This window comes from Lysinibacillus sp. TE18511, assembly GCF_054062295.1.
This window is the reverse complement of sequence record NZ_JBSSFD010000011.1, coordinates 1-56,129: the sequence shown is the minus strand read 5'-3', so window position 1 is coordinate 56,129 and position 56,129 is coordinate 1. Positions and strand designations below refer to the sequence as shown.

Sequence of the window (56,129 nt, the reverse complement as noted above, 5' to 3'; positions counted from 1 at the left end):
GACAATGTACTAGTTGCAACAGGAGCAAAAGTTTTAGGTTCTATTACAATTGGTGAGAATAGTAAAATTGGTGCAGGTTCAGTTGTCTTAAAAGAAGTGCCACCAAATGCTACAGTTGTCGGAATTCCTGGTAAAATAGTGATTAAGGATGGAGTTCGTCTAGAGAAAAAACTAGACCACCAAAATATACCTGACCCTGTAGAAGAACGTTGTCAAGCTTTTGAGAAACAGATTGCAACATTGCAGCAGGAAATCGAAAGCTTACAAAAGGAGAGAGAAACACAATGAGTATTCAAATTTATAACTCATTAACACGACAAAAGGAAACTTTCATACCGTTGGAAGAAGGCAAAGTAAAAATGTACGTTTGCGGTCCAACAGTTTATAACTACATTCATATTGGGAATTCACGTCCTGTAATTGTCTACGACACAGTGCGTCGTTATTTCCAACACAAGGGATATGATGTAAAATTTGTTTCAAATTTCACGGATGTGGACGACAAAATTATTAAGGCTGCAAATGAACTTGGAGAAGAAGTTCATGAATTAACGGAGCGCTTTATTGCCGCATACTTTGAAGATGTTACAGCGCTAGGTTGCAAGAAAGCAGATGTACATCCACGTGTAACAGAGCATATGGACGATATCATTCAATTCATTCAAGTTTTAGTCGATAAAGGCTATGCTTATGAGTCAGCTGGTGATGTCTATTACCGAACTCGTAAATTTAATGGCTACGGTAAATTATCGCATCAATCGGTGGATGATTTAAAAATTGGTGCTCGTATAGAAGCAGGCGAGAAAAAAGATGATGCGTTAGATTTCGCTCTATGGAAAGCTGTGAAGCCAGGTGAAATTTACTGGGAAAGTCCTTGGGGCAAAGGACGTCCAGGTTGGCATATTGAATGCTCTGTAATGGCACGTGAGCATTTAGGAGATACTATTGATATTCATGCAGGTGGGCAAGATTTAACATTCCCGCATCATGAAAATGAAATTGCACAATCCGAAGCCCATAATGATAAAACATTTGCACGTTATTGGATGCACAACGGGTATATTAATATTGATAATGAAAAAATGTCCAAATCCCTTGGTAATTTTATACTCGTTAATGATATTCGTAAACAAATTGACCCACAAGTTTTACGCTTCTTTATGCTTTCTGTGCATTATCGTCATCCGATTAACTTTGCGAAGGATTTAGTGGACGCAGCCGCAAATGGGTTAGAACGAATTCGTACTGCCTACAACAATGTGAAACACCGTTTAACAGCAACTGCGAGTTTGGGTGATCACTCAGAAGAATGGCTTGGAAAAATTGCTGAACAAAAAGCTCATTTTGAAGAAGCGATGGATGATGACTTTAATACAGCCAATGCCATTTCTGTATTATTTGAATTAGCACGTATCGCAAATATTTATCTAAATGAAACGAATACTGATGAAAAAGTATTAGTAAGTTTTACTGAAACTTTTGAGGTGTTAGGTGACGTCTTAGGTATTGAATTTGTAAAAGAAGAAGAGCTATTAGACGAAGAAATTGAAGCACTGTTACAGGAACGTGTAGATGCACGTAAAAATCGTGATTTTGCTCGTTCGGATGAAATTCGTGACCATTTGCAAGCGCAAGGTATCATTTTAGAAGATACGCGACAAGGAACTAGATGGAAACGAGGGTAAGTAACTTGGATAAACTCCGCAACGAAGATGTTAAGCAATTGAATGCATTAGCGTTAGCCTATATGGGAGACGCAGTTTTAGAGCAAAAGGTACGAGAGCATTTGCTACGTGCCGGCCGTGTTAAACCTAATACACTTCATAGAGAAGCGACACGTTATGTATCAGCGAAAGCGCAATCTATGATTGTACATCAAATGATGGATGAAGGCTTTTTAACAGAGGAGGAATTGGCTGTGTTCCGCCGTGGACGCAATGCCAAATCCGGCTCTGTGCCAAAAAATACAGATGTTCAAACATACCGTAATAGCTCAGGCTTTGAGGCGGTGCTTGGTAGTTTGTATTTATTAAATGAATTAGAACGCGTGTATGCAATCATTGCATACGCTATTCAAATAATCGAGGAATCAAAAGGAGTGTCGAAATAATGGCAGAGCAAAATGGTGAAATTATTGCCGGTAAAAACCCAGTGTTAGAAGCACTTCGTTCAGGCCGCGATATGAATAAAGTATGGATTGCAGAAGGTGTGAAAAAATCAGGGGTTAATGAACTTCTAGATTTAGCACGAGAACGTGGAGTTATCGTTCAATTTGTCCCGAAAAAAAAGGTGGATCAATTATCAGATACCAATCACCAAGGAATAGTTGCCTCTGTTGCAGCATATAGATATGCAGAGCTAGAGGATTTATTCGCTGCAGCGGCAAAAAAACAAGAAGATCCATTCTTCTTAATTTTAGATGAGCTGGAGGACCCGCATAATCTGGGCTCTATAATGCGAACTGCTGATGCGATAGGTGCGCATGGCATAATTATTCCGAAACGCCGTTCTGTGAGTTTAACAGCTGTAGTGGCAAAGGCTTCAACTGGAGCAATAGAGCACGTACCTGTTGTTCGTGTTAATAATCTAGCGCAGACAGTAGACGAGCTAAAAGAACGAGGAGTATGGATTGCAGGTACAGATGCAAAAGGTTCTGCAGACTATCGTAAAATGGATGCAACGTTGCCACTTGCGATTATTATTGGTAGTGAAGGCAAAGGAATGGGTCGCTTATTAAAAGAGAAATGTGACTTTTTATATCATTTACCAATGATCGGGCATGTCACATCACTAAATGCATCGGTAGCTGCTGCACTCTTAATGTATGAAGTGTATCGTAAACGTCAAGAAGCGAATGATTGACAATGAACAACATTTTGCTTGTTGACGGCTATAATATGATTGGAGCTTGGAAAGAGCTACGGCCATTACGAGATACGAATTTTGAAGATGCTCGTAAGAGATTAATTGAGCTTATGGCTGAGTATAAGGCTGCTATGGGATGGCGCGTCGTTATCGTTTTTGACGCTCATCTTGTACCAGGTGTGGAGCAATCTTATATAGAAAATGATATCGAAGTCATTTATACAAGAAAAAACGAAACAGCAGATGAACGTATTGAAAAGATGACACGAGAACTAAAAGCTAGAAATGTTCAGATTCATGTAGCAACTTCGGATATGGCAGAGCAAAGTGTGATTTTTGGTAATGGTGCTTTGCGGAAATCGGCCCGAGAGCTAGAAATTGATATGGGCATTATTCAGCATAAAATTTCTCATGATGTGAAACAAAAACAGGATAGCAAACCGCCATCTCGGATAGAGCTAAAGCCTGATGTTGCTTTGGCTTTTGAAAAATGGCGGCGTGGTTTGAAATGATTGATTGACTCATATTTTCCAATTCCGTTATACTGTTCCTAATTATCTGTTGTGGCTGAGGTGATACCATGTTTAAAAATAGTATTGTACAAGTGACACAAGATTTTGAACGATTCAATGATGAAGAACTTATTGAAATGGTGCATCAAGGTAATACAGATGCGTTGGATTATTTAATTACGAAATACCGTTTGTTAGTAAGAGCAAAGGCTAGATCTTATTTTTTAATTGGTGCGGATAAGGAAGACATTGTGCAAGAGGGCATGATTGGGTTATATAAAGCCATTCGTGATTTTAAGGGAGATAAGCTGGCTTCTTTTAGAGCTTTTGCTGAGCTATGTATTACAAGACAGATTATCACGGCTATTAAAACAGCTACAAGGCAAAAGCATATACCATTAAATTCTTACGTTTCTTTGGACAAGCCTATTTTTGATGAAGAATCAGATCGTACATTAATGGACGTTTTAACAGGTGCTATTATGGATGATCCAGAAGAATTAATGATTCATAGAGAAGAGTTTGGTTACTTAGAAGAAAAGATGAGTGAGATTTTAAGTGAATTAGAGCTACAAGTATTAGCTCTGTACTTAGATGGCCAGTCTTATCATGAAATTTCCGAGAAATTAAATCGTCATGTGAAATCCATTGACAATGCTTTACAACGAGTAAAGCGTAAATTAGAGCGACATTTAGTACTTGAAGAAATGTCCTAGCGGTTGTATGCCCTTGTTGACATTGACAAATATAGGTGTTAGTCTTGAAAAGACAAAGTGCCGAAAAGGTGATTATATGGCAAAAAAAGTCGTTTTAAATTGCGAAAAATGTGGATCGAGAAATTACACGTTTCCTGCTAAGGAAGGGTCAACTGTACGCCTCGAATTAAAGAAATTTTGCTCGCATTGCAATGAACATACAATGCATAAACAAACGCTATAAAACAATTTGTAAATAGACAGATATGATTGATTCGGAGGTCAGGCTAGAATGGGCAAGATTAAAGGCTTTTTCAGCAATGTAATGTCGGAAATGCGCAAAACAAGCTGGCCAAAAAGTAAAGAACTGACGAAATATACAGTCGTTGTAATTTCAACTGTTGTAATTATGGCTTTATTTTTTGTGTTAGTTGATTTAGGTGTTTCATCATTACTCCGCTGGTACTTAGAGTTATAATTTAGTGAATAGCATGTTAATACTTCTGAAATAGCCCGTCATTACAATAAACGGGTTTTTTCGTTTGTTTTATCTTCATTCAGCAGATCTTTTCTGTGCGAAAGAATTACGCCAAGACGAAATTGAAGAAGTGAACAGCAGTAAAATATTCTCAATATGATAAGTATGCTACTAGGGATAGTATGAGGGTAGCAATAGATGACTATGCTAGTTTTGGTATAGATCATCGGGCTTTCACTAGACTATTAGCGGAAGCAAAGTTTTTCTAATGGGTAGTTTGTGAAAAGAGTAAAGGATACGCTTAGTATATATCGCGATCCATTTTTTCACTTTTATCTTCATTCAGTAGAAGATTCCTGCTTCTAAAAGTGGTAGGATGAATGCAAATGTAGTTCCTTTTTAGTAAGTGTTAAAACACCGATTGAATGAAGATAAAGCCGCTGGCAGATGTCACGGATTTTGAAAGGAACCAATTGTGCAAGCACAATACAAAATCCAGACACAATTACGCCAAGGCGTAATTGATTTGGTAAGGGAGGGACGGACGAGGAGTCCTAGTAGTTATGGAGAAAAATTGGTATGTTGTTCATACGTATTCAGGGTATGAAAACCGAGTAAAAGCAAACCTAGAGAAACGTGTAGAAACAATGGGTATGCAGGATAAGATTTTCCGTGTTATTGTGCCTGAACACGAAGAAACAGAAATGAAGGATGGGAAAAAGCGTACAATGATGCGCAAAGTTTTCCCTGGTTATGTTTTAGTAGAGTTAATTATGACAGATGATTCGTGGTACGTTGTACGTAATACGCCAGGTGTAACTGGGTTTATCGGTTCATCTGGTGGTGGTGCAAAGCCTACACCTTTGTTACCTGAAGAAGCGGATCGCTTACTACAACAAATGGGAATGACTGACAAAATTGTCGAAGTTGATATTTCTGTTGGGGAAGCAGTAGAAGTATTAGAAGGACCTTTTGCTCACTTCCATGGACGTGTTGAAGAAATTGACACTGAAAAAGGAAAAGTGAAAGTTTCTGTCGATATGTTTGGTCGCGAAACAATTATGGAACTAGATTTTGAGCAAATACAAAAAATGTAGTTCTAGTAACTAAAGTGACATATGTCCAAGACGTATGTCGCAGATTTTGTTAATTACTACTTGCTTAAAAAATTTAAAAGTGGTATTATTTCTAGGTCAGATTGTCATACTTTGGTTTGACGTCTGCAATGATAATTTTAATGTTATCGGCAATTAGCTGACAGACAGATATTGAGTGGGAGGGGTAACCCTATTACCACATCACGGACTTAAGGAGGTGTGTCTCGTGGCTAAAAAAGTTATTAAAGTTGTTAAACTTCAAATCCCTGCTGGTAAAGCAAACCCAGCTCCACCGGTTGGTCCTGCATTAGGTCAAGCAGGTGTGAACATCATGGGATTCTGTAAAGAATTCAACGCGCGTACTGCAGATCAAGCTGGTCTTATCATTCCAGTTGAAATTTCAGTATTCGAGGACCGTTCATTCACTTTCATTACAAAAACTCCACCTGCAGCAGTACTGCTTAAAGTAGCAGCTGGTATCCAATCTGGATCGGGTGAACCAAACCGTAAAAAAGTGGCAACGGTTAAACGTGATAAAGTTCGCGAAATCGCTGAAACTAAAATGCCAGACCTTAACGCTGCTTCAGTAGAAGCTGCAATGTTAATGGTTGAAGGTACTGCACGAAGCATGGGTATTGTTATCGAAGACTAATCCCATTACTTGATGATGTATTTGTTTTTTGGAAGGTTGCGGAGTTTCTTTGTGAACGCGCAACCTTTATTCGTGGGAGGTAAAATCCGCTATAACCACAATCAAGGAGGAATTATATAATGGCTAAAAAAGGTAAAAAACTGCAAGATGCAGCAAAATTAATCGACCGTAACGCATTATACGGCGCTCAAGAAGCAATTGAACTTGCTCAAAAAACTAGCACAGTGAACTTCGACGCTACTGTAGAAGTTGCTTTCCGTTTAGGAATCGATACTCGTAAAAACGACCAACAAATCCGTGGTGCAGTAGTGTTACCAAACGGTACTGGTAAAACTCAACGCGTATTAGTATTCGCTAAAGGTGAAAAACTTAAAGAAGCTGAAGCTGCTGGTGCTGATTATGTAGGCGATGCAGAATACATCCAAAAAATCCAACAAGGTTGGTTTGATTTCGATGTAATCGTTGCAACTCCTGACATGATGGGTGAAGTTGGTAAACTTGGTCGTGTATTAGGACCTAAAGGTTTAATGCCAAACCCTAAAACTGGTACAGTTACTTTCGATGTAACAAAAGCTATCAACGAAATTAAAGCTGGTAAAGTAGAATACCGTGCTGATAAAGCTGGGATCATCCACGCTCCTATCGGTAAAGCTTCTTTCTCTGCAGAAAAATTAGTAGAAAACTTCTTAACTGTATTCGATGTAGTGCAAAAAGCAAAACCTGCTGCAGCTAAAGGTACTTACATGAAATCTGTAAACGTTACAACTACAATGGGTCCAGCTATTAAAGTTGATACTTCAAGCGTAGTAGTAAAATAATTAAAGTTTTTATGTAAATCTATTGACGGCGCTGTCTATCTATGATAAGATGGTTGCTGTTGTGAATCATCCATTTGTACCGTAGACAGTAGGAGTGACTTGTCACTTAATGATCCTACCGAGGACAGCGGAATTCGGATTCTTATTTTAAAGATGATGACTTTCAGCCTCTGTGTCTATTTGACCCAGAGGCTTTTCTTTTGTCGGTATAAATGACCCATTCTAATAGGAGGTGTCATCATGAGCAAAGTTATCGAAAACAAACAAGCACAAGTTCAAGAGATTACTGAGAAATTCCAAAATGCTGCTTCTGTAGTAGTTGTGGATTACCGTGGTCTTAACGTTGCGCAAGTAACTGAACTTCGTAAGCAACTTCGTGAAGCTGGCGTTGAGTTCAAAGTTTACAAAAACACTTTAACACGTCGTGCTACTGAAGCTGTTGGTCTTGAAGGAATCAATGACGTATTAGTTGGTCCTAACGCAATTGCGTTCTCAAATGAAGATGTTGTAGCTCCTGCTAAAATCATCAACGAGTTCGCTAAGAAAAATGAAGCTTTAGAAATTAAAGTGGGTATTATTGAAGGTACAATCTCTTCTGTTGAAGACGTTAAAGCACTTGCAGAACTTCCATCACGCGAAGGTCTTCTTTCTATGCTTTTATCTGTACTTCAAGCTCCAGTGCGCAACTTCGCACTTGCAACAAAAGCTGTTGCAGAACAAAAAGAAGAACAAGGCGCGTAATTTCGTACGCACTATAACTTCTGCGGCCTAACCCGCAAAAATAAAACATTATCCAATTAGGAGGAAATTATAATGAATAAAGAGCAAATCTTAGAAGCAATCAAAGCTATGACAGTTCTTGAATTAAACGATTTAGTAAAAGCTATCGAAGAAGAATTCGGTGTAACAGCTGCTGCTCCTGTAGCAGTAGTAGGTGCTGCTGCTGGCGCTGCTGAAGAAAAAACTGAGTTCGACGTAGTATTAGCATCTGCTGGTGCAGAAAAAATTAAAGTAATCAAAGTGGTTCGTGAAATCACTGGTTTAGGTCTTAAAGAAGCTAAAGAAGTAGTAGATAACGCTCCTAAAGCTCTTAAAGAAGGCGTTTCTAAAGATGAAGCTGAACAAATCAAAGCTAAACTTGAAGAAGTTGGCGCATCTGTAGAAGTTAAGTAATCTCGCATTACTTTTAAAAAAGAGGAAAGCTCGTCATTGCGGCGAGCTTTTTTCTTCATTCTGAGGAGGCGTGAAAATGTCAGATCATTATTATACAAGTAAGCCTCAAACTGAGAGTAAACCTCGTCATTGGACCTTCAAATTATTAGGTCATACGTTTTCCTTTGAAACGGATGCGGGTGTATTTAGTAAAAGCGAAGTAGATTTTGGATCCCGTGTTTTGATAGATGCTTTTCAAATGCCTGATATTGATGGTGCAATTTTGGATGTGGGTTGTGGCTACGGACCGATAGGATTATCGATCGCCAAAGCAAACCCAGACCGTACCGTTTTTATGATGGATATTAATGAACGTGCAGTCGCGCTTTCGCAAAAAAATGCGCAAGTAAACGGTGTTCAAAATGTACGAATATTTGTGAGTGACGGACTATCGATGGTCGAAGAAAATGTAAAAGCTGCAGCTATATTAACTAATCCTCCAATTCGTGCTGGAAAGGAAACAGTTTTCCGTTTTTACGAGGGTGCTTACGACAAGTTAGCGACATCTGGTGAACTGTGGATAGTTATACAGAAGAAGCAAGGTGCACCATCAACGGTAAGTTACTTAGAAGAAAAATTTTCAGAAGTCGATGTTGTGGAGAAGAAAAAAGGGTACTGGATAGTACGTGCAAAAAAATAAGTGAAATATGTATAAAATATTGACTTGACAAATCGGCTATGATAACATGATACAATGCAAAAATATTATTTTGAGGTCGTGTGCCCTTTTGTATATGATTGTTTAAATGTGGGTATACTTGCCAAGATAAGTTTAGTTAACCGAAAATGAGATCTTTTTGAAGACTCGTTTTCTTTTTGTCTTTCGAAATCATACACTATTTGTATGAATTTGCAAAGACCTAATATCGCTTTATTGAGGGGTGAATGAGTTGACAGGTCAACTAGTTCAGTATGGACAACACCGCCAGCGTAGAAGCTTTGCGCGTATTAAAGAGGTGCTTGAGCTTCCAAATCTGATTGAGATTCAAACGGCGTCTTACGAGTGGTTCCTTGAAGAAGGTTTACGTGAAATGTTCCGTGACATTTCGCCGATCGAGGACTTTACAGGCAATCTTTCATTAGAATTTATCGATTATTCATTAGGTGATCCTAAGTATGATGTCGATGAGTGTAAAGAGCGAGATGTTACTTACGCAGCTCCATTACGTGTGAAAGTACGTCTTTACAACAAAGAAACAGACGAAGTGAAAGAACAGGATGTCTTCATGGGTGACTTCCCATTAATGACAGAGACAGGTACGTTCATTATCAATGGTGCTGAACGTGTTATCGTTTCACAATTAGTTCGTTCACCGAGTGTGTATTTCCATGATAAAACTGATAAAAACGGTAAAAAAGGTTTTGGAGCTACAGTTATTCCGAACCGCGGTGCATGGTTAGAATATGAAACTGATGCGAAAGACGTAGTATATGTACGTATTGACCGTACGCGTAAGCTACCAGCAACAGTGTTACTTCGTGCATTAGGTTTCGGTTCAGACCAAGAAATTATCGATATTATCGGTGACAACGAGTATTTACGTAACACGCTAGAAAAGGATAACTCTGAAAGTACAGAAAAAGCACTTTTAGAAATCTATGAGCGCTTACGTCCAGGTGAGCCACCAACAGTTGAAAGTGCGAAGAGCTTATTATACTCTCGTTTCTTTGATGCAAAACGCTATGATTTAGCGAATGTGGGTCGCTACAAAATGAATAAAAAGCTTCATATCAAAAATCGTTTATTTAACCAAACGATTGCTGAAACGCTTGTAGACCCAGAAACAGGCGAAATTTTAGTAGAGAAAGGTACAGTTCTTGACCGTCGTACTTTAGATAAAATCTTACCGTATCTAGAAGATTCATCAAAAGGAATCGGTTACCGCACTTTATCACAAGTAGGTGGAGTGCTTGAGGATGACGTAACAATTCAGTCTATTAAAATTTATGCACCAAAAGATGAAGCACAAAAAGAAATCAATATTATTGGTAATGCGTACATCGATGAAGAAGTGAAGAATATTACACCTGCTGACGTATTATCTTCAGTAAGTTATTTCTTCAACTTACTTTACCAAGTAGGGGCAACAGATGATATCGATCACTTAGGTAACCGTCGTCTACGCTCTGTTGGTGAGCTGTTACAAAACCAATTCCGTATCGGTTTATCTCGTATGGAACGTGTAGTACGTGAGCGTATGTCTATTAATGATACAGCTGCTATCGTACCACAACAATTAATTAATATTCGTCCAGTAATTGCGTCAATTAAAGAGTTCTTCGGTAGCTCTCAGTTATCACAATTCATGGACCAAACAAACCCATTGGCAGAATTAACACATAAACGTCGTCTTTCTGCATTAGGGCCTGGTGGTTTAACACGTGAGCGTGCAGGTTTCGAAGTACGTGACGTTCACTATTCTCACTATGGTCGTATGTGTCCTATCGAGACACCAGAGGGTCCAAACATTGGTTTAATCAACTCATTATCTTCATTTGCCAAAGTAAATAAATTTGGATTCATTGAAACACCTTATCGTCGTATTGACCATGAGACAGGTAGAGTAACGGAGCAAATTGATTATTTAACAGCTGACGAAGAAGATAACTACTATGTAGCACAAGCGAACTCACTATTAAATCCTGATGGTTCATTTGCTAAAGACGAAGTAGTAGGTCGTTTCCGTGGGGATAATACAGTATTCAATAAAGCACAAATGGACTACATGGACGTTTCACCTAAACAAGTAGTTTCGGCTGCGACTGCATGTATCCCGTTCTTAGAAAACGATGACTCGAACCGTGCACTTATGGGTGCCAACATGCAACGTCAAGCAGTTCCTCTTCTTAACCCAGAAGCACCATTCGTTGGTACTGGTATGGAACATGTTGATGCGCGTGACTCTGGTGCGGCTGTAGTAGCGAAATATGATGGTATTGTTGAGCATGTAGAAGCTCGCTCTATCCATGTTCGCCGAATTGAAGTCGTTGATGGTAAAGAAGTTAAAGGCGATTTAACAAAATATAAATTACAAAAATTCATTCGTTCTAACCAAGGTACTTCATACAACCAACGTCCACTTGTAAAAGTTGGCGAACGTGTGAAACCTCGTGATATTTTAGCAGATGGTCCATCTATGGAAAATGGTGAACTTGCTCTTGGTCGTAACGTACTTGTTGCGTTCATGACTTGGAACGGCTTCAACTATGAGGATGCTGTTATCATGAGCGAACGCCTTGTAAAAGACGATGTTTATACATCTGTTCATATTGAAGAATATGAATCAGAGTCTCGTGATACAAAATTAGGACCTGAAGAAATCACTCGCGATATTCCAAACGTCGGGGAAGATGCACTTCGTAACTTAGACGAACGTGGTATCATCCGCATCGGTGCAGAAGTACGTGACGGTGACATTCTTGTAGGTAAAGTAACACCTAAGGGAGTTACAGAATTAACTGCTGAAGAACGCCTATTACATGCTATCTTCGGTGAAAAAGCTCGTGAAGTTCGTGATACTTCATTACGTGTACCACACGGTGCTGGTGGTATTATTCTTGACGTAAAAGTATTTAACCGTGAAGATGGCGATGAATTACCACCAGGTGTTAACCAATTAGTTCGTGCTTATATTGTTCAAAAGCGTAAAATTCGCGTTGGGGACAAAATGGCCGGACGTCATGGTAACAAAGGGGTTATCTCTCGAATCTTACCGGAAGAGGATATGCCATTTATGCCAGATGGAACTCCTGTTGATATCATGTTAAACCCACTTGGCGTACCTTCTCGTATGAACATCGGACAAGTTTTAGAGCTACACTTAGGTATGGCTTCTCGTTCCTTAGGCGTTCATATGGCAACTCCAGTATTCGATGGTGCCAACGAGGAAGATGTTTGGGAAACAATGGAAGAAGCAGGTATGAACCGTGATGGTAAAACAACACTGTATGATGGACGTTCAGGTGAACCATTTGATAACCGCGTATCAGTAGGGATCATGTACATGATCAAACTTGCTCACATGGTTGATGATAAACTTCACGCACGTTCAACTGGTCCTTACTCACTTGTTACTCAACAGCCACTTGGTGGTAAAGCACAGTTCGGTGGACAACGTTTTGGTGAGATGGAAGTATGGGCACTTGAAGCATATGGTGCTGCTTACACACTTCAAGAAATCTTAACAGTTAAATCTGATGACGTTGTTGGTCGTGTGAAAACATACGAAGCAATCGTTAAAGGTGAAAGTGTACCAGAGCCAGGCGTTCCTGAATCATTCAAAGTATTGATTAAAGAACTTCAATCTCTTGGTATGGATGTGAAGATGTTAACGATCAATGATGAAGAGGTAGAGCTTCGCGACTTAGACGAGGAAGATGATCTTCAACCAGCTGATGCTCTTAACATTGCACCACAGCAAGATAAAGAAGAAGAGCCAGTAGAGTCTTTTGAATAATGGATAACCCAAATTCACAGCCTTTGTGAATAAGGTCAAACTTATTTTTCAAACTAGCCGGGCAGGATTTAACGCCCTGTCCGGCTTTTTCTTTCAATAAATCATTCTATTTTTAATCCTTTGTTAAGAGGCATTTCTTTGCAAACGATTATCGAGCTGCGTAAAAGAGTCTTTATAAAGACCTATACTAGAGGGAGGTAGGCTCCTTGATAGACGTTAATGAATTTGAATATATGAAAATTGGTTTAGCTTCTCCTGACAAGATCCGTTCTTGGTCATACGGTGAAGTTAAAAAACCTGAAACAATCAACTACCGTACTTTAAAACCAGAAAAAGATGGTTTATTCTGTGAGCGTATTTTCGGTCCAACTAAGGACTGGGAGTGTCATTGTGGTAAATACAAACGTGTACGTTATAAAGGCGTAGTTTGTGATCGTTGTGGAGTGGAAGTAACACGCGCTAAAGTTCGTCGTGAACGTATGGGCCACATCGAATTAGCAGCACCAGTATCTCATATCTGGTATTTCAAAGGTATTCCTAGCCGTATGGGTCTTATTTTAGATATGTCCCCACGTGCACTAGAAGAAGTAATTTACTTTGCTTCTTACGTTGTAATCGAGCCAGGTGCTACAAACTTAGAAAGTAAACAACTACTTTCTGAAAAAGAGTACCGTGCATATCGCGAAAAATTCGGCAACACATTCGAAGCATCTATGGGTGCTGAAGCAATTAAAAAATTATTAGGCAAAATTGATCTTGAAGATGAAACTCAATCTTTAAAAGAAGAGTTAAAAACAGCACAAGGTCAACGTCGTACACGTGCAATTAAACGTCTTGAAGTTGTTGAATCATTCCGTAACTCAGGTAACTCTCCTGAATGGATGATTTTAGATGTACTACCAGTTATTCCACCAGAGCTTCGTCCGATGGTGCAATTAGATGGTGGCCGTTTCGCAACTTCTGACTTAAACGATTTATATCGTCGTGTAATCAACCGTAATAACCGTTTAAAACGTTTACTAGACCTTGGTGCTCCAAGTATCATCGTTCAAAACGAAAAACGTATGTTACAAGAAGCTGTTGATGCATTAATTGATAACGGTCGTCGTGGTCGTCCAGTAACAGGTCCAGGTAACCGTCCATTAAAATCACTTTCACATATGCTGAAAGGTAAACAAGGTCGTTTCCGTCAAAACTTACTAGGTAAACGTGTTGACTACTCTGGTCGTTCGGTTATCGTAGTAGGTCCAAACTTAAAAATGTACCAATGTGGTCTGCCGAAAGAAATGGCAATTGAGCTGTTCAAGCCTTTCGTGATGAAAGAGTTAGTAGAACGTGGTCTTGCGCATAATATTAAATCTGCTAAACGTAAAATCGAGCGTTTAAACAACGACGTATGGGACGTTTTAGAAGATGTAATTCGTGAGCATCCGGTATTACTTAACCGTGCACCAACGCTTCACCGTCTTGGTATTCAGGCCTTTGAACCAACATTAGTTGAAGGTCGTGCTATTCGTCTTCACCCGTTAGTATGTACAGCTTATAACGCTGACTTCGATGGTGACCAAATGGCGGTTCACGTACCATTATCAGCAGAAGCACAAGCTGAAGCCCGTCTTCTAATGCTTGCTGCACAAAATATCCTGAACCCGAAAGATGGTAAACCAGTTGTAACACCATCTCAAGATATGGTATTAGGTAACTATTACTTAACACTTGAACGCGAGGATGCTCGTGGTGAAGGGACAATTTTCTATGGACCAAATGAAGTACTAATTGCATATGATACAGGTCATGTTCATTTGCATACTCGTATTGCAATTAAAGCAGCTTCATTAAATAACCCAACATTTACTGAAGAACAAAATAATATGTTCCTATTAACGACTGTTGGTAAAGTAATCTTTAACGAAATCTTGCCGAAATCATTCCCATATATTAACGAGCCAACTGATTTCAACTTAGAGCAAGAAACACCAGACAAATACTTTGTTAATTTAACAATTGATGAAGAAACGTTAAAAGAACTTGAAGCAGATGCGGCCTATAATGCACTTGATGAAAAAGGCAAAGTTGATGCTCAACGTACAGCTGTATTACGCAAACACTTTGCATCAGTACCAGTTGTTAACCCATTCCGTAAGAAATTCTTAGGAAATATCATTGCTGAAGTGTTTAAACGTTTCCACATTACTGAAACATCTAAAATGCTTGACCGTATGAAAAACCTAGGATTTAAATACTCAACACGCGCTGGTATTACAGTAGGTGTGTCTGACATCGTCGTATTACCAGATAAAGGTGAAATTTTAGCAGAAGCTCAAGAAAAAGTAGATAAAGTTCAAGCGCAATTCCGTCGTGGTTTCATCACGGAAGAAGAGCGTTATGATCGTGTTATCTCAAGCTGGAGTGCTGCAAAAGATGAAATTCAAGCGAAACTGATGAAGTCACTTGAAAAAACAAACCCAATTTTCATGATGTCTGACTCAGGTGCCCGTGGTAACGCATCTAACTTTACACAGTTAGCAGGTATGCGTGGTCTGATGGCCAACCCGGCTGGTCGTATCATCGAACTTCCAATTAAATCTTCATTCCGTGAAGGTTTAACGGTATTAGAGTACTTCATCTCAACTCACGGTGCTCGTAAAGGTCTTGCCGATACAGCCCTAAAAACTGCCGATTCAGGTTACTTAACACGTCGTCTTGTTGACGTAGCACAAGATGTTATCGTTCGTGAGGATGACTGTGGAACTGACCGTGGTTTAACAATTGGTGCGTTAATGGAAGGTACAGAGTTAATTGAAGCGTTAGATGAACGTATTATCGGTCGTCATACGAAGAAAACAATCGTACATCCGGAAACAGGTGAAGTTATTTTAGAAAGAGACGGTTTAATCGACCAAGATATCGCACGTACAATTATCGAGGTTGGTATCGAGGAAGTAACAATCCGTTCAGCATTCACATGTAATACAAAACATGGTGTATGTAAAAAATGTTACGGCATGAACTTGGCAACAGGTGAAAAGGTTGAAGTTGGGGAAGCAGTTGGTATTATTGCGGCTCAATCAATCGGTGAACCAGGTACACAGTTAACAATGCGTACATTCCATACTGGTGGGGTTGCCGGTGACGATATTACACAAGGTCTTCCACGTATCCAAGAGATCTTCGAAGCACGTAATCCAAAAGGTCAATCTGTTATTTCAGAAATCGCTGGTACTGTTTCGGATATCACTGAAATCCGTGAAGGTCTAAAAGAAATTACAGTTCAAGGTGACGTAGAAACTCGTAAATACCCAGCACCTTACAATGCTCGTCTGAAAGTACAAGAAGGCGACTTTGTAGAACGTGGTCAAGTATTAACAGAAGGTTCTATCGATCCAAAACAATTGTTAAAAGTTAAAGACGTTTCAACAGTTCAAGTATATTTACTAAAAGAAGTACAAAAAGTATACCGTATGCAAGGGGTAGAAATTGGAGACAAACATATCGAGGTAATGGTTCGCCAGATGCTTCGTAAAGTACGTGTAATTGAAGCAGGTGATACAGAATTATTACCAGGCTCATTACTAGATATCCACCAATTCTCAGAAGCAAATGCAGATGCTGTGTTAAATGGCAAAAACCCTGCAACTTGTCGCCCTGTAATTCTTGGTATTACAAAAGCTTCTCTTGAAACAGAATCATTCTTATCTGCTGCATCCTTCCAAGAAACAACACGCGTGTTGACAGATGCAGCCATTAAAGGTAAACGTGATGAGCTTCTGGGATTAAAAGAGAACGTAATTATCGGTAAACTTGTTCCTGCAGGTACTGGTATGCAACGTTATCGTCAAATCCGTATCGAAAAAGATGAGCTTGACACAGATGAGCTAATTTCTGCTGAATAATCATTAAATAAGTACCGGAGAGGTGTATTTTCATCATCTCTTCGGGCTTTTTAAAGATATTAGTTGACAGTCGAAATTGGTAATGATAATATATTGAAGGTTGATAGTTAACTGTTCTGTACTTTGGAGGATATGAAAATGTCTTATGATAGAGTAAGGGATAGTCGAACAATCATAGGTACAAAGCAAGCAGTAAAAGCAATGCGCGATGGTTCAGTGAAAGAACTTTTTGTGGCACTTGATGCAGACAATTGGGTAACCGATTTGGCCATTACTTTCGCGAGAGAAATCGGTGTGCCAGTTATTCTTGTTGAGTCCAAAAGGGAACTGGGCAAGGCCTGTGGAATCCACGTTGGAGCAGCGGTTGTTGCTATTGCTGTAGAGTAGTTTTTGTGTATAAAACACAAAGACTTTGTTTTTACCCAAAAAATGAACCACCTGGATGTGTGGTATTAACAAGGAATAAATGAAGGGAGGAAATACCGATGCCTACAATTAACCAATTAGTACGTAAGCCTCGTCAATCTAAAAGCACGAAATCAAAATCACCAGCGTTAAACAAAGGATATAACTCATTTAAAAAATCTTTAACTGATGTTAAATCTCCACAAAAACGTGGTGTTTGTACTCGTGTAGGTACAATGACACCTCGTAAACCAAACTCAGCGTTACGTAAATACGCTCGTGTTCGTTTAACTAACCAAATTGAGGTTACAGCTTATATCCCAGGTGAAGGCCACAACTTACAAGAGCACAGTGTTGTTCTTATCCGTGGCGGACGCGTAAAAGACTTAGCGGGTGTTCGTTACCATATCGTACGTGGAGCTCTTGATACAGCTGGTGTAAACGGTCGTTTACAATCACGTTCTAAATACGGAACAAAACGCCCTAAAGAAAAAAAATAATATAACACTATATAGTGTTTCTTAATAAGAGTCTCATGTAGGTGTGACAAATTTCAAATCTTGCTAGCAGATTTGAAATGTAATAACAACTACGATAAGGCAACTTTATAAAATAAATCGATAACTATTCGAAAGGAGGAAAACACATGCCTCGTAAAGGTCCTGTTTCCAAACGTGACGTGTTACCAGATCCAATTTATAATTCAAAACTAGTAACTCGTTTAATCAATAAAATGATGGTTGATGGTAAAAGAGGTACTTCTCAAAAGATTTTATACGGTGCGTTCGAACTAGTTAAAGAACGTTCTGGTGAAAATCCAATCGAAGTATTCGAAGCTGCTCTAAACAACGTAATGCCAGTTCTTGAAGTACGTGCTCGCCGTGTTGGTGGTTCTAACTACCAAGTACCAGTTGAAGTACGTCCAGAACGTCGTACAACTTTAGGTCTTCGTTACCTAGTTAACTATTCTCGTCTTCGTGGTGAAAAAACTATGGAAGAGCGTTTAGCTAACGAAATCCTAGATGCTTCAAACAACACTGGTGCATCAGTTAAGAAACGTGAAGATATGCACAAAATGGCAGAAGCGAACAAAGCATTCGCTCACTACCGTTGGTAATTTAACCTATGTGTTAGCTAATTGGCTAACACAAGGTCTTTTATACAGTCTTTACCCCAATATGGAAGGAGAAATTTCCTATGAAACGCGAATTCTCACTTGAGAATACTCGTAATATTGGGATCATGGCTCACATTGATGCTGGTAAAACAACAACAACTGAGCGTATCCTTTATTACACTGGTAAGATTCACAAAATCGGTGAAACTCATGAAGGCGCTTCTCAAATGGACTGGATGGAGCAAGAGCAAGAACGTGGTATTACAATCACTTCTGCTGCAACAACAGCACAATGGGCAGGCCACCGTGTAAACATCATCGATACTCCTGGACACGTAGACTTCACTGTAGAAGTAGAACGTTCATTACGCGTACTTGACGGTGCTGTAACTGTACTAGATGCTCAATCTGGTGTTGAGCCTCAAACTGAAACTGTATGGCGTCAAGCTACAACGTACGGTGTTCCACGTATTGTATTCATTAACAAAATGGATAAAACAGGGGCAGATTTCTTATATTCTGTAGGAACTCTACATGATCGTTTACAAGCAAACGCTCACCCTGTTCAATTACCTATCGGATCTGAAGATGAGTTCTCAGCAATCATCGACTTAGTTGAAATGAAAGCTACTTTCTACGGCGACGAAAAAGGTACAGCAGTAACTGAAGGTGAAATTCCTGAAGAATACCGCGCACAAGCTGAAGAATACCGTGAAAAATTAATCGACGCTGTTGCAAGTGTTGATGAAGAAATCATGGAAAAATATTTAGAAGGCGAAGAAATTACTGTTGCTGAACTTAAAGCGGCTATCCGTCGTGCTACGATCGCAGTAGAATTCTACCCAGTAATCTGTGGTACAGCATTCAAACATAAAGGCGTACGCCCAATGTTAAATGCAGTTATCGATTACTTACCATCTCCAGTTGATGTACCAGCAATCAAAGGTACTTCAGTTGATGGTGACGAGGAGTTAGTACGTAAATCTTCTGATGCAGAGCCATTCTCAGCTCTTGCATTCAAAGTTATGACTGACCCATTCGTAGGTAAATTAACTTTCTTCCGTGTGTACTCTGGAACATTAGATTCAGGTTCATACGTACAAAACTCTTCTAAAGGTAAACGTGAGCGTGTAGGTCGTATCCTACAAATGCACGCTAACTCTCGTGAAGAGATTTCTAAAGTATTCGCTGGGGACATCGCAGCAGCAGTAGGTCTTAAAGATACTACTACTGGTGATACTCTATGTGACGAGAAAAACCTAGTTATTCTTGAATCAATGGAGTTCCCTGAGCCAGTAATTTCTCTTTCTGTAGAACCAAAATCAAAAGCTGACCAAGATAAAATGGGTCAAGCTTTACAAAAACTTCAAGAAGAGGATCCAACTTTCCGTGCTTACACTGACACAGAAACTGGTCAAACAATCATCTCAGGTATGGGTGAGCTTCACCTTGATATCTTAGTTGACCGTATGCGCCGTGAATTCAAAGTAGAAGCTAACGTAGGTGCTCCAATGGTATCTTACCGTGAAACATTCCGTGGCTCTGCAAAAGTTCAAGGTAAATTCACTCGCCAATCTGGTGGTCGTGGACAATACGGTGACGTAACGATTGAGTTCTCTCCAAATGAAGAAGGTAAAGGCTTTGAATTCGAAAACGCTATCGTTGGTGGTGTAGTACCTCGTGAGTACATTCCTGCAGTAGAAGCGGGTCTTCGTGACTCTCTTGATCGCGGTGTAGTAGCTGGTTACCCACTAATCGACATTAAAGCGAAATTAGTATTCGGTTCTTACCATGACGTTGACTCGAATGAGATGGCGTTCAAAATTGCTGCATCTATGGCACTTAAAGAAGCTGCGAAACAATGTGATGCAGTTATTTTAGAACCAATGATGAAAGTTGAAGTTGTAATCCCAGAAGAATACCTTGGTGATATCATGGGTAACATTACTTCTCGTCGCGGACGCGTTGAGGGTATGGATGCTCGCGGTAACTCTCAAGTTGTTCGTTCAATGGTTCCTTTATCGGAAATGTTTGGTTACGCAACAACTCTTCGTTCTGCAACGCAAGGACGTGGTGTATTCTCAATGACATTCGATCATTATGAAGAAGTACCAAAATCAATCGCTGCAGAAATCATCAAAAAAAATAAAGGTGAATAATTGAAATTTCATCTTGCATAAAGTATAACTAATTTGTAAGCTATGATTGTGGGATGGTGGATGGGCCCGTTCACCATCAGCAAGCATTCTATAATTACAAAAAAAATATAAACATATAATTTTGAGGAGGCAATCTCTAATGGCTAAAGAAAAATTTGACCGTTCAAAAACGCATGCTAACATTGGTACAATCGGACACGTTGACCATGGTAAAACTACTTTAACTGCTGCAATCGCTACAGTTCTTTCTAAAAAAATGGGTGGTACAGCTAAATCATACGCTGACATCGATAACGCTCCAGAAGAAAAAGAGCGTGGTATCACAATCAATACTTCTCACGTAGAATACGAAACAGCTACTCGTCACTATGCACACGTTGACTGCCCAGGACACGCTGACTATGTTAAAAACATGATCACTGGTGCTGCACAAATGGACGGCGGTATCTTAGTAGTATCTGCTGCTGATGGTCCAATGCCACAAACTCGTGAACACATCCTTTTATCTCGTCAAGTAGGTGTTCCATACTTAGTAGTATTCATGAACAAATGTGATATGGTTGACGACGAAGAATTATTAGAATTAGTAGAAATGGAAATCCGTGACCTACTATCTGAATATGACTTCCCAGGTGACGATCTTCCTGTAATCAAAGGTTCTGCTCTTAAAGCTCTTGAAGGCGAAGCAGAATGGGAAGAAAAAATCGTTGAATTAATGGACGCTGTAGATTCTTACATCCCAACTCCAGAACGTCAAACTGACAAACCATTCATGATGCCAATCGAGGACGTATTCTCAATCACTGGTCGTGGTACAGTTGCAACTGGCCGTGTTGAACGTGGTCAAGTTAAAGTTGGTGACGTAGTTGAAATCATCGGTATCGCTGAAGAAGCTAAATCTACTACTGTAACTGGTGTAGAAATGTTCCGTAAATTATTAGACTATGCTGAAGCTGGTGACAACATCGGTGCTTTACTTCGTGGTGTAGCTCGTGAAGATATCCAACGTGGTCAAGTATTAGCTAAACCAGGCTCAATCACTCCACACACTAACTTCAAAGCTGAAGTTTACGTTTTATCAAAAGAAGAGGGTGGCCGTCATACTCCATTCTTCACTAACTACCGTCCTCAGTTCTACTTCCGTACAACTGACGTAACAGGTATCTGTAACTTACCAGAAGGCGTTGAAATGGTAATGCCTGGCGATAACATCGAAATGACAGTAGAACTTATCGCTCCAATCGCTCTTGAAGAAGGTACTAAATTCTCTATCCGTGAGGGTGGCCGTACTGTAGGCGCTGGCGTAGTTGCTTCTATCCAAAAATAATTTTAGCGCAAGCTAATTTTCAAAACCAATCTGTAGGGACGCTTACAGATTGGTTTTTTGTGTTAAAATAAGTAAAGAACATTTGATAATCTTATTTGAATTAGATTATTTTATGTATACATAATAGGTGAAATACCAAGTAAGCAGAAATAGTGATCTTTTTTTCGAACTGCTAGCGATAAAAGCTAGTGCCAGAGATTAAAATTAAACCAGCGCAGCATGTAGAGTGTAGAATCGCATCCCTTTTAATTTCTACCAACCATTTAAATAGTTCATCTTCAAAAAGATAGGATAACTATTTGTTAAAAACGTATGTCATATATAAGGTTGATTGGAGTGAAGGCTGGGCGACTCCTTGGGGCTCATTTGACGCCCCCAGGAAAAGCGCCCAGCCGGAGCGGAAATCAACCTCACGTCATGATGCTGAGCATATTTAGTACATAAAAACACTTCATGGAAGGAGAAATTGCAAGTGGAGATGAAAATATTGTTGATCGAAGATGATCCATCAATTTTTGAAATGATTCAGACGCGTTTTGCACAATGGACTCTTCAAGTTATTGGTCCTAAAGATTTCCGAAAAGTGATGGATGATTTTATTGAGGAAAAGCCGCAGCTTGTATTGATTGACATTCAGTTACCAGCCTATGATGGCTTTCATTGGTGTCGCGAAATTCGGCATATCTCAAAGGTGCCAATTCTCTTTCTATCGTCACGGGATCACCCAATGGATATGGTGATGGCAATGCAAATGGGCGCTGATGATTTCGTACAGAAACCCTTCAATATGGATGTATTACTTGCAAAGGTACAGGCCATTTTACGCCGTACATATGATTATGTAGAAGAGTCGTTGGATGTTACACGATTTAATGGGACAGTTATTGACTATGCACGAAGTGAAATTATGTATGAAGGACAGCTTGTTTCCTTAACTAAAAATGAGCTTTTTATTTTACGTATTTTAGTGGAGAAGTCTGATCAAATTGTTTCTAGGGATGATTTAATGAGAAAGTTATGGGACGATGAGCGTTTTGTTAATGATAATACCTTATCTGTAAACGTAAATAGATTACGTGCAAAGCTTGAGGATATCGGTTTACAGGATGTTATTTTAACAAAAAAGGGGCTGGGTTATATGGCAGTAACGCAGGGGACGTGAGTGAAAATGCTACTTTTATTTTTAAAAGAACGCCTTGCATGGATAGGTTTTTTTGTATTTATTATTGTTATGCTTAACGTTTTATTTACTTTAGATGCTGGATTAATTGGCGTTTCAATTTGGTATGTGAATGTTTGCTTGCTTGTTAGTTTTATAGTTTTTTTTATATGGCGATATGTAGTTGAAGTAGGGCAGTTGAAGGATTTCCTGGGAAATGTGGACAGCCATCTTGATGACGCACACAGTAGAAACTTAGCGTTATCACCTTTTCAAGCTGCGTATTTTACAAAGATTGAAGATGTCTTTTACGATAAGGATACGGAGTTAAATCAAGCAAAAGTACAGCTACAGGAATATACAGATGAGCTCTTGGCCTGGGTTCATGAAGTAAAAGCACCATTAACTTCGATTAATTTAATGTTAGACCGTGTTGAAGATTTGACATTACGTCGTAAATTAGAAGCTGAGTGGTTAAGGCTACATTTATTGGTTGATCAGCAGCTACATCAAACACGTTTTTCTTCAATTGAAAAAGATAATTATATGGCAGAGATCGAGCTCAGAACGGTTGTCTATAAGGAAATAAGAGCTATGCAAGCATGGTGTATTGAAAAAGGCATCGGTTTTGATGTGGATGAGTTAACGGAGACAGTGATGACGGATGGTAAATGGCTAGCTTTTATCGTGCGACAAATTTTATCCAATGCGATTAAATATAGTACTGCAAATTCAGAAGTATTAATATTTACGGAGGTAGATCCGAAGGGCGCCACTTTATTACATATAAAAGATGCAGGCATTGGTATTGGTAAGGAGGATTTGCCTCGAATTTTTCAAAAGTCGTATACTGGAACAGCTGGAAGAGAATCTGCACAGTCCACAGGCATGGGTTTGTATTTAGCGCATAATGTGGCTCAAAAGATAGGTGTTCGTATTAGTGTACAATCAACTGTAGATGAAGGCTCAATATTTACCTTACGTTTTCCGTTACAAAATGAATATGTCAAACTAACAGGTAGATGACGAAATTGTCACCTACCTTTTTATATTGTCATGTAAAACGCACGAATTGACGAAGGAGACAGGGTACACTTGAACTATAGAAAGGGGCGTTTACAAGTGGCAGTTTTAATTGGTCGTAAAGTAAAAAAAGTATATGGAAAAAAATCAACAGCTCAAGAGGTTTTAAAGGGCATTGATTTAGAAGTGAATAAAGGTGAATTTGTCGGCATTATGGGACCATCAGGCTCAGGAAAAACAACACTTTTAAACGTTTTGTGTTCGATTGACTTTGCAACAGAAGGTGTTATTGAAATAAACGGTCAAAATCTACGTGGTATGAAGGAGAAGGCGTTAGCTAATTTCCGTCGTGAGCAATTAGGGTTCATATTCCAAGATTATAATTTATTAGATACGTTGACAGTGAAAGAAAATATTCTTTTACCATTAGCTATTGGCAAGCTACCAAAGGCTGTTGCGGAGAGTCGTTTAAAGGAGCTTACACACTTATTAGGTATTACCGAGATATTAAATAAATACCCGAATGAAATATCAGGTGGTCAAAAGCAACGTACATCGGCAGCTCGAGCACTTATTACAAATCCATCGCTTGTATTTGCCGATGAACCTACCGGCGCACTTGACTCAAAATCAGCCACTGCTCTTTTAAAAAATCTACAAAGTATTAATGAGACAAAAAAAGCAACGATTATGATGGTTACGCATGATGCGGTAGCAGCAAGCTTTTGTACACGCGTTTTGTTTTTAAAAGATGGACTCATTTATAGCGAGCTATATAAAGGGGATAAAACGAGACAGGCATTTTTCCAAGAGATCATGCATACGCAAAGTGTGCTAGGTGGTGACGGTTATGAGTCTTAGTAAACTCGTGTTACGCAGCATGAAGAAAAATATGAAGCACTATTATTTATATTTCTTCGCACTTATTTTTAGTGTTACTTTATATTTTTCCTTTGTGACATTGCAAAATAACCCTGAAGTGCTAGCTACTGTACAGCAGAGCGGTACAGCCACAGCAGGCTTTGAAGCAGCAACATATATGTTGTACTTTATTATTTTGTTTTTCGTACTATATGCAAACCATTTATTTATGAAGCGTCGCAGTAAGGAAATAGGTTTGTATCAGCTGATAGGGATGACAAAGGGGCTTATCGTACGCTTATTGGCGGTAGAAAGTATCCTGTTATTTGTAGGCGCGGTCGTTTTAGGTATGCTTGCGGGGTTCTTTAGCTCACGCTTATTTGCAATGATCTTACTGCGCATACTTGAAAAAGAGACATTTGTGGCAATGACATTTAGTACAGAGGCATTACAGCAGTCTATCGTAGTATTTGCCATTCTACTAGTAATTGTACTTGTGCAAATGGCTTGGATGATTTATCGCGTATCATTACTATCGTTATTCAGTGCTGCAAAGCAAGCCGATGAGCGTGTAAAACGATTTAGTCCACTACAAATGGTCATCGGTTTTTTAGGTCTTGTGTTAATTGTATATGGCTACTATGCATCAACAAAGTTATTCGATATTGACAATTCAGGCAATTTATTTTTAAATATGATCATTATTTTAGCAACTACCATTGGCGGAACATTTCTCGTTTTCCGTTTCTCTGTAGCATTTATTATGAATTCAATTCGTCTAAAGAAAAATGGGCATTTATCTGTACATGATGTACTCGCATTAACACCAATTATGCATCGTATGAAAAGTAATGCAAAATCATTGACGCTCATTACTGTTTTAACGGGTGTATCACTAGGGATTGCCACATTAGCATATATTTCGTATTATTCATCAGAAGCACATGCACATAGTTCAGTACCAGGCGATTATATATTGCTTGAAGATAATGATCAGGATTTTTTAAAAAAGCTAGAGGAAAATAATATTGCTTATAATAAAATAGACTACCGATTACAGGGTGTAACAGCGGCAGTTGGACAATTAATACCAGAAGAAGATCAACAAGAAGGTAATCCTTTTTATAATATGGAAGGGACTATTTATACAATTCCACTTTCTGATTATCAACAAAGAGTTCCTGAGGCATCAGTATCTGGTAATGAAGCCATCTTAACAAACTATGGTGGGTATATGGAGGCGATGTTCAAGTTAGAGAAAGACCGTGATATTGTAGTATCTGCGGGAGAGCTTGAGGAAACATTCCATGTTGTAGATATTCAAAAGGAAAGTATTATTAGTGGAATTGTGACTGGTGGGCCAGGAGGACCTATTTTTGTAGTAGCAGATGAAGTATTTGAAAAGCTTGCTACAAAATCTGATCTTTTCCAATGGCATAAACAAACTACCATTATGTTAAAGTCGAAAAGCGATTTAGACTTAGCTGAGAAATTGTATAAACAAACAATAGGTTCGGGTGTTATATCTGTTAGAGATAGCGAAGGCAGAACAATGAAATTTACGCAAACATCTTATGAAGGTGAGCGTCAAGAAAATATTGAAACATTAGGCATAACAATTTTTACAACGGCATTTTTAGCTTTAGCATTTTTAATGACAACAGGTAGTATTTTATACTTTAAACAAATGTCTGAGGCTGAAGAGGAGCGATCTTCATACACAATTCTAAGGAAAATTGGTTTTGCAGAAAAAGATATTATGAGAGGAATCTATATGAAACAAGCCTTTAATTTTGGCGTTCCATTAATAATAGGGCTACTCCATAGTTACTTTGCTGTTAAATCGGGATGGTTCTTCTTTGGAACTGAGTTAACAACCCCATTATGGATTGCTATGGGCTGCTATATAGCGTTATATGCTATCTTCGCTGTACTTTCTATTGGTTATTATAAAAAAGTCATTCGCGAATCATTGTAATAGGAAGAAATCTAAAAGCAGTATGATTATTTAAGATCATACTGTTTTTTTGCGTCGTTTAAATTTGGAAAATTATTATAGGGGTATAAAAACATCTTGACTTTCAATTAGTAGACGATTAAAGTTTAATCTGTTAGTAATCTAGTGTGTGAAAGTGGAGTGTTAAAATGAACGCAGTAATAGTGGCAGTAGCTGTCATGTTAATATTAAGTTTGCTCCGTATCAATGTTGTTCTTTCTCTTGTATTGGGGGCCTTTGTAGGAGGCTTAGCGAGTGGCATGGGAATAGAAGCAACTGTTCAATCATTTACAGAGGGATTAGGAGCAGGTGCAACAATTGCTTTAAGTTATGGATTGCTTGGTGGTTTTGCTATTGCCATTTCAAAAACGGGGATTCCTGAATTAATGATTGCAGGGATTTTAAAGATATTAAATAAAAACGGTTCAAGTAATCGAAAAGGTTTAGTAAAGGTCTTAATCTTTTTACTCATCTTTATGATGTCAATTTTCTCACAAAATTTAATTCCAATTCATATAGCCTTTATTCCATTACTGATTCCTCCAATCTTAAAGGTTTTAAATATACTAGAGGTTGACCGACGAATTATTGCAACATTAATCGCTGTTGGTTTAATAGGAACATATAGTTTCGTCCCAGCTGGCTTCGGAGCTATTTTCCAAGATATCGTTTCTACACAAGTATCTGAAGCTGGTATGGAGGTATCTTCACGTGATGTACCGGTAGCGATGGCTATACCTGTTCTAGGGATGCTAATTGGATTAGGTATAGCATTTTTTGTTTATCGAAAACCTCGACAATATCAAAATAATGATGTTGAAACAGAGTCTTTAAATGTTAATGTTAGTAAGTATGTTATTTTTTCAACGGCTGCGGCTTTAATAGTGTCATTATGTGCGCAAATTTATACCGATTCGATGATTGTTGGTGCTTTTGCAGGGATTATGATTATGTATTTTACAGGTGCACTTAAATGGAAAGAAGCAGATGAGATCCTTTCTGAGGGAATGAAAATGATGGCCTTTATTGGTTTTGTTATGATCGCTGCAAATGGGTTTGCATCTGTTATTAACGCCACAGGTCAAGTAGATAGCTTAATTACTAACGCATTAGCAGTTCTTCAAGGGAATAAGAGTCTTGCTGTATTCATTATGTTGGTTATTGGTTTAATCGTAACGATGGGGATCGGTTCATCGTTCGCAACAGTACCTATTATTGCGACCTTATTCGTACCCCTTGCACAAGGATTAGGATTGAGTCCTTTAGCGATTATTTGTCTAATAGGTACAGCGGGTGCTTTAGGCGATGCCGGCTCTCCTGCTTCAGACTCTACGCTTGGACCAACTGCAGGTTTAAATGTAGATGGACAGCATAATCACATTTGGGATACGTGTGTGCCAACGTTCTTATTTATTAACATCCCACTTATTATATTTGGTTGGATTGCATGTGTGTTCTTCTTATAAAATGAAACTTTAATCAGTGGGGGGCTGCATCCTCCACTGATTAATAGTCTTCACAAATCGGGATTTTACGGGCAGTTGATCTATCTTCTTTGCTTTCGTTGAATATTGAGGTGAGAGTCTTGTATCTGACGCTTCGCTTTCAGTACAGATAAATCACTGCCTGTTAATGCGGGATAAAGATATAGAAAGAGCGGTTTCTAAATAGTAGAGACTGCTTTTTTTATTGTTAAAGAAACGATAGATTATAAATTATGTCATAACTAAGGGCGTAATTTTCATTTAGGATAAAGCACTACATCCTCGAAGTGAGTTCACCAACGATTTAGTGAACGCGTTCTTGGATCGATTAATTGTTTGAAATGTTCGAAAACGTTGATATAACAGCCTTAAGTGTTGCAATGTGCTTAGAAATTTTATATACTAATAAACGGCTTAGAAAAGCGAGAAATATTAAGTAGTATGAATACCTGCAACATTTAAAAGAATTTAGCGAAAAGACTTGCTTATTCTTTTTTTATTGTATATAATGTTGAATGTTGGTCTTTGACTGCGATGAAACGAGAGGTTGCCGACACACCCGGCCGCTTTGCCATGGCGGTGCGTTGGAGAATTTTCGTGGAGAATGTCTAGAAAATAGGCGAGAAGGAGGGAAAATAATGGCAAAACAAAAGATTCGTATTCGTTTAAAAGCGTATGATCACCGTATTTTAGATCAGTCTGCTGAGAAAATTGTGGAAACTGCAAAACGTTCAGGTGCAAGTGTATCAGGTCCGATTCCACTTCCAACTGAGAAGTCTGTGTACACAATTCTTCGTGCCGTTCACAAGTACAAAGATTCTCGTGAACAGTTCGAAATGCGTACGCATAAACGTCTGATCGATATCGTTAACCCAACACCACAAACTGTTGATGCGTTAATGAAACTTGATTTACCATCTGGCGTTGATATTGAAATCAAACTTTAATGGTAAAAATATAACTTTTTAAAACTTACAGGAGGTGTGACAAATGGCTAAAGGAATCTTAGGTAGAAAAATCGGTATGACACAAGTTTTCGCTGAAAACGGCGATTTAATCCCGGTAACAGTTATTGAAGCTACTCCAAACGTAGTTCTTCAAAAGAAAACTGTTGATACAGACGGCTACGAAGCGATCCAAGTTGGTTTCGAAGACAAGCGCGTTAAGCTTTCTAACAAACCAGAACAAGGTCACGTAGCAAAAGCGAACACTGCTCCTAAGCGCTTCATTCGTGAATTCCGCAACGTGAACGTGGGAGAATACGAAGTTGGTCAAGAAGTCAAAGTAGAAATTTTCGCAGAAGGCGATGTAATTGATGTAACAGGTGTTACTAAGGGTAAAGGTTTCCAAGGTGTAATTAAACGCCATGGTCAATCTCGTGGTCCTATGGCCCACGGTTCTCGTTACCACCGTCGTCCTGGTTCAATGGGTCCAGTTGCTCCGAACCGCGTATTCAAACAAAAGAAATTACCTGGTCAAATGGGTGGCACTGTAGTTACAATCCAAAACTTAGAAATCGTGAAAGTTGATGCGGAACGTAACTTACTACTTGTTAAAGGTAATGTTCCTGGTTCTAAAAAAGCTCTAGTTACAGTTAAAACTGCAATTAAAGCTAACTAATCACTTCAAGAAAGGAGGAAACAGGAATGACAAAAGTATCTGTACTTAGTCAAACAGGTGCTTCAGTTGGTGAAATCGAGTTAAACGAAGCGATCTTCGGAATCGAGCCAAATGAAGCAGTATTATTCGACGCTGTAGTTGCACAACGCGCTTCTCTTCGTCAAGGTAATCATAAGGTTAAAAACCGTTCTGAAGTTGCTGGTGGTGGTCGTAAACCATGGCGTCAAAAAGGAACTGGTCGTGCTCGTCAAGGTTCTATCCGTTCTCCACAATGGCGCGGCGGTGGTATCGTATTCGGTCCAACTCCACGTAGCTACTCTTACAAATTACCTAAAAAAGTTCGTCGTTTAGCTCTTAAATCTGCTTTATCAGCTAAAGTAGTAGAACAAAACTTCTTAGTTCTTGATGCTCTTACACTAGCAGCACCAAAAACAAAAGAATTCACAAAAATCCTTAAAGATCTTTCTTTAGAGAAAAAATCTTTATTCGTTACTGCTGACCTAGATGAAAACGTAGCATTATCTGCTCGTAACATCCCTGGTGTAACAGTTTTAACTGCAAATGGAATCAACGTTCTTGATCTATTAGGTCATGAAAAAGTTGTATTCACAAAATCTGCAGTAGAAAAAGTTGAGGAGGTGCTTGGATAATGGAAGCACGTGATATTTTAAAACGTCCGGTCATTACTGAGCGTTCTTCAGAACTTATGGCAGAGAAAAAGTATACTTTCGAAGTAGACACTCGCGCTAACAAAACTCAAGTAAAAGACGCTGTAGAAGAAATCTTTGGTGTAGAAGTTGAGAAAGTAAACGTTCTTAACTACAAAGGTAAATTCAAACGCGTTGGCCGTTACGGTGGTTACACTAACAAACGTCGTAAAGCGATTGTTAAATTAACTGCGGACAGCAAAGAAATTGAATTATTCGAAATGTAATCCTTAATGGATTTATGATTTGAACACTTAAGAAGGAGGGAAACACAATGGCGATTAAAAAGTATAAACCTACCTCTAATGGTCGTCGTAATATGACGTCTTTAGACTTTGCGGAAATCACAACTAACAAGCCTGAGAAATCATTGCTTGAACCAACTAAACGCAAAGCTGGTCGTAACAACCAAGGTAAAATCACTGTTCGTCATCATGGTGGTGGTCATAAGAAGCAATACCGTGTTATCGATTTCAAACGTGTTAAAGATGGCATTCCGGCAAAAGTTGCTACTATTGAATATGATCCAAACCGTTCTGCGAATATCGCATTAATTAATTACGCTGATGGAGCAAAAGCTTACATCTTAGCACCAAAAGGTCTAGAGGTTGGTCAAACAATCGTATCTGGCCCAGATGCTGATATTAAAGCAGGTAACGCATTACCATTAGCAAACATTCCAATGGGTACTACAATCCATAACATCGAGTTAAAACCTGGTAAAGGTGGACAATTAGTACGTTCTGCTGGTACTTCTGCGCAAGTACTTGGTCGTGAAGATAAGTACGTAATCGTTCGTCTTCAATCTGGTGAAGTACGTTTAATCTTAGCTACTTGCCGTGCTACAATCGGTCAAGTTGGTAACGAACAACACGAACTTGTAAACATCGGTAAAGCAGGTCGTAGCCGTTGGTTAGGTAAACGCCCAACAGTTCGTGGTTCTGTAATGAACCCTAACGATCACCCACACGGTGGTGGTGAAGGACGTTCTCCAATCGGACGTAAATCACCAATGACTCCTTGGGGTAAACCAGCACTTGGTTACAAAACTCGCAAGAAGAAAAACAAATCGGATAAATTCATCATCCGTAGTCGTAAAAAATAAAGTGGTTAAACTACGGTTCTATGTGAGAGCCGTGGTGGAATCACGGAGGGAGGTTCCTTCATGGGCCGCAGCTTGAAAAAAGGACCTTTTGTCGATGACCACTTAATGAAAAAAGTGGAAGCGCAAGAGGGTTCTGAGAAAAAACAAGTTATTAAAACTTGGTCACGCCGTTCTACAATCTTCCCGACTTTCATCGGTTTAACGATTGCTGTATATGATGGACGTAAACATGTTCCTGTATACGTAACAGAAGATATGGTAGGCCACAAACTTGGTGAGTTCGCACCGACACGTACTTACAAAGGTCACGGTGCAGACGACAAGAAAACAAGACGCTAATTTTGAGAGGAGGTAAATCCTAATGACACAAGCTAAAGCTATCGCTCGCACAGTACGCATTGCCCCTCGTAAAGTACGTCTAGTTGTCGACTTAATCCGAGGCAAGCAAGTTGGTGAGGCAGTTGCAATTTTACGTCATACTCCAAAAGCGGCGTCTCCAGTCGTTGAAAAAGTATTAAAATCTGCAGTTGCTAACGCTGAGCACAACTACGATCTTGACATCAACTCTTTAGTAGTTTCTGAAGTATTCGTTGATGAAGGTCCAACATTAAAACGTTTCCGTCCACGTGCACAAGGACGTGCAAGCGCAATTAACAAACGCACAAGCCACATTACTCTAGTGGTATCTGAGAAGAAGGAGGGTTAATCCGTGGGTCAAAAAGTACATCCAATAGGACTGCGCGTTGGTATTATTCGTGACTGGGAGTCAAAATGGTACGCTGAAAAAGACTATGCAACTCTACTTCACGAAGACATCAAAGTGCGTAAATATATTGAAACGGCTCTTAAAGACGCTTCTGTTTCTAAAGTAGAAATCGAACGTGCTGCAAACCGTGTAAACATTACAATTCACACTGCGAAACCAGGTATGGTAATCGGTAAAGGTGGTACTGAAGTTGAAAATCTTCGTAAATACCTTAGCGAGTTAACTGGTAAACGTGTACACATTAACATTATCGAAATCAAACGTGCTGATCTTGACGCTCGTCTAGTAGCTGAAAATATCGCTCGTCAATTAGAAAACCGTGTATCATTCCGTCGTGCGCAAAAGCAAGCGATCCAACGCACAATCCGTGCTGGTGCAAAAGGAATTAAAACACAAGTATCTGGTCGTTTAGGTGGCGCTGATATCGCGCGTGCTGAACACTATAGTGAAGGAACTGTTCCACTTCATACTCTACGTGCTGACATCGACTATGCACACGCAGAAGCTGACACTACTTACGGTAAATTAGGCGTTAAAGTATGGATCTACCGTGGTGAAGTTCTTCCTACGAAGAAATCTGTGGAAGGAGGCAAATAATATGTTATTGCCTAAACGCGTAAAATACCGTCGTGAACACCGCGGAAACATGCGTGGCGAAGCGAAAGGCGGCAAAGAAGTATCTTTCGGCGAATGGGGCTTACAAGCTCAAACAGCTAGCTGGATTACTAACCGTCAAATCGAATCTGCCCGTATCGCGATGACTCGTTACATGAAACGTGGCGGTAAAGTTTGGATTAAAATCTTCCCGCACAAGCCTTACACTAAAAAACCTCTAGAAGTCCGCATGGGTTCTGGTAAAGGTTCTCCTGAAGGCTGGGTAGCAGTAGTAAAACCAGGAAAAGTAATGTTCGAAATTGCTGGTGTATCTGAAGAGGTAGCACGTGAAGCACTTCGTTTAGCATCACATAAGCTTCCTGTTAAATGTAAGATCGTAAAACGTCAAGAAACTGGTGGTGAATCTAATGAAAGCTAATGAAATCCGTGACCTTGCCACTTCTGAAATCGAATTAAAAGTGAAATCACTGAAAGAAGAGCTTTTCAACCTTCGCTTCCAATTGGCGACTGGTCAATTAGAAAACACAGCTCGTATTCGTGAAGTGCGTAAAGCAATCGCGCGTATGAAAACTGTTATTCGTGAAAGAGAAATCAGTGCAAATAACTGATAAAGGAGGTTTTCAAGTATGACTGAGCGTAATCAACGCAAAGTTTACACGGGCCGCGTTGTTTCAGATAAAATGGACAAAACAATTTCTGTTTTAGTTGAAACTCACAAAAAGCACAAGCTTTATGGTAAACGTGTAAAATACTCTAAAAAGTTTAAAGCTCATGATGAGTTAAACACAGCGAAAATCGGTGATATCGTACGTATCATGGAAACTCGCCCGCTATCAGCTACTAAACGATTCCGTCTAGTTGAAGTTGTAGAAAAAGCGGTTATTATTTAATAACTATTTCGGAACAACCAATTTCCGAAGGGAGGTAACCTAAGTGATCCAACAAGAAAGTCGTATGAAAGTTGCTGACAACTCAGGTGCACGTGAAGTTCTTACAATTAAAGTGCTTGGTGGCTCTGGCCGTAAAACTGCTAACATCGGTGATATCGTTGTTTGTACAGTTAAGAAAGCAACACCAGGTGGCGTTGTCAAGAAGGGTGACGTTGTTAAAGCTGTTATCGTTCGTACTAAATCAGGCGTACGTCGTAAAGATGGTACGTACATCAAATTTGATGAAAATGCTTGTGTAATTATTCGTGATGATAAATCACCACGCGGAACTCGTATTTTCGGACCTGTTGCACGTGAATTACGTGACAGCAACTTCATGAAAATCGTTTCTCTAGCTCCAGAAGTTCTTTAATTTCATGATAGTGCCAATCAAGGAGGTGCGACAGCATGCATGTAAAAAAAGGTGACAAGGTTAAGGTAATCACTGGTAAGGATAAAGGCAAAGAAGGCGTAATCCTTGCTGCTTACCCTAAACAAGATCGCGTTCTTGTTGAAGGTGTGAACATCGTGAAAAAACACGTAAAACCTAACCAATTGAATCCACAAGGTGGAATTGTTAGCCAAGAAGCTGCAATTCACGTTTCGAACGTAATGCTAATCGATCCTAAATCTGGCGAGCCGACTCGTGTAGGTTATAAAATCGAAAACGGTAAAAAAGTTCGTGTTGCAAAAAAATCAGGTGCAGTAATCGACTAACTAGTATAAAAAGAAGGGAGGTACAAACATGAGCCGCCTAAAAGAAAAATATTTAAATGAAGTTTCAACTGCTCTTATGAGCAAGTTTGGATATGAATCAGTTATGCAATTACCGAAAGTTGACAAAATCGTTATCAACATGGGTGTTGGTGATGCAGTTCAAAACTCAAAAGCATTAGATTCAGCTGTAGAAGAATTAACAATTATCACTGGTCAAAAACCAGTTGTAACTAAAGCGAAAAAATCGATCGCAGGTTTCCGTCTACGTGAAGGTATGCCTATCGGTGCTAAAGTTACATTACGCGGTGAGCGTATGTATGAATTCTTGGACAAATTAATCTCAATTTCACTACCTCGTGTACGTGACTTCCGCGGTGTTTCTAAAAAAGCATTCGATGGTCGCGGTAACTACACTTTAGGTGTTAAAGAGCAATTAATTTTCCCAGAAATCGATTACGATAAAGTTTCAAAAGTACGCGGTATGGACATCGTGATCGTAACGACAGCGAACTCTGACGAAGAAGCTCGCGAGTTATTGACACAATTCGGTATGCCGTTCCAAAAGTAATTTAAACAAGGAGGGCGAAAACGTGGCTAAAAAATCTATGATCGTTAAACAACAACGTAAGCAAAAGTTTAAAGTGCAAGAATATACACGTTGTGAACGCTGTGGTCGTCCACACTCTGTATATCGCAAATTCAAACTTTGCCGTATTTGTTTCCGAGAACTTGCATATAAGGGACAAATTCCTGGCGTGAAAAAAGCCAGCTGGTAATCCCCTAATTTGGGAAGGAGGTAAATGTAATGACAATGACTGATCCGATTGCAGATATGCTTACTCGCATTCGTAATGCGAACATGGTTCGTCACGAGAAGTTAGAAGTACCAGCTTCCAACGTGAAAAAAGAAATCGCTGAAATTTTAAAGCGCGAAGGTTTCGTACGTGACGTAGAATACGTAGAAGATAACAAGCAAGGTATTATCCGTATCTTCTTAAAATACGGTAAAGATAACGAGCGTGTTATCACTGGTTTAAAACGTATTTCTAAACCTGGTCTACGAGTATATGCTAAAACAAATGAAGTGCCTAAAGTACTGAACGGTCTTGGTATCGCTTTAGTGTCAACTTCACAAGGTCTATTAACTGATAAAGAAGCTCGCGCTAAACAAGTTGGCGGCGAAGTTCTAGCATACGTTTGGTAATTAGCAATAAATGAATGGAGGTGCAACTAAATGTCTCGTGTAGGTAAAAAAATTATCGAGGTACCAGCTAACGTAACTGTTACTGTTGCAGCTGAAAACACTGTTACTGTTAAAGGTCCTAAAGGCGAACTTGTTCGTTCTTTCCACCAAGATATGAAAATTGAGCAAGAAGGTAACGTGATTACTGTATCTCGTCCTTCTGACTCAAAAGAACACCGCACAAACCACGGTACAACTCGTGCGCTTTTAGCGAACATGGTTACTGGTGTTTCTGTAGGTTTCGAAAAATCATTAGAACTAATCGGTGTCGGTTACCGTGCGCAATTACAAGGTAAAAAACTTGTTCTTAACGTAGGTTACTCTCACCCAGTTGAGTTCACACCTGAAGATGGTCTAGAAGTAGAAGTACCTTCTAACACTAAGATCATCGTTAAAGGTATTAGCAAAGAACGCGTTGGCGCTCTTGCATCTAACATCCGTGACGTTCGTCCACCAGAGCCGTACAAAGGTAAAGGTATCCGTTACGAAGGCGAATACGTTCGTCGTAAAGAAGGTAAAACAGGTAAATAATGCTGTCTAAGCATTAGAAAGGAGTGACCCTTGTGATTACGAAACAAGATAAAAATCAGGTTCGTAAAAAACGTCATGCACGTGTACGTTCTAAAATTTCGGGTACTGCTGAGCGTCCACGCTTAAACGTATTCCGTTCTAACAAGAACATTTACGCGCAACTTATCGATGACGTAGCAGGCGTAACACTTGTTAGCGCATCTTCTCAAGAAAATGGTTTTGAAGGTGCTGGTAGCAATGTTGATGCTGCAACTAAAGTCGGTGAAACAATCGCAAAACGCGCTACGGAAAAAAATATTACTGCTGTAGTATTTGACCGTGGTGGTTACTTATATCATGGACGTGTAAAAGCTTTAGCTGAAGCTGCACGTGAGAACGGTTTAGAATTTTAATAAGAAGGAGGGACACATTTCATGAGTCGAATTGACGCAAACAAACTTGGAGAACTTGAAGAACGCGTAGTTACTATTAACCGTGTTGCTAAAGTTGTTAAAGGTGGACGTCGCTTCCGCTTCACAGCATTAGTTGTTGTTGGCGATAAAAACGGACATGTAGGTTTCGGTACTGGTAAAGCTCAAGAAGTGCCAGACGCTATCCGCAAAGCTGTTGAAGATGCGAAGAAAAACTTAATCGAAGTGCCACGCGTAGGTGGAACAACTCCACACTTAGTGCAAGGTCGCTTTGGTGCAGGAGAAATCCTAATTAAACCTGCTGCTCCTGGTACAGGGGTTATCGCTGGTGGTCCAGTACGTGCCGTACTAGAACTTGCTGGTATTACTGATATTCTTTCAAAATCACTTGGATCTAACACACCAATTAACATGGTGCGTGCAACTATTCAAGGTTTAACTGAATTAAAACGCGTAGAGGACGTAGCGAAATTACGTGGTAAATCAGTGGAAGAAATATTAGGATAAGGGGGGAAAGATAATGGCTAACAAATTACAAATCACCCTTACAAAATCAGTGATTGGTTCTAAACCAGCACAACGTAAAACTATTGAAGCATTAGGTTTACGTAAATTAAACCAAACTGTTGAGAAAGCTGATAATGCAGCAACTCGCGGTATGATAGATGTAGTAGCTCACTTAGTTACTGTAAAAGAAAACTAATTTTTAATTAACGAACAAGGAGGTGCCATCCAATATGAAACTTCATGAGTTAAAACCAGCAGAAGGTTCCCGTAAAGTACGTAACCGCGTAGGTCGCGGTATCGGTTCTGGTAACGGTAAAACTGCAGGTAGAGGTCATAAAGGTCAAAACTCTCGTTCTGGCGGCGGTGTACGCCCAGGATTCGAAGGTGGTCAAAACCCTTTATTCCGTCGTTTACCGAAACGCGGCTTTACTAACATTAACCGTAAAGAGTACGCGATCGTTAATCTTGATACATTAAACCGTTTTGAAGATGGTGCAGAGGTAACAACTGCATTATTACTTGAAACAGGTTTAGTGAGCAATGAAAAAGCTGGAATTAAAGTTCTTGGAAACGGAACTCTTAATAAAAAGCTTACAGTAAAAGCTCATAAATTCTCAGCTTCGGCTAAAGAAGCAATTGAAAATGCCGGCGGAACTACTGAGGTGATTTAATGTTTCAGACAATCTCTAACTTTATGCGTGTTCGAGATATACGAAATAAAATCATTTTCACTCTTCTAATGTTAATCGTTTTCCGTATTGGTACGTTTGTACCAGTACCGAACGTTGACGCTAATGTATTAAAGGCAACTGATGAGTTCAATCTCGTTGGTTTCCTAAATACTTTTGGCGGTGGTGCTTTAAAGAACTTCTCTATCTTTGCGATGGGGATTATGCCTTACATCACTGCTTCAATCATTGTTCAGTTATTGCAAATGGACGTAGTACCGAAATTTGCTGAGTGGGCAAAGCAAGGTGAAGTCGGAAGACGTAAACTTGCTCAATTTACTCGTTACTTTACAATTGTTCTTGCTTTTATCCAATCATTCGCGATGTCATTTGGTTTTAATAAAATGTATGGTGGATCATTGATTAAAGAAGAAGGAGTTTTAACTTACGTTACGATTTCTATTGTATTGACAGCGGGTACAGCATTCCTAGTATGGCTTGCTGAACAAATTACTGCGCATGGTGTTGGGAATGGTATTTCTGTTATAATTTTCGCAGGTATCGTTGCGGCATTACCAACAAGTATCAACCAAATCTATGCACAGCAAATCGAGGGCGCTGGTGATAAATTATTTATCAATCTAGTGATTCTTGGATTACTTGTTTTAGTTATGCTTGCAGTTGTTGTTGGGGTTATCTACGTGCAACAAGCACTACGTAAAATTCCAATTCAATATGCAAAACGAGTTACTGGACGTAACCAACAAACTGGTGGTCAACAAACGCATTTACCGTTAAAAGTGAATGCTGCAGGGGTTATTCCGGTAATCTTTGCATCAGCGTTTCTAATGACACCACGTACGTTAGTTCCGTTCTTTGGTGAAAGTGCCGTAACAACATTCATTGAAAACACGTTTGATTATACAAAACCTGTTGGAATGATTCTTTACGTTGCATTGATCGTCGCGTTCACATATTTCTATGCATTCGTACAAGTGAATCCGGAAAATGTGGCAGATAACTTGAAAAAACAAGGTGCTTACATTCCAGGTATTCGTCCTGGTGAAAGCACACAAACGTATTTAACAAGCGTGTTATATCGTCTGACATTTGTCGGTGCGATTTTCTTAACTGTTATTTCTGTAATGCCGATTATATTCACAAATTTTATGAATCTACCTGCCACAGTGCAGATCGGTGGTACTAGTATAATTATCGTGGTCGGCGTAGCGCTAGAAACGATGAAACAGCTAGAATCTCAACTTGTTAAACGTCACTACAAAGGCTTTATGAAATAATGTTGGTTTTTAGGGAACGTTCTATCGTTTCCTGAAATCAGCAAACCTTTTGTGGGGGGAATATTTCCGTATGAATATCGTTTTAATGGGTCTGCCAGGTGCTGGTAAAGGTACACAGGCAGATAAAATCGTTGAGAAGTACGCGATTCCTCATATTTCTACAGGCGATATGTTCCGTGCTGCTATGAAAGATGGCACAGAACTAGGCTTACAGGCTAAATCGTTTATTGATCAAGGTGCTCTAGTACCTGATGAAGTAACGATTGGTATTGTTCGTGAGCGACTTGCTAAACCTGATTGTGAAAAAGGATTCTTACTTGATGGTTTCCCACGTACTGTTCCTCAAGCTGAAGCTTTAGACAGCATTCTTGCTGATCTTGGCAAAGTTATTGAGCATACGTTAAACATCCAGGTTGAAAAGGATGAGCTAATTGCTCGTTTATCAGGTCGTCGTATTTGTAAAACTTGTGGTACATCTTATCATTTAATTTTCAATCCTCCAGCAGAGGAAGGGAAATGTGATAAAGATGGTGGCGAGCTTTATACACGTGCGGATGATAATCCTGAAACGGTTGCGAACCGTCTGGAAGTAAATATGAAACAAGCACAACCTTTACTTGACTACTATGAAGTAAAAAATGTGTTAACAAATATAGATGGACAGCAAAATATTAATATAGTGTTTGCTGATCTTGATGCTCTATTACAGGGCAGCCGCAGCTGATACCCGGCTCCGGGCGCAGAATACTGTTTCCGCGGGAGGCATGCGGGAGCAACAACGAAACATAATTTTTTTGAGAGTTGCAAAAGCATATTGTGCCCGGTATATATTTCTTTTAAAAAGTGCAACATTACTTTTGAAAGAGTATAATGGGTTTCGTGGAAGCATCTGTGTAACGGGTATGAATATCTCATCAAAGACATTCCGGTATTCGTGTAAACATGGGAGATTCAGTTCCCTTACTGGTTCTGTATATTCCGTGGATTGTGTGAAGCGAAACCAGACGAGCGTCTTTCAAACATCTCTCATACAATCCAAACATATGTTGAAACGAGGTTGCTTCTATGGTTGCAGCAGATATCCGTTTGATGTAACGATGAGAACTTTAATTTGCATATAGAGAGGAGACAGAGTAGATGGCGAAAGATGATGTAATTGAAGTCGAAGGGACAGTTGTTGAGACTTTGCCAAACGCGATGTTTAAGGTAGAATTAGAAAATGGACATGTGATTCTAGCACACGTTTCTGGTAAGATTCGTATGCACTTTATCCGTATTCTACCTGGAGATAAGGTTACTATCGAGTTATCTCCTTATGATTTAACTCGCGGTCGTATCACATACCGTTTTAAATAATCTTTTGCGCTCCGGACTACTAAGGAGGTTAGGTTAGATGAAAGTGAGACCATCTGTGAAACCGATCTGCGAAAAATGTAAAGTAATTCGCCGACGCGGTAAAGTAATGGTAATCTGTGAAAATCCTAAACACAAACAAAAACAAGGTTAATTCTAAAGGAGGTGCACAACGTACATGGCACGTATTGCTGGTGTTGACATTCCTCGCGACAAACGCGTGGTAATTTCATTAACGTACATTTTCGGTATTGGTAAAACTACAGCTCAGAAAGTACTAGCTGATGCAGGTATCTCAGAAGATACACGCGTACGCGACTTAACTGAAGATGAGTTAAACAAAATCCGTGAACAATTAGATTCATACAAACTTGAAGGTGACTTACGTCGCGAAACTTCATTAAACATTAAACGTCTGATGGAAATCGGTTCATTCCGTGGTATCCGTCACCGTCGTGGTTTACCTGTTCGTGGTCAAAATACGAAGAACAATGCGCGTACGCGTAAAGGTCCTCGTAAAACAGTTGCGAACAAGAAAAAATAATAAGTAAAGGAGGTTCCTTCTTAACATGGCTCGTAAACAACAAACTCGTAAACGTCGTGTGAAAAAGAATATCGAATCAGGTATTGCACATATTCGTTCTACATTTAACAATACAATCGTAACGATTACAGATATGCAAGGTAACGCTGTATCTTGGTCAAGTGCTGGTGCTCTTGGTTTCCGTGGTTCACGTAAATCTACACCATTCGCTGCTCAAATGGCTGCAGAAACTGCTGCTAAATCATCCCTTGAACATGGTCTGAAAACGTTGGAAGTAACTGTTAAAGGTCCTGGTGCAGGTCGTGAAGCTGCAATTCGTGCACTTCAAGCTGCTGGTTTAGAAGTAACTGCTATTAAAGACGTTACTCCAGTTCCTCATAATGGTTGCCGTCCGCCAAAACGTCGTCGCGTGTAATGGGTGCGTCTCATATTGTATGAGAACATCATTTTTTGTACAGACTGTCTTGTGCAGATAATAAACGATACGTCATTGACGATCGAATCTATGATGGAAAGAACCTATACATTCGATGTTTTGAGGGAGGGTAAATGAAATGATCGAAATTGAAAAACCAAAGATTGAAACGGTGGAGATCAGCGAAGATTCCAAATATGGAAAGTTTGTTGTAGAACCGCTTGAACGCGGATATGGAAACACTTTGGGTAATTCTTTACGTCGTATCCTTCTGTCTTCATTACCAGGAGCTGCTGTCACTTCAATTCAAATTGACGGTGTTCTTCACGAATTCTCAACTGTAGAAGGCGTAGTAGAAGATGTAGCTTCAATTATTTTGAACGTGAAAAAACTTGCTCTTAAAATCTACTCTGACGAAGAAAAAGTTATTGAGATTGATGTAAAAGGCGATGGTACAGTTACAGCTGCTGATATTACACATGACAGTGATGTAGAAATTTTAAACCCGGATCTATATATTGCAACAATCGCTAAAAACGGTCATTTACGTATGCGTATGTACGCTCAACGCGGCCGTGGTTACACTCCTGCTGATCAAAACAAACGTGAGGATCTTCCTATCGGCGTGATCCCGATCGACTCTATTTACACTCCAGTATCACGCGTCAATTTCCAAGTGGAAAATACTCGTGTAGGTCAGTCTTCTGACTACGATAAACTTTCTCTTGATGTGTGGACAGATGGTAGCATCGGTCCGAAAGAGGCGATTTCGCTCGGAGCAAAAATTTTAACCGAGCATCTTAACATCTTCGTTGGCATGACAGATGAGGCACAAACTGCTGAAATCATGGTCGAAAAAGAAGAAGATCAAAAAGAAAAAGTTTTAGAGATGACTATCGAAGAACTTGATCTTTCTGTTCGTTCTTATAACTGCTTAAAACGCGCTGGTATTAACACAGTACTAGAACTTGCGAATAAGTCAGAAGACGATATGATGAAAGTTCGTAACCTTGGACGTAAGTCACTAGAAGAAGTAAAAGCGAAGTTAGAAGAGCTTGGTTTAGGATTACGCAAAGAAGACTAAGCGATTTAAACAAAACTTACAAGATCAGATATCTTTTAATAAAGGAGGGAAACATCCATGGGTTACAGAAAACTTGGTCGTACAAGTTCTCAACGTAAAGCGATGTTACGTGACTTAGCTACTGATTTAATCATCAACGAGCGTATCGAAACTACTGAGGCTCGCGCTAAAGAAGTACGTAAAGCTGTTGAAAAAATGATTACTTTAGGTAAACGCGGAGATTTACATGCACGCCGTCAAGCTGCTGCATTCATCCGTCGTGAACTAGTAACAACTACTGATGCAGAAGGTAACGAAACAACTTCATTTGCACTTCAAAAGTTATTTGATGATGTTGCACCACGTTATGCAGAGCGTCAAGGTGGTTACACTCGTATTCTTAAAGTAGGTCCTCGTCGTGGTGACGGTGCACCTGTTGTTGTGATTGAATTAGTTTAATCATAATAGAAGACAAGTGGTGAAGAGGGTGGAATCACCACCCTCTTTCTTTATAAACGATTTATACGACAAATAATTAAGCTGAGCGTTATGATGAGCGGACACTGTTGTGTGGCGTCTCGTTTAGCTCTCCGCACCTCATTCAGAGGAAACAAGGGCTTGAGCACCCATGTTTCTTGAAAATGTAACGACTAGCGCATTTCTATTGAATGAGGTGCGCGCTTTTTTATTTTTTAGAGAAGTATTTGATAGCGCCAATAGTGGTGCTTTTTTTAATATGCGGGCTTTTTATATTTTGTTTCTATAATGAATGTTGTCGGAACGTTTGGGTAACTTTTAAATCTTCACTTTAATAGTTGATGTATTTAAATTTGGGGGTATCATTTTGTATATTAAAAGATATTCTATAAATTATATTTAGTACTATATAGGAAAACAAAAGAAAGTCTTTTTTGCACTTTTCTTTTATCGACATAATGATTGTAGTAGAATTCATACATAAAAAAGTGTAAGTTAGTTAGTAGAGCTGAGCATGTAGAGAGGAGTTCTAGAAATGCCAGAAATTTTATCATTAAATAATGTGACATTTTCATATACACCAGAAGAAAAACGAAGTCGTAATGCTGTTGAAAATGTAAGCTTTTCGGTACAGGAAGGGGAATGGATTGCCATTGTCGGCCATAACGGTTCTGGTAAATCCACGATAGCGAAGCTTATGAATGGCTTGCTATACCCACAACAGGGCGATGTGCGTATACTGCGCGAAGTGTTGAATGAGGAAAACCTATGGGAGAGCCGTTCACAGATGGGCATGGTTTTTCAAAATCCAGACAATCAATTTGTTGGAGCGACAGTGCAGGATGATGTTGCTTTTGCCCTTGAAAATAACGGAGTACCATTCGAAGAGATGGTGGAACGTGTACATGCGGCACTCGAACAAGTAAAAATGGGGAATTTTTTAGATCATGAGCCGCATCACTTATCAGGTGGGCAAAAGCAGCGTGTTGCTATTGCTGGTGCACTTGCATTGAAACCAAAGCTCCTGATTCTAGACGAAGCTACGTCAATGCTAGATCCACAGGGACGTGCTGAGGTATTACAAACAGTACAAGCATTACGTGCTGAAACAGGGCTAACAGTAATATCCATTACACACGATTTAGAAGAAGCGATGCTTGCAGATCGTGTTCTCTTTATGAATGATGGAAAAAAATTTGCTGAAGGTTCACCTGATGAAATTTTTGCGCTGGGGGACAAGCTAGTTGAGTTTGGGCTAGACTTACCATTTGCCATGAAGTTATCAAAGTTATTACAAAAGGAAGGTGTTCCGTTAATGGGACAACATATGACAGAAGAAGAGTTGGTGAATGATTTATGGACATCAAACTTCAACAAGTAAGCTATGCCTATGCACAGGGTACGCCTTTTGAAAAACGTGCATTATTCGATATAGATTTTGAAATTCTTTCACATACGTATCAGGCGATAATTGGGCATACTGGCTCCGGTAAGTCGACAATTCTTCAGCATTTTAATGCACTTCTAAAACCAACTTCAGGGGAAGTACATATTGGAGATCGCATTGTTGTAGCTGGAAAAAAGGCGAAGGATTTAAAGGCTGTACGTCAAAAGGTTGGTATTGTGTTTCAATTCCCGGAGCATCAGTTGTTTGAAGAAACGGTATTAAAGGATATTATGTTTGGTCCTATGAACTTTGGTGTATCGGAGAAAGAGGCCGAAGCGCGAGCAAGAGAACTTGTAGGCTTAGTAAGTTTACCAGAGGACGTACTTGAAAAATCACCTTTTGATTTATCAGGTGGACAAATGCGCAGAGTGGCCATTGCTGGTGTATTAGCGATGGAGCCTGAAGTTATTGTATTAGATGAACCAACTGCAGGGCTTGATCCACGTGGTCAGAAAGAGATTATGGATATGTTTTATAAGCTACATCAGGAACGTGGTTTAACGACGATTCTCGTTACGCATAGTATGGAGGACGCAGCTCGTTACGCGGACAATATCGTCATTATGCATGAAGGGAAAAATGTATTACGTGGTACACCGCAAGACATTTTCAAAGATGTGGAGACATTAAAAAATCTTCGCTTAGAACCACCTCGTATCGTACGCTTTCAACAAAAAATCGAAAAAATGATAAATACACCCTTCTCAAAGATATGCTTAACCGAAGAAGAGCTAGCTACTGAAATTGCTCGAGTGCTAAGAGAGGAGCGTGCAGAATCATGATGGAGAAAATGATATTTGGGCGCTTCTTACCAGGGGATTCTCCAGTTCATAAGCTCGACCCACGATCAAAGCTTATATTTGTGTTTGCGTTCATTATTATTGTTTTTTTAGCAAACAATACAGTGACATATGCCCTACTATTGGCATTTACCTTACTCGTTGTACTAGTGTCACGTATTCGTCTGTATTTTTTAATTAATGGTCTAAAGCCAGTGCTCTTTTTAATGGCTTTTACATTCCTGCTGCATATTTTTATGACGAGGGAAGGCGCTGTAGTTTTCGAATGGAAGTTTATCACGATCTATGAAGAAGGTCTCCGACAAGGGATATTTATTTCGATACGTTTCTTAGTTCTAGTGTTTATGACATCTATCTTAACGCTTACGACATCACCGATTTCTATTACGGATGGCATTGAAGTACTGCTAAATCCGTTAAAAGCGGTGAAAGTGCCTGTGCATGAGTTAGCTCTGATGATGTCTATATCATTGCGCTTTATTCCAACGCTAATGGATGAAACAGATAAAATTATGAAGGCGCAAATGGCACGTGGTTCTGATTTATCTTCTGGACCGATAAAAGATCGTATCAAAGCGGTTGTACCATTATTGGTGCCTCTCTTTGTAAGTGCTTTTAAACGAGCCGAGGATTTAGCAACAGCTATGGAAGTAAGAGGTTACCGTGGAGGAGAAGGCCGTACAAGATATCGCAAGCTAAAATGGGATATGAGTGATACATTTGCACTCGTGCTATTAGGAGCAATGGCCGTTTTACTATTCTTCTATAGAAGTTAAAAGGAGTAAGCTTTATGCGACGATTAAAAGTAATAATTAGTTATGATGGAACGCAATTCTCTGGCTATCAAGTACAGCCTGGGGAGCGGACAGTACAGGCAGAACTTGAGCGTGTTCTAGCCATTATGCATAAAGGGGAAAAGGTAAAGGTAACAGCGAGTGGACGTACAGATGCAAGAGTGCATGCAATAGGCCAAACATTGCATTTTGATTCACCACTTGCGATTCCGGTAGATAAATACATGAAGGCATTGAATGTTCAACTGCCAAGAGATATTCGAGTAATGTCGATTGAAGAAGTAGCTGTTGATTTTCACGCGCGCTACAGTGTAACAGGGAAGCGATATCGATATATATGGTCATGTGAGTCTGTACAGAGTCCATTTCGTAGATATTATACGGTAGAGACAAATGGTGTAAAACCAAATGTTGAGGCAATGCAGGAGGCAGCAAAGGCTATTATCGGTACACATGATTTTTCATGCTTTTGTGCAGCCAATACAAGTGTCAAAGATAAGGTGCGAACGGTGACGTCGTTACAATTTGAATGGCATGGTGAGGAGCTGCATATGGTAATTGAAGGAAATGGTTTCTTGTATAATATGGTACGTATTATCGCAGGCACACTTTGGGAAGTTGGTGTAGGACGACGCGATATTGAAAACGTAGAGCTAGTCGTTAAATCTATGAATCGCGATCAAGCGGGGAAAACTGCACCTCCACAAGGTCTGTATCTTGAGAAGGTTTTCTATTAAAGAATCACCACCAAAAGTTATGATGCCATTTTAGAACGTATGCCATGCATATAAGTTGATTGGAGTGGAGGCTGGACGCCCCCAGGAAGCTCTGCTCTGCGCGAAAGCGAAGCGTCAGCGGCAAATGTTTTATCTGTGCGAAAGCGAAGCGTCAGCAACAAAGCGCCCAGCCGGAACGGAGATCAACCCCACGTTATGATGACGAATCATTAAGAAGAACAACTAGCAAATGTTATAGAATTCTTGAAGCGAAATATCATTGTATTTTTATAAAATAAAGGCTCACAAACGCCTTAATTCTAACAATCGATGAATCTGAACAACTTCTCCAGGTGTTTATTGAAATTGCTTGACTTTAAAAGTCATTCATTATATGATAACAGATGGTATTTTCATTACCACCACAAATAAGCCCCGAAAACTTATAGTGTAGTTTAATGAAAAATAACGGTAATCGAATCGATTAGGAGGATATATACATGCGTACAACATTCATGGCTAAAGGTCACGAAGTAGACCGTAAATGGCTAGTAGTTGATGCAGAAGGCCAAACTCTTGGACGTTTAGCTTCTGAAGTAGCTGCTATCTTACGTGGTAAACATAAACCAACATTCACACCAAACGTTGACACAGGTGATCACGTAATCATCATCAACGCTGACAAAATCCATTTAACTGGTAACAAATTAGAGGGTAAACTTTACCGTCACCATACTCAATTTGCGGGTGGTTTAAAAACTCGTACTGCTGGTGAAATGTTAGATAAATACCCAACACGAATGATCGAATTAGCAATTAAAGGGATGCTTCCTAAAAACTCTTTAGGTCGCAAAATGTTCACTAAACTTAACGTTTACACTGGAACAGAGCATCCACATGCTGCACAAAAACCAGAAGCTTACGAGCTTCGCGGATAATATAAATTAAGAGGAGGATATTACTTTGGCACAAGTTCAATACATCGGCACTGGTCGCCGTAAAAGCTCTGTAGCTCGCGTACGTTTAGTACCAGGTACAGGTAAAATTGTTATCAACAAACGTGAAATCGAAGAATACGTACCATTCGCTGCATTACGCGAAGTAATTAAACAACCATTAGTGGCTACTGAAACAACTGGAAGCTACGATATCCACGTAAACGTTAACGGTGGTGGATACACTGGTCAAGCTGGTGCAGTACGTCACGGTATCGCTCGTGCTCTACTTCAAGTAGACCCAGATTTCCGTGCTGCATTAAAATCTGCTGGATTACTTACTCGTGATTCACGCATGAAAGAACGTAAAAAACCAGGTCTACGCGGCGCTCGTCGTGCACCTCAGTTCTCAAAACGTTAATCATACGATTATCAACGTTTTCAAGCCCTTTCCCGGTTCTGTCGGGAAAGGGTTTTTTGTATGCCTTGAAACCCTTTGCTATGTGAGTGGTTCTGGCAAGCTGGTAGCTATGGACAAGAAAATACCCCAAACGCACAATAAAGTTTGGTCTGGTCAACCGACTTCATGCGAAAGGGGCACCCAAATGTTAATGCGATAAGAAAGTATAAAAAATGGCAGGTAGCTTTAAATTAGGAGTCACAGATACCTACCAAAAAGATAGATACAATTCTTCTTTTATAACAGAAAAAGAGCTGGGACAAAACTGGCCAAACCCTTAAAAAGCGCGAGAAATCAATTTTAGAAACGTTGATTTCTCGCGCTTTTCTGATGAGAATTATTCATAAACCTTTCCCGACAATAAGTTCAATGCTTCGCCGCATAAAACTGGCGATGAAGTTTACGAACTTCCTCCACAAGCTCAGGAACAGGGCCTTCTATTGTAGTATCACGTATGACTTCATGAATAGGCAAACTGCGTACACGTGATGTATAAACGACGTCCATTGCATTTAGCCATTGTGTTAACTGTTTTGAGGAACTTACATAAACAATCCGACCTAAGCCAACCCAGCCGTGAGCGGCCGCGCACATTGGGCAATGTTCGCCAGAGGTGTATACGGTTGCCTTGCTTCGCTCTTCAGTAGTCATGTTTTCAGCAGCCCAACGTGCCAGCGCAAATTCCGGATGCTGAGTATAATCCCCGCCCGAAACATGATTATGGTCTTCCGCAAGTACGTCTCCGTTAGCAGAAACGAGAACTGAACCGAATGGCTCGTCTCCAACCTGCAAAGCAAATTTTGCAAGTTCAATACAGCGTCTTAGATGCTTTAAATCTGTCTCGTTTATCATGTTGAATCCTCCTTGAATATTAGAAGTAACTTACAATATTAAGTAATGAACTTTCATAAACGCTTTCCAATTAACGAGCCATTGCCTAAGCTTTACCTATTATTTTCTGCTCCAACTTTTATTAATATGTTGTCGAATTTCATGAAATCCTAGTTTTCGTGCACGTTGCTACGGTGTCATCCCATCTCTATCACCAATACTTGTATCAGCGTCATGATTGAACATGCCCGCGTTGAAGCAGGATAATCGTTATGCCTCTTTCCGATTCTCGTTTCATCGTTCATTAAAAATATGGTAACATGAAGATATTTAAACAAAAAATATATTAATACTATCAATTACTTAAGTTTTTCATATATAAAAGGAGGTTTTCTTCGATGGACATAAGACAACTGCGATATTTTATTGCAATTGTAGAGGAAAAAAGCATTTCAGCTGCTGCGAAGAGACTGCATCTTTCTCAGCCTCCATTAAGTCAACAATTGAAAGCAATGGAAGAAGAACTAGGCTCAATATTAATAGAGAGAAGCAAAAAACATTTAGAAGTAACGGAGGCAGGAAAAGCTTTATATAAATATGCTTTACAAATGATTCAGTTAATGGACGAGGCAAAGATGGAAGTGAAGGAAGTAGGAAGCGGAGTAAAAGGTAGACTAACGATAGGCATAAATACGTTTTCAGATGTTTCGTTACCTGAAATCCTCCATCAATTTCGAAATCACTACCCTAAGGTGACGTTTAAAATTCAGCAAAATGAGTCTGCTGTACTTTGTCAATTAGTAAGAGATCGTGTAATTGAGTTAGCAATTATTCGATTACCGCTTGAGTTAAATGACTTTTCAGTTGTCCATCTTTATAATGAACCCTTCTATTTCATCACATCTAATAAACAGAAACCGTTCAATCATGAAGTAACGCTTACAGACATTCAAAACTATCCGCTTATACTACCAAGTACACAAGGTTTAGGTGTTCACTATTTGATTTTGGAAGCTTTTTCTCGAATGAATTTAAATCCTTATCTAGTTGGTGAGTGCTCAGATATTTCTCTTTTAATGGATTTAATTTCATCTGATTTTTGCACGTCGATTGTTCCAGAGACATTGCTTAAACGTCATAAAGGGTATGCTATACATGCTTATAAAATTTCAGGTGCAACTGAGTTTTCGTCACCTGTTGGGTTAATATGGATGAAGAATTATCGCTTGTCCAATACCGCCCAACATTTTATCGAATTACTTAAAAATCATTTGCAACTGTATACATAACTGCATAGAGTTGCAAAAACCTTGTCACTTCACACTTAGTGGCGGGGTTTTTGCGTTCTTTAGTATTAGAAAAATAAACATATATCAAGTATTTGCATTTAGCGATAAAAAGGTACCGCTGATTTAGTAATAAACAAGTGATGAGTATTTAATGTGGAAATGGTTGATACTACTTATAGGTTGATTATTTTATGCTGAAAAATGGAGGTTAGTACCTATGAAAAAGCTATTAATAGTATCACTTGCAACAATGGCATTACTTGCTGCATGTCAGAATAAAGCAGATGTTAAAAAAATGGAGGAAGTAAAAACAGAAAATACTGCAGATAAAAGGCAAGTAGAAATAACAAAAGGTCAAGCAAATGCCAATATTCTTAGTAGCACAAACTGGCAGGGCACAAAAGTTTACGATAAAAATAAAAAAGATTTAACAGCTGAAAATTCAAATTTTATTGGTTTAGCCAAATATGACGCTGAGTCAGGACGTTATGAATTTTTTGATCCAAATACAGGTCAAAGCCGCGATGATAAAGGTGTTTTCTTTATTACGAATGATGGAAAACATAGAATATTGATTTCAGAAACGAAAAATTACCAAGCAATTGTTGAAATTACTGAGCTAAAAAATAATATGTTCACGTATAAACGAATGGGGAAAGATGCAAATGGTAACGATGTAGAAGTATTCGTTGAGCATGTCCCTTATAAGGATAAAAAGCTTACATTTACTGAACCAGATAAAACTTTAAATACTTCTACAGGCACTATCGTAAAAGATGTTGATGGAGATAAGATTTTAGCTGATACACTTTGGCAGGGAACCGTTGTATTAGATGTAAACAAAAATGATGTAACACAATATAATACTAATTTTATTAGCCTTGCGAAATATGATGCTAATACGAATAAATATGAATTTTTCAATCCTGAAACAGGTAAAAGTCGTGGTGACTATGGTTACTTTAATGTGATCGATGGAAATAAATTAAGAGCTCATGTTTCAATTGGTGACAAAAAATATGGGGCTGTGCTCGAAATAACTGAGCTAAATAATAAGAAATTCACATATAAAAGAACTGGTAAAGATAAAGATGGTAAGGATATAACAGTATTTGTTGAGCATGAGCCTTATACAGGTAAGTTTAAACCAGAATTTACACTAAAATAAACAGCAATAGTCCTCGTACAGATCAAGATCAAACTCTCAAATTCAATACTTGAGAGTTTTTTTTACTTTCTGGCATAGTTTAATCACTAACTTCGTACACTGAATGTAAAAGGGTGGTGGATATAGGTGAAGCGCTGGCTTGCACTAGGAGTAATTATGCTGATGAGTATAGTGGTCGTGGCATACGAAACGAATGCTTCGGACCGCAACTTCTTTTTACCGGACCCACTTGGTGGCCTGAAAATAGTTATTGATGCGGGGCACGGAGGTCAGGATGGAGGGGCTTCAAAGGGCGAAGTAATTGAAAAGGAGATTACACTTGCAATTGCTCAGCATGTGGAGAAGCAATTAAAGAAAAAAGGCGCAACAGTCGTAATGACACGAACAAAAGATGGAGATGTTATCGACGAGCACGCGTCATCAGAAAAGTATGGAACATTGAGAGAACGAAAGAAGCAGGATATCTTTCTAAGAAAAGACATAGTAGAAAAGGAAAAACCGGATGTTTTTATTACAATTCATGCAAATGCCATTCCTGAAACAAAATGGCGTGGAGCACAGGTGTTTTATCATAAAGAGGGACATGCTGAAAGTGAATTATTAGCCAAGAACATTCAAGAATCTATTCGTACTAATTTGAAAAATACCGATCGAGAAGCGTTGTCTATAAAGCAAATATATTTACTGAAAAAAGCTGAGGTACCTGCTGCTCTAGTAGAAACTGGGTTTATAAGTAATGATGAGGAACGTGCACTATTAACTGATAAAAAATACCAAGAGAAAATGGGAGATGCAATTGTTGAAGGTATTGAAGCGTATTTATTAGCTAAAATTGAATAGAGCAACAACACAACGTAAATCAAATCATTTATGATATACTAACATTGAGATAATATAAGGGGAGTGTTCGTCGTGATAACTGAACAACAAGTACATGAAATATTAGGACAACTACAAGATCCATTTTTACATAAATCACTTGCAGAAACAGACGGTATAACAAATGTAGCAATAAAAGAAGAGAAAAATCATGTCAGTGTAAAAATTGCGATTGCAAAAACAAATACACCTGAACAATTACAGTTCCAAATGACAATTGTTGAAATTTTGAAAGAAGCGGGTGCTGATACAGTTGGTATTCGTTTCGAAGAGATGTCTGCAGAAAAACTTCAAAGCTTCCGTGGAGTTGCAACTGAGGCTGAGGCACAAGATATTTTATCTCCGCTTAGCACGGTACAAGTTATTTCAATTGCCTCTGGTAAAGGCGGTGTAGGGAAATCTACGGTATCAGTTAACTTAGCTGTTGCATTAGCTCGTCTAGGTAAGAAGGTTGGCTTGATTGATGCTGATATTTATGGATTCAGTGTGCCTGATATGATGGGTGTTACAGATATGCCAAAAGTGGTAAACAATCGAATTTTCCCTGTTGATCGCCTTGGAGTGAAAATGATTTCAATGGGCTTCTTTGTTGAAAACAACGCACCGATTGTATGGCGTGGACCAATGTTAGGTAAAGTGTTAGATCAGTTCTTCCGTGATGTAGAATGGGGCGAGCTAGATTATCTACTATTAGATTTACCACCAGGTACAGGTGACGTTGCATTAGATATTCACCAGATGCTTCCTTCATCTAAAGAAATTGTCGTAACAACACCACATCCAACGGCAGCGTTCGTAGCAGCTCGTGCAGGTGCAATGGCTCTACAAACAGACCATGAAATTTTAGGTGTTGTTGAAAATATGGCATGGTATGAATCGAAATCAGGTGAACGTGAATTTGTTTTCGGTCAAGGTGGAGGTCCGAAATTAGCTGAAGAGCTACGTTCAGAGCTACTTGGTCAAATTCCTCTTGGTCAACCTGACTGGTCAGATGCAGATTTTGCACCTTCTGTTTATGCTGAAAAACACACAACAGGACAAATTTATTTAGACATCGCGACGAAAATCATTAATAAATTAAATAAATAATGAAAACGGATTTCCTCAAACAATGGAGGAAATCCGTTTTTACATATAAGGGGTTACTGAGTGCTCTTTTCTTCTTTGTTTGTACCTTCACCGCCAGCTGCTTTTTTTTCACCGCCTGCAGCTTTTCCAGCTTCACCGCCGCTCTTCTGAATAAGCTCCTGCCATTTTGCTTGCATAAGTGGACTTTCTATCGTTTCTTTCACAATTTCCTCCACTTGTTTCCTCATGTTGGAGGATTTTAAAATGGTCTCTAACTGTTTTTGCATATCTGGCTGACCAAAGAATGCCTCCATATCCTTTTGGAAAGCAGGGTCTTTCATTAATTCCTTCATAATATCCTGCTGCTGCTTTTGCATACTTTTAGCTACCGTTTCTTTAAATTTTGGATCTTCAAATGTTTTCTTCCAAAATTCTTCTGCTTTCGGGGAAAGCAAGGTTTCCTCGGTAGCCTTCTTTACTTCTTCATGTTCCAAAACCAATAATTCACGGAAACTGGGGTCCTCTAAAAGCTGCCGCAACGCCTTTTTACCATCCTCGGTTTGTAAAGAGTCGATCATTATTTTTTTTATTTCATCATAGGACATGGTAGAGGTTTTCTCTTGTGAACAGGCAGAAAGAAAAAGTATTAGAAATAGCAATAAGGTAAATTTTCGCATTAATAATCAGTCCTTTCTATAGATAGACTCTTTCAATTATTGTTCACATTTACGATGACTTTATGTATTGGTTAGGATGAGAAATAGCTTTTTTAACGATGCATTGTTAAAATGAATACAGATATACATTGAGAAATTGGGGGACTTTTAGTTGTGACGATACGAAATTGGGCAAAGTTTTTCTTCTTTGCGATGCTCGTTGGTGGCGCAGTCAACGGAATTTGCAGTTTATTTATTCGATGGGAATTCTTCCAACCATATGCGGCAAATGGTCAATGGGGTGAATTCTTGGCCGGACTTTTATGGATGGTCTTCTTAGGATTTACAATGAGTGTTATTGCACAGGCAGGCTTTTTTGCATATTTAACGCTCCATCAAGTGGGAGTTAATATTTTTAGAACACTGACATTATGGAATTGGGTACAGCTGTTATTAATTGCTATTACTATTTTCGATATTATTTTCTTCCGTTTTGTACCTGGCATCAAGGAGGGGCAAAGTTGGGTGTTCTATATTGGCTTGTTAATTGTATTAATATTCGGAGCCGTAGCAACAGCCATTCAAAAAGTAAAATTAACAGGAAAAAAACATGTTTTCATTTCAGCTTTATTTTTTATGGTTGTCGTTACAACATTGGAATGGACAATTGCATTAATGGGTCGCGATGAAAATATTAACGAGTATGTTGCATTATTACTATTTCCACTACTCGCGGTAAATGCTTATCAATTATTAGTATTACCAAAATATAATGCGAAATCCGATGAGGATCGTCAAAAATTAGAAGCACGCCGTAAAGCGCGTCTTGAACAAGCAAAAAATGCATAATAATTTAAAGAAAAAGTTGCCCCTAGAAAACGTAGGTGGCAACTTTTTTGTTAGGGTGATTTTTTAGTTTGCACTTTATAGCCAAATATATTTTCCTCAACCGACATAAATTTATTTTGTTGTAGAAATGTGTTTAGCTCTTTTAACGAGATTTGATTATTTTGGTGTAAAGAAATAAAAACAAAATCGCCCTTTTGTAATTTAGGTGTTTTTTCCCCTTTCCAGATTAGAGAGGGAGAAAGTATATTCATCTGCTGTTGAAATAAGTTTTTTTGTAAATCCTGAGAATATTGGTGGTTTCGAGTTGCAAACCAAAGCGGTGTTTCTTTCATGTGCTTTTCGTAAATATTAATATCTTTTTGCACGACGGCAAGATCAATTGGTTTATCCACTGAATCCTCAGGTCCTAATAATCCTGTAGGTAGTTTTCTCTCTTGAATAATTTTTATGTGTTCGGGTGAACGTTCAATCCAAGCAGCATCTAACAAGAGAAGCGGATAAGGTGCTTTTACAGTTTTAAGCCAATCCAACAGAGTGTCATCAGAAAAAGAAATTTCGACAATAAGTGATGTACCATAATATCCTTTTGTTACAACTGCTGGAGCATCAGCGATGTTAAATACAGAAATCATAGTAGAATTTATTGGCTTTATAAAGACAAACAGTATTACGATAAAAAGCAGTGAAATCAACGTTTTACGAAACATCATAACGACCTCGTTTCTAGATAAAAATAAAGTTCTTAAAAAAACTTATGATTTAGTGTTGACTTTCATGAATAATCGATGTTATTATGTATAAGTCGCCAAGAGGTGACGCATTAAACGAAAAAATGAACCTTGAAAACTGAACAAGCAAAACGTAATCAATAAAGTTTTAAGTAATTAACTTTTGTTAGTGAACAAAACAAAATTTTGGACATCAAACATGATGCCAGCAAAACAATTTGAGCTAATCAAATTTCTTTTATGGAGAGTTTGATCCTGGCTCAGGACGAACGCTGGCGGCGTGCCTAATACATGCAAGTCGAGCGAACAGAGAAGGAGCTTGCTCCTTTGA

Annotated in this window: 70 protein-coding genes, 1 rRNA gene, 1 pseudogene and 1 other annotated feature (1 of these 73 running past the window's edge); of the genes and pseudogenes, 69 read left to right on the top strand and 3 right to left on the bottom strand. The window is 39.1% G+C overall.

What is annotated here, in order from left to right; genetic code table 11:
• The 63 genes and pseudogenes from cysE to rpsI form a co-directional block, all read left to right on the top strand.
• Positions 1-288, top strand: the 3' portion of a protein-coding gene (gene cysE, locus ACVWXS_RS10705; RefSeq protein WP_374964522.1) for a serine O-acetyltransferase. Its footprint begins 363 nt before the window's first position; only the last 288 of its 651 coding nucleotides appear in the window; its start codon lies beyond the left edge, outside the window; it ends in the stop codon at positions 286-288.
• Positions 285-1,685 carry a cysteine--tRNA ligase gene (gene cysS / locus ACVWXS_RS10700; RefSeq protein ID WP_427420657.1) on the top strand — a complete coding sequence of 467 codons (1,401 nt, stop codon included), beginning with the start codon at positions 285-287 and terminating at the stop codon, positions 1,683-1,685. Before cysE ends, cysS begins: the two co-directional genes overlap by 4 nt.
• Positions 1,686-1,690: 5 nt before the next feature.
• Complete coding sequence (locus ACVWXS_RS10695; protein WP_068986560.1) at positions 1,691-2,110, top strand: Mini-ribonuclease 3; 420 nt, start codon at positions 1,691-1,693, stop codon at positions 2,108-2,110.
• Entirely contained in the window at positions 2,110-2,862 is a 753-nt protein-coding gene (gene rlmB / locus ACVWXS_RS10690) for a 23S rRNA (guanosine(2251)-2'-O)-methyltransferase RlmB (RefSeq protein WP_068986559.1), read from the top strand. Before ACVWXS_RS10695 ends, rlmB begins: the two co-directional genes overlap by 1 nt.
• A gap of 2 nt (positions 2,863-2,864) precedes the next feature.
• Complete coding sequence (locus tag ACVWXS_RS10685; protein WP_223553756.1) at positions 2,865-3,377, top strand: NYN domain-containing protein; 513 nt, start codon at positions 2,865-2,867, stop codon at positions 3,375-3,377.
• 68 nt (positions 3,378-3,445) lie between these two features.
• Complete coding sequence (gene sigH / locus ACVWXS_RS10680; protein WP_068986558.1) at positions 3,446-4,093, top strand: RNA polymerase sporulation sigma factor SigH; 648 nt, start codon at positions 3,446-3,448, stop codon at positions 4,091-4,093.
• A gap of 7 nt (positions 4,094-4,100) precedes the next feature.
• Positions 4,101-4,316 carry a 50S ribosomal protein L33 gene (gene rpmG / locus ACVWXS_RS10675; RefSeq protein WP_423472364.1) on the top strand — a complete coding sequence of 72 codons (216 nt, stop codon included), beginning with the start codon at positions 4,101-4,103 and terminating at the stop codon, positions 4,314-4,316.
• Between the two features lie 48 nt (positions 4,317-4,364).
• Positions 4,365-4,550, top strand: coding sequence for a preprotein translocase subunit SecE (gene secE / locus ACVWXS_RS10670; protein ID WP_368637301.1), 186 nt, complete (start codon positions 4,365-4,367; stop codon positions 4,548-4,550).
• A 563-nt stretch (positions 4,551-5,113) separates the two neighbouring features.
• Positions 5,114-5,647, top strand: a complete 534-nt coding sequence (nusG, locus tag ACVWXS_RS10665; protein ID WP_368637302.1) for a transcription termination/antitermination protein NusG — start codon at positions 5,114-5,116, stop codon at positions 5,645-5,647.
• Between the two features lie 226 nt (positions 5,648-5,873).
• Positions 5,874-6,299: a 50S ribosomal protein L11 gene (gene rplK, locus ACVWXS_RS10660; RefSeq protein WP_004233593.1), complete on the top strand. Its 426-nt coding sequence runs from the start codon at positions 5,874-5,876 to the stop codon at positions 6,297-6,299.
• 119 nt (positions 6,300-6,418) lie between these two features.
• Complete coding sequence (gene rplA / locus ACVWXS_RS10655) at positions 6,419-7,117, top strand: 50S ribosomal protein L1 (RefSeq protein ID WP_427420660.1); 699 nt, start codon at positions 6,419-6,421, stop codon at positions 7,115-7,117.
• 61 nt (positions 7,118-7,178) lie between these two features.
• Positions 7,179-7,325: a sequence feature (ribosomal protein L10 leader region), on the top strand.
• 32 nt (positions 7,326-7,357) lie between these two features.
• Positions 7,358-7,858, top strand: coding sequence for a 50S ribosomal protein L10 (rplJ, locus tag ACVWXS_RS10650; protein ID WP_368637304.1), 501 nt, complete (start codon positions 7,358-7,360; stop codon positions 7,856-7,858).
• Between the two features lie 72 nt (positions 7,859-7,930).
• Positions 7,931-8,290 carry a 50S ribosomal protein L7/L12 gene (gene rplL, locus ACVWXS_RS10645; RefSeq protein ID WP_132362671.1) on the top strand — a complete coding sequence of 120 codons (360 nt, stop codon included), beginning with the start codon at positions 7,931-7,933 and terminating at the stop codon, positions 8,288-8,290.
• Between the two features lie 76 nt (positions 8,291-8,366).
• Positions 8,367-8,969: a class I SAM-dependent methyltransferase gene (locus tag ACVWXS_RS10640; RefSeq protein WP_456958174.1), complete on the top strand. Its 603-nt coding sequence runs from the start codon at positions 8,367-8,369 to the stop codon at positions 8,967-8,969.
• A 241-nt stretch (positions 8,970-9,210) separates the two neighbouring features.
• On the top strand, positions 9,211-12,786 hold the full coding sequence (gene rpoB, locus ACVWXS_RS10635; protein WP_402987055.1) for a DNA-directed RNA polymerase subunit beta: 3,576 nt from the start codon (positions 9,211-9,213) through the stop codon (positions 12,784-12,786).
• 206 nt (positions 12,787-12,992) lie between these two features.
• Positions 12,993-16,679 (top strand): DNA-directed RNA polymerase subunit beta', encoded by a 3,687-nt coding sequence (rpoC, locus tag ACVWXS_RS10630; RefSeq protein ID WP_456958172.1) that lies wholly within the window; start codon positions 12,993-12,995, stop codon positions 16,677-16,679.
• A 138-nt stretch (positions 16,680-16,817) separates the two neighbouring features.
• Positions 16,818-17,066, top strand: a complete 249-nt coding sequence (locus ACVWXS_RS10625) for a ribosomal L7Ae/L30e/S12e/Gadd45 family protein (RefSeq protein WP_374964536.1) — start codon at positions 16,818-16,820, stop codon at positions 17,064-17,066.
• 98 nt (positions 17,067-17,164) lie between these two features.
• A complete protein-coding gene (gene rpsL / locus ACVWXS_RS10620) occupies positions 17,165-17,584 on the top strand; it encodes a 30S ribosomal protein S12 (protein WP_008181595.1) in 420 nt (139 codons plus the stop codon).
• A gap of 146 nt (positions 17,585-17,730) precedes the next feature.
• Complete coding sequence (rpsG, locus tag ACVWXS_RS10615; protein WP_024364378.1) at positions 17,731-18,201, top strand: 30S ribosomal protein S7; 471 nt, start codon at positions 17,731-17,733, stop codon at positions 18,199-18,201.
• A gap of 80 nt (positions 18,202-18,281) precedes the next feature.
• Positions 18,282-20,360, top strand: coding sequence for an elongation factor G (gene fusA / locus ACVWXS_RS10610; RefSeq protein ID WP_427520306.1), 2,079 nt, complete (start codon positions 18,282-18,284; stop codon positions 20,358-20,360).
• 139 nt (positions 20,361-20,499) lie between these two features.
• Positions 20,500-21,687, top strand: coding sequence for an elongation factor Tu (gene tuf, locus ACVWXS_RS10605; RefSeq protein WP_427420666.1), 1,188 nt, complete (start codon positions 20,500-20,502; stop codon positions 21,685-21,687).
• 478 nt (positions 21,688-22,165) lie between these two features.
• Positions 22,166-22,849 (top strand): response regulator, encoded by a 684-nt coding sequence (locus tag ACVWXS_RS10600; RefSeq protein WP_456958239.1) that lies wholly within the window; start codon positions 22,166-22,168, stop codon positions 22,847-22,849.
• 6 nt (positions 22,850-22,855) lie between these two features.
• Positions 22,856-23,872, top strand: coding sequence for a sensor histidine kinase (locus tag ACVWXS_RS10595; RefSeq protein ID WP_456958238.1), 1,017 nt, complete (start codon positions 22,856-22,858; stop codon positions 23,870-23,872).
• A 96-nt stretch (positions 23,873-23,968) separates the two neighbouring features.
• Entirely contained in the window at positions 23,969-24,730 is a 762-nt protein-coding gene (locus ACVWXS_RS10590; RefSeq protein ID WP_368637312.1) for an ABC transporter ATP-binding protein, read from the top strand.
• A complete protein-coding gene (locus ACVWXS_RS10585; RefSeq protein ID WP_456958168.1) occupies positions 24,720-26,708 on the top strand; it encodes an FtsX-like permease family protein in 1,989 nt (662 codons plus the stop codon). The genes ACVWXS_RS10590 and ACVWXS_RS10585 overlap by 11 nt, the downstream gene beginning before the upstream one ends.
• 167 nt (positions 26,709-26,875) lie before the next feature.
• Entirely contained in the window at positions 26,876-28,192 is a 1,317-nt protein-coding gene (locus ACVWXS_RS10580; RefSeq protein ID WP_456958166.1) for a Na+/H+ antiporter family protein, read from the top strand.
• 656 nt (positions 28,193-28,848) lie between these two features.
• Positions 28,849-29,157: a 30S ribosomal protein S10 gene (gene rpsJ / locus ACVWXS_RS10575; RefSeq protein ID WP_004233624.1), complete on the top strand. Its 309-nt coding sequence runs from the start codon at positions 28,849-28,851 to the stop codon at positions 29,155-29,157.
• Positions 29,158-29,200: 43 nt separating this feature from the next.
• Complete coding sequence (rplC, locus tag ACVWXS_RS10570) at positions 29,201-29,830, top strand: 50S ribosomal protein L3 (protein WP_368637315.1); 630 nt, start codon at positions 29,201-29,203, stop codon at positions 29,828-29,830.
• Between the two features lie 26 nt (positions 29,831-29,856).
• Positions 29,857-30,480, top strand: a complete 624-nt coding sequence (rplD, locus tag ACVWXS_RS10565) for a 50S ribosomal protein L4 (protein WP_139859731.1) — start codon at positions 29,857-29,859, stop codon at positions 30,478-30,480.
• The gene (gene rplW, locus ACVWXS_RS10560) at positions 30,480-30,764 is read left to right on the top strand and encodes a 50S ribosomal protein L23 (RefSeq protein ID WP_068986543.1); all 285 of its coding nucleotides are present in this window, start codon (positions 30,480-30,482) and stop codon (positions 30,762-30,764) included. The genes rplD and rplW overlap by 1 nt, the downstream gene beginning before the upstream one ends.
• A 47-nt stretch (positions 30,765-30,811) precedes the next feature.
• Positions 30,812-31,642: a 50S ribosomal protein L2 gene (rplB, locus tag ACVWXS_RS10555; RefSeq protein WP_456958163.1), complete on the top strand. Its 831-nt coding sequence runs from the start codon at positions 30,812-30,814 to the stop codon at positions 31,640-31,642.
• A gap of 60 nt (positions 31,643-31,702) precedes the next feature.
• On the top strand, positions 31,703-31,981 hold the full coding sequence (gene rpsS / locus ACVWXS_RS10550; protein ID WP_402987069.1) for a 30S ribosomal protein S19: 279 nt from the start codon (positions 31,703-31,705) through the stop codon (positions 31,979-31,981).
• A gap of 22 nt (positions 31,982-32,003) precedes the next feature.
• Positions 32,004-32,348, top strand: coding sequence for a 50S ribosomal protein L22 (rplV, locus tag ACVWXS_RS10545; protein WP_004233639.1), 345 nt, complete (start codon positions 32,004-32,006; stop codon positions 32,346-32,348).
• Between the two features lie 3 nt (positions 32,349-32,351).
• Positions 32,352-33,005: a 30S ribosomal protein S3 gene (rpsC, locus tag ACVWXS_RS10540; protein WP_025116438.1), complete on the top strand. Its 654-nt coding sequence runs from the start codon at positions 32,352-32,354 to the stop codon at positions 33,003-33,005.
• Position 33,006: 1 nt separating this feature from the next.
• On the top strand, positions 33,007-33,441 hold the full coding sequence (gene rplP / locus ACVWXS_RS10535) for a 50S ribosomal protein L16 (protein WP_054767906.1): 435 nt from the start codon (positions 33,007-33,009) through the stop codon (positions 33,439-33,441).
• Positions 33,431-33,631 carry a 50S ribosomal protein L29 gene (gene rpmC, locus ACVWXS_RS10530; protein ID WP_004233646.1) on the top strand — a complete coding sequence of 67 codons (201 nt, stop codon included), beginning with the start codon at positions 33,431-33,433 and terminating at the stop codon, positions 33,629-33,631. The genes rplP and rpmC overlap by 11 nt, the downstream gene beginning before the upstream one ends.
• Before the next feature lie 18 nt (positions 33,632-33,649).
• On the top strand, positions 33,650-33,913 hold the full coding sequence (rpsQ, locus tag ACVWXS_RS10525; protein WP_053482810.1) for a 30S ribosomal protein S17: 264 nt from the start codon (positions 33,650-33,652) through the stop codon (positions 33,911-33,913).
• A 43-nt stretch (positions 33,914-33,956) separates the two neighbouring features.
• Positions 33,957-34,325, top strand: coding sequence for a 50S ribosomal protein L14 (gene rplN, locus ACVWXS_RS10520; protein WP_004233650.1), 369 nt, complete (start codon positions 33,957-33,959; stop codon positions 34,323-34,325).
• Positions 34,326-34,360: 35 nt separating this feature from the next.
• Complete coding sequence (gene rplX / locus ACVWXS_RS10515; protein WP_053482809.1) at positions 34,361-34,669, top strand: 50S ribosomal protein L24; 309 nt, start codon at positions 34,361-34,363, stop codon at positions 34,667-34,669.
• A gap of 28 nt (positions 34,670-34,697) precedes the next feature.
• Positions 34,698-35,237: a 50S ribosomal protein L5 gene (gene rplE / locus ACVWXS_RS10510; protein WP_368637317.1), complete on the top strand. Its 540-nt coding sequence runs from the start codon at positions 34,698-34,700 to the stop codon at positions 35,235-35,237.
• Between the two features lie 22 nt (positions 35,238-35,259).
• Complete coding sequence (locus ACVWXS_RS10505) at positions 35,260-35,445, top strand: type Z 30S ribosomal protein S14 (protein ID WP_004233656.1); 186 nt, start codon at positions 35,260-35,262, stop codon at positions 35,443-35,445.
• Positions 35,446-35,474: 29 nt separating this feature from the next.
• Entirely contained in the window at positions 35,475-35,873 is a 399-nt protein-coding gene (rpsH, locus tag ACVWXS_RS10500; protein ID WP_008181717.1) for a 30S ribosomal protein S8, read from the top strand.
• Between the two features lie 30 nt (positions 35,874-35,903).
• Positions 35,904-36,443, top strand: a complete 540-nt coding sequence (rplF, locus tag ACVWXS_RS10495; protein ID WP_368637318.1) for a 50S ribosomal protein L6 — start codon at positions 35,904-35,906, stop codon at positions 36,441-36,443.
• A gap of 32 nt (positions 36,444-36,475) precedes the next feature.
• Entirely contained in the window at positions 36,476-36,835 is a 360-nt protein-coding gene (gene rplR / locus ACVWXS_RS10490) for a 50S ribosomal protein L18 (protein ID WP_083227117.1), read from the top strand.
• A 21-nt stretch (positions 36,836-36,856) separates the two neighbouring features.
• Positions 36,857-37,360, top strand: coding sequence for a 30S ribosomal protein S5 (gene rpsE / locus ACVWXS_RS10485; protein ID WP_068986538.1), 504 nt, complete (start codon positions 36,857-36,859; stop codon positions 37,358-37,360).
• A gap of 13 nt (positions 37,361-37,373) precedes the next feature.
• Entirely contained in the window at positions 37,374-37,556 is a 183-nt protein-coding gene (gene rpmD / locus ACVWXS_RS10480; RefSeq protein ID WP_068986537.1) for a 50S ribosomal protein L30, read from the top strand.
• Positions 37,557-37,590: 34 nt separating this feature from the next.
• On the top strand, positions 37,591-38,031 hold the full coding sequence (gene rplO / locus ACVWXS_RS10475) for a 50S ribosomal protein L15 (protein WP_010860592.1): 441 nt from the start codon (positions 37,591-37,593) through the stop codon (positions 38,029-38,031).
• Complete coding sequence (secY, locus tag ACVWXS_RS10470) at positions 38,031-39,326, top strand: preprotein translocase subunit SecY (RefSeq protein ID WP_368637320.1); 1,296 nt, start codon at positions 38,031-38,033, stop codon at positions 39,324-39,326. The genes rplO and secY overlap by 1 nt, the downstream gene beginning before the upstream one ends.
• A gap of 70 nt (positions 39,327-39,396) precedes the next feature.
• The gene (locus ACVWXS_RS10465) at positions 39,397-40,050 is read left to right on the top strand and encodes an adenylate kinase (protein ID WP_368637321.1); all 654 of its coding nucleotides are present in this window, start codon (positions 39,397-39,399) and stop codon (positions 40,048-40,050) included.
• A 249-nt stretch (positions 40,051-40,299) separates the two neighbouring features.
• Positions 40,300-40,377: pseudogene (locus tag ACVWXS_RS10460) on the top strand (type I methionyl aminopeptidase); the annotation flags it as partial.
• 86 nt (positions 40,378-40,463) lie between these two features.
• Positions 40,464-40,682 (top strand): translation initiation factor IF-1, encoded by a 219-nt coding sequence (infA, locus tag ACVWXS_RS10455; RefSeq protein WP_004233690.1) that lies wholly within the window; start codon positions 40,464-40,466, stop codon positions 40,680-40,682.
• A 37-nt stretch (positions 40,683-40,719) separates the two neighbouring features.
• Positions 40,720-40,833: a 50S ribosomal protein L36 gene (gene rpmJ, locus ACVWXS_RS10450; RefSeq protein WP_000868344.1), complete on the top strand. Its 114-nt coding sequence runs from the start codon at positions 40,720-40,722 to the stop codon at positions 40,831-40,833.
• Positions 40,834-40,857: 24 nt separating this feature from the next.
• Positions 40,858-41,223, top strand: coding sequence for a 30S ribosomal protein S13 (gene rpsM / locus ACVWXS_RS10445; protein WP_004233729.1), 366 nt, complete (start codon positions 40,858-40,860; stop codon positions 41,221-41,223).
• 25 nt (positions 41,224-41,248) lie between these two features.
• Positions 41,249-41,638: a 30S ribosomal protein S11 gene (gene rpsK, locus ACVWXS_RS10440; protein ID WP_368637322.1), complete on the top strand. Its 390-nt coding sequence runs from the start codon at positions 41,249-41,251 to the stop codon at positions 41,636-41,638.
• 139 nt (positions 41,639-41,777) lie between these two features.
• Complete coding sequence (locus tag ACVWXS_RS10435) at positions 41,778-42,722, top strand: DNA-directed RNA polymerase subunit alpha (RefSeq protein WP_004233733.1); 945 nt, start codon at positions 41,778-41,780, stop codon at positions 42,720-42,722.
• A gap of 57 nt (positions 42,723-42,779) precedes the next feature.
• Positions 42,780-43,160, top strand: a complete 381-nt coding sequence (rplQ, locus tag ACVWXS_RS10430) for a 50S ribosomal protein L17 (protein WP_012296051.1) — start codon at positions 42,780-42,782, stop codon at positions 43,158-43,160.
• A gap of 553 nt (positions 43,161-43,713) precedes the next feature.
• On the top strand, positions 43,714-44,559 hold the full coding sequence (locus ACVWXS_RS10425) for an energy-coupling factor ABC transporter ATP-binding protein (protein WP_368637323.1): 846 nt from the start codon (positions 43,714-43,716) through the stop codon (positions 44,557-44,559).
• Positions 44,535-45,407 (top strand): energy-coupling factor ABC transporter ATP-binding protein, encoded by an 873-nt coding sequence (locus ACVWXS_RS10420; protein WP_456958155.1) that lies wholly within the window; start codon positions 44,535-44,537, stop codon positions 45,405-45,407. Before ACVWXS_RS10425 ends, ACVWXS_RS10420 begins: the two co-directional genes overlap by 25 nt.
• A complete protein-coding gene (locus ACVWXS_RS10415; RefSeq protein WP_068986531.1) occupies positions 45,404-46,201 on the top strand; it encodes an energy-coupling factor transporter transmembrane component T family protein in 798 nt (265 codons plus the stop codon). Before ACVWXS_RS10420 ends, ACVWXS_RS10415 begins: the two co-directional genes overlap by 4 nt.
• Before the next feature lie 14 nt (positions 46,202-46,215).
• Complete coding sequence (gene truA / locus ACVWXS_RS10410; protein ID WP_374964559.1) at positions 46,216-46,956, top strand: tRNA pseudouridine(38-40) synthase TruA; 741 nt, start codon at positions 46,216-46,218, stop codon at positions 46,954-46,956.
• 55 nt (positions 46,957-47,011) lie between these two features.
• Positions 47,012-47,155, top strand: a complete 144-nt coding sequence (locus ACVWXS_RS10405; protein ID WP_456958152.1) for a hypothetical protein — start codon at positions 47,012-47,014, stop codon at positions 47,153-47,155.
• Between the two features lie 280 nt (positions 47,156-47,435).
• Positions 47,436-47,873, top strand: coding sequence for a 50S ribosomal protein L13 (gene rplM / locus ACVWXS_RS10400; protein ID WP_049662886.1), 438 nt, complete (start codon positions 47,436-47,438; stop codon positions 47,871-47,873).
• A 25-nt stretch (positions 47,874-47,898) separates the two neighbouring features.
• Positions 47,899-48,291 carry a 30S ribosomal protein S9 gene (gene rpsI / locus ACVWXS_RS10395; protein ID WP_004233744.1) on the top strand — a complete coding sequence of 131 codons (393 nt, stop codon included), beginning with the start codon at positions 47,899-47,901 and terminating at the stop codon, positions 48,289-48,291.
• A gap of 405 nt (positions 48,292-48,696) precedes the next feature.
• On the opposite strand, the gene ACVWXS_RS10390 is transcribed toward rpsI, so the two are convergent.
• Complete coding sequence (locus ACVWXS_RS10390; protein ID WP_427420674.1) at positions 48,697-49,182, bottom strand: nucleoside deaminase; 486 nt, start codon at positions 49,180-49,182, stop codon at positions 48,697-48,699.
• A gap of 377 nt (positions 49,183-49,559) precedes the next feature.
• Between ACVWXS_RS10390 and ACVWXS_RS10385 the strand changes: the two genes are divergently transcribed.
• From ACVWXS_RS10385 to ACVWXS_RS10370, 4 genes are all read left to right on the top strand, one after another.
• Positions 49,560-50,450: a LysR family transcriptional regulator gene (locus ACVWXS_RS10385; RefSeq protein WP_402987083.1), complete on the top strand. Its 891-nt coding sequence runs from the start codon at positions 49,560-49,562 to the stop codon at positions 50,448-50,450.
• A gap of 295 nt (positions 50,451-50,745) precedes the next feature.
• Entirely contained in the window at positions 50,746-51,618 is an 873-nt protein-coding gene (locus tag ACVWXS_RS10380; RefSeq protein ID WP_456958237.1) for a DUF4822 domain-containing protein, read from the top strand.
• A gap of 126 nt (positions 51,619-51,744) precedes the next feature.
• Complete coding sequence (locus tag ACVWXS_RS10375; RefSeq protein ID WP_402987087.1) at positions 51,745-52,458, top strand: N-acetylmuramoyl-L-alanine amidase; 714 nt, start codon at positions 51,745-51,747, stop codon at positions 52,456-52,458.
• Between the two features lie 72 nt (positions 52,459-52,530).
• Positions 52,531-53,586, top strand: a complete 1,056-nt coding sequence (locus ACVWXS_RS10370) for a P-loop NTPase (RefSeq protein ID WP_456958149.1) — start codon at positions 52,531-52,533, stop codon at positions 53,584-53,586.
• A gap of 53 nt (positions 53,587-53,639) precedes the next feature.
• Here the strand turns inward: ACVWXS_RS10370 and gerD are convergent, their stop codons facing one another.
• Positions 53,640-54,242, bottom strand: coding sequence for a spore germination lipoprotein GerD (gerD, locus tag ACVWXS_RS10365; protein WP_402987091.1), 603 nt, complete (start codon positions 54,240-54,242; stop codon positions 53,640-53,642).
• Positions 54,243-54,395: 153 nt separating this feature from the next.
• Between gerD and ACVWXS_RS10360 the strand changes: the two genes are divergently transcribed.
• The gene (locus ACVWXS_RS10360; RefSeq protein WP_456958147.1) at positions 54,396-55,070 is read left to right on the top strand and encodes a KinB-signaling pathway activation protein; all 675 of its coding nucleotides are present in this window, start codon (positions 54,396-54,398) and stop codon (positions 55,068-55,070) included.
• A gap of 50 nt (positions 55,071-55,120) precedes the next feature.
• Here the strand turns inward: ACVWXS_RS10360 and ACVWXS_RS10355 are convergent, their stop codons facing one another.
• A complete protein-coding gene (locus ACVWXS_RS10355; protein ID WP_402987095.1) occupies positions 55,121-55,777 on the bottom strand; it encodes a hypothetical protein in 657 nt (218 codons plus the stop codon).
• A gap of 258 nt (positions 55,778-56,035) precedes the next feature.
• Here ACVWXS_RS10355 and ACVWXS_RS10350 point away from each other — a divergent pair.
• Positions 56,036-56,129 (top strand): 16S ribosomal RNA (locus tag ACVWXS_RS10350); the annotation flags it as partial.

What these genes read in the sequence shown, in the direction of transcription:
- cysS (WP_427420657.1), top strand. Translation starts at nt 285, where the DNA reads ATGAGTATTCAAATTTATAACTCATTAACACGACAAAAGGAAACTTTC.
- rlmB (WP_068986559.1), top strand. Translation starts at nt 2,110, where the DNA reads ATGGCAGAGCAAAATGGTGAAATTATTGCCGGTAAAAACCCAGTGTTA.
- ACVWXS_RS10685 (WP_223553756.1), top strand. Translation starts at nt 2,865, where the DNA reads ATGAACAACATTTTGCTTGTTGACGGCTATAATATGATTGGAGCTTGG.
- sigH (WP_068986558.1), top strand. Translation starts at nt 3,446, where the DNA reads ATGTTTAAAAATAGTATTGTACAAGTGACACAAGATTTTGAACGATTC.
- rpmG (WP_423472364.1), top strand. Translation starts at nt 4,101, where the DNA reads ATGCCCTTGTTGACATTGACAAATATAGGTGTTAGTCTTGAAAAGACA.
- secE (WP_368637301.1), top strand. Translation starts at nt 4,365, where the DNA reads ATGGGCAAGATTAAAGGCTTTTTCAGCAATGTAATGTCGGAAATGCGC.
- nusG (WP_368637302.1), top strand. Translation starts at nt 5,114, where the DNA reads ATGGAGAAAAATTGGTATGTTGTTCATACGTATTCAGGGTATGAAAAC.
- rplA (WP_427420660.1), top strand. Translation starts at nt 6,419, where the DNA reads ATGGCTAAAAAAGGTAAAAAACTGCAAGATGCAGCAAAATTAATCGAC.
- rplJ (WP_368637304.1), top strand. Translation starts at nt 7,358, where the DNA reads ATGAGCAAAGTTATCGAAAACAAACAAGCACAAGTTCAAGAGATTACT.
- rplL (WP_132362671.1), top strand. Translation starts at nt 7,931, where the DNA reads ATGAATAAAGAGCAAATCTTAGAAGCAATCAAAGCTATGACAGTTCTT.
- ACVWXS_RS10640 (WP_456958174.1), top strand. Translation starts at nt 8,367, where the DNA reads ATGTCAGATCATTATTATACAAGTAAGCCTCAAACTGAGAGTAAACCT.
- ACVWXS_RS10625 (WP_374964536.1), top strand. Translation starts at nt 16,818, where the DNA reads ATGTCTTATGATAGAGTAAGGGATAGTCGAACAATCATAGGTACAAAG.
- rpsL (WP_008181595.1), top strand. Translation starts at nt 17,165, where the DNA reads ATGCCTACAATTAACCAATTAGTACGTAAGCCTCGTCAATCTAAAAGC.
- rpsG (WP_024364378.1), top strand. Translation starts at nt 17,731, where the DNA reads ATGCCTCGTAAAGGTCCTGTTTCCAAACGTGACGTGTTACCAGATCCA.
- fusA (WP_427520306.1), top strand. Translation starts at nt 18,282, where the DNA reads ATGAAACGCGAATTCTCACTTGAGAATACTCGTAATATTGGGATCATG.
- tuf (WP_427420666.1), top strand. Translation starts at nt 20,500, where the DNA reads ATGGCTAAAGAAAAATTTGACCGTTCAAAAACGCATGCTAACATTGGT.
- ACVWXS_RS10600 (WP_456958239.1), top strand. Translation starts at nt 22,166, where the DNA reads ATGAAAATATTGTTGATCGAAGATGATCCATCAATTTTTGAAATGATT.
- ACVWXS_RS10595 (WP_456958238.1), top strand. Translation starts at nt 22,856, where the DNA reads ATGCTACTTTTATTTTTAAAAGAACGCCTTGCATGGATAGGTTTTTTT.
- ACVWXS_RS10585 (WP_456958168.1), top strand. Translation starts at nt 24,720, where the DNA reads ATGAGTCTTAGTAAACTCGTGTTACGCAGCATGAAGAAAAATATGAAG.
- ACVWXS_RS10580 (WP_456958166.1), top strand. Translation starts at nt 26,876, where the DNA reads ATGAACGCAGTAATAGTGGCAGTAGCTGTCATGTTAATATTAAGTTTG.
- rpsJ (WP_004233624.1), top strand. Translation starts at nt 28,849, where the DNA reads ATGGCAAAACAAAAGATTCGTATTCGTTTAAAAGCGTATGATCACCGT.
- rplC (WP_368637315.1), top strand. Translation starts at nt 29,201, where the DNA reads ATGGCTAAAGGAATCTTAGGTAGAAAAATCGGTATGACACAAGTTTTC.
- rplD (WP_139859731.1), top strand. Translation starts at nt 29,857, where the DNA reads ATGACAAAAGTATCTGTACTTAGTCAAACAGGTGCTTCAGTTGGTGAA.
- rplW (WP_068986543.1), top strand. Translation starts at nt 30,480, where the DNA reads ATGGAAGCACGTGATATTTTAAAACGTCCGGTCATTACTGAGCGTTCT.
- rplB (WP_456958163.1), top strand. Translation starts at nt 30,812, where the DNA reads ATGGCGATTAAAAAGTATAAACCTACCTCTAATGGTCGTCGTAATATG.
- rpsS (WP_402987069.1), top strand. Translation starts at nt 31,703, where the DNA reads ATGGGCCGCAGCTTGAAAAAAGGACCTTTTGTCGATGACCACTTAATG.
- rplV (WP_004233639.1), top strand. Translation starts at nt 32,004, where the DNA reads ATGACACAAGCTAAAGCTATCGCTCGCACAGTACGCATTGCCCCTCGT.
- rplP (WP_054767906.1), top strand. Translation starts at nt 33,007, where the DNA reads ATGTTATTGCCTAAACGCGTAAAATACCGTCGTGAACACCGCGGAAAC.
- rpmC (WP_004233646.1), top strand. Translation starts at nt 33,431, where the DNA reads ATGAAAGCTAATGAAATCCGTGACCTTGCCACTTCTGAAATCGAATTA.
- rpsQ (WP_053482810.1), top strand. Translation starts at nt 33,650, where the DNA reads ATGACTGAGCGTAATCAACGCAAAGTTTACACGGGCCGCGTTGTTTCA.
- rplX (WP_053482809.1), top strand. Translation starts at nt 34,361, where the DNA reads ATGCATGTAAAAAAAGGTGACAAGGTTAAGGTAATCACTGGTAAGGAT.
- rplE (WP_368637317.1), top strand. Translation starts at nt 34,698, where the DNA reads ATGAGCCGCCTAAAAGAAAAATATTTAAATGAAGTTTCAACTGCTCTT.
- rpsH (WP_008181717.1), top strand. Translation starts at nt 35,475, where the DNA reads ATGACAATGACTGATCCGATTGCAGATATGCTTACTCGCATTCGTAAT.
- rplF (WP_368637318.1), top strand. Translation starts at nt 35,904, where the DNA reads ATGTCTCGTGTAGGTAAAAAAATTATCGAGGTACCAGCTAACGTAACT.
- rpsE (WP_068986538.1), top strand. Translation starts at nt 36,857, where the DNA reads ATGAGTCGAATTGACGCAAACAAACTTGGAGAACTTGAAGAACGCGTA.
- rpmD (WP_068986537.1), top strand. Translation starts at nt 37,374, where the DNA reads ATGGCTAACAAATTACAAATCACCCTTACAAAATCAGTGATTGGTTCT.
- rplO (WP_010860592.1), top strand. Translation starts at nt 37,591, where the DNA reads ATGAAACTTCATGAGTTAAAACCAGCAGAAGGTTCCCGTAAAGTACGT.
- secY (WP_368637320.1), top strand. Translation starts at nt 38,031, where the DNA reads ATGTTTCAGACAATCTCTAACTTTATGCGTGTTCGAGATATACGAAAT.
- ACVWXS_RS10465 (WP_368637321.1), top strand. Translation starts at nt 39,397, where the DNA reads ATGAATATCGTTTTAATGGGTCTGCCAGGTGCTGGTAAAGGTACACAG.
- infA (WP_004233690.1), top strand. Translation starts at nt 40,464, where the DNA reads ATGGCGAAAGATGATGTAATTGAAGTCGAAGGGACAGTTGTTGAGACT.
- rpmJ (WP_000868344.1), top strand. Translation starts at nt 40,720, where the DNA reads ATGAAAGTGAGACCATCTGTGAAACCGATCTGCGAAAAATGTAAAGTA.
- rpsM (WP_004233729.1), top strand. Translation starts at nt 40,858, where the DNA reads ATGGCACGTATTGCTGGTGTTGACATTCCTCGCGACAAACGCGTGGTA.
- rpsK (WP_368637322.1), top strand. Translation starts at nt 41,249, where the DNA reads ATGGCTCGTAAACAACAAACTCGTAAACGTCGTGTGAAAAAGAATATC.
- ACVWXS_RS10435 (WP_004233733.1), top strand. Translation starts at nt 41,778, where the DNA reads ATGATCGAAATTGAAAAACCAAAGATTGAAACGGTGGAGATCAGCGAA.
- rplQ (WP_012296051.1), top strand. Translation starts at nt 42,780, where the DNA reads ATGGGTTACAGAAAACTTGGTCGTACAAGTTCTCAACGTAAAGCGATG.
- ACVWXS_RS10425 (WP_368637323.1), top strand. Translation starts at nt 43,714, where the DNA reads ATGCCAGAAATTTTATCATTAAATAATGTGACATTTTCATATACACCA.
- ACVWXS_RS10420 (WP_456958155.1), top strand. Translation starts at nt 44,535, where the DNA reads ATGGACATCAAACTTCAACAAGTAAGCTATGCCTATGCACAGGGTACG.
- ACVWXS_RS10415 (WP_068986531.1), top strand. Translation starts at nt 45,404, where the DNA reads ATGATGGAGAAAATGATATTTGGGCGCTTCTTACCAGGGGATTCTCCA.
- truA (WP_374964559.1), top strand. Translation starts at nt 46,216, where the DNA reads ATGCGACGATTAAAAGTAATAATTAGTTATGATGGAACGCAATTCTCT.
- rplM (WP_049662886.1), top strand. Translation starts at nt 47,436, where the DNA reads ATGCGTACAACATTCATGGCTAAAGGTCACGAAGTAGACCGTAAATGG.
- ACVWXS_RS10390 (WP_427420674.1), bottom strand. Translation starts at nt 49,182, where the DNA reads ATGATAAACGAGACAGATTTAAAGCATCTAAGACGCTGTATTGAACTT.
- ACVWXS_RS10385 (WP_402987083.1), top strand. Translation starts at nt 49,560, where the DNA reads ATGGACATAAGACAACTGCGATATTTTATTGCAATTGTAGAGGAAAAA.
- ACVWXS_RS10380 (WP_456958237.1), top strand. Translation starts at nt 50,746, where the DNA reads ATGGAGGAAGTAAAAACAGAAAATACTGCAGATAAAAGGCAAGTAGAA.
- gerD (WP_402987091.1), bottom strand. Translation starts at nt 54,242, where the DNA reads ATGCGAAAATTTACCTTATTGCTATTTCTAATACTTTTTCTTTCTGCC.
- ACVWXS_RS10355 (WP_402987095.1), bottom strand. Translation starts at nt 55,777, where the DNA reads ATGTTTCGTAAAACGTTGATTTCACTGCTTTTTATCGTAATACTGTTT.